Raw genomic sequence first — 56,045 nt, forward strand, 5'->3', positions numbered from 1 at the left:
CCGAGAACTCCCGCCACCGGCCGAAGTCCTCGATGAGGCCCCGATCGTAGGACTGACTCATGCTCGTCCGGGAGTCGGGACCGGCGTGGTATAGAAGTTACGTACGGGAGCCCGCCACACGCGCTCGCTCGCTTCCCCGCCGTCTTCCGATCCCGTCGATCATCGATCCGCCGCTCGTCGCTCGACGATCCGCGCCGTCGAATCGTCGAGTTCGGCCAGGTGGCAGATCGGGTTGCCGGGGTAGACGACCGGGTTCTCCAGCACCCCGAGCAACACCCCGGTGAACGGCGCCCGGATCGGCGTCCCGTCGGCTTTGAACGGATCGGTGACCGTACAGACCCGTTCGCCCTCTCGCACCGCCTCCCCGCGGTCGTAATGCATGTCGACGATGCCGCCGGCGTCGGCCCGGATCCACGTCTTCTCGGTCACCACCGTCCGCCACCCCGGCCACCGAACCCGACCCCGTTCGTCGAGACCGTACTCGGCGAAGACGCTTCGGACGCCCGCGAGGGCCTCGTCGATGAGCGACCGCTCGAACCGGTGGGCCTCGCCCATCTCCACCGTGATCGTGGGAACGCCCGCGCGCGTGGCCTCCCCGCGGAGGGTCCCATCGCTCCCCTCGCCGTCGACGACGACGCTCGCCCCGAACGCGTGTGCCAGCCGAGACACCGCCGGGCGGTCCACGTCGGCGCGCACGTGGAGGGTGTTGGTCCGCCCCCGCGTCGAGGTGTGGAAGTCGATGCCCAGATCACACGGCTCCACGAAGTTCCGGAAGATGGAGTGGGCCATCCGCTTGGCGCTCGTCGAGGTCGGATCGCCCGGGAACGATCGGTTCAGGTCGCGGTCGTAGATCGGTAGATACCGCTGCTGGGTGAGAAAGCCGGGGACGTTCAACACGGGGAGACAGACGACGGTCCCCGCCAGGTCCGTCAGGTCCCAGTCGTAGGCCACCGACCGCACCACCGCGATGCCGTTGAGTTCGTCGCCGTGGGCGGCCGCCGAGAGATACAGCGTCGGCCCCGGCCGCTCCCCGTTGATCACGGTGACCGGGATGCGTACCGGGTCGCCGAGATACGTCTCGCTGACTCGATACCGGAGGTTCTGTCGCTCCCCGGGGGCGACCTTCCCGCCGTCGTACGTGAAGGCCGCGTCCGCAGTCATACTCCTCACTCCGCGGGGCGCCTACTTAAATGGTCGAACCGACGCCGGCGACGGCCGGACGCGACAGCTTTTACCACCGACCGCCCCTGCAACCCATCGATGGTCTCGGTCTCGTTCGACGCCGGGCGATACGTGGAGTACTACCTCGGTAACGCGCCCAGCCTCTCGACGCTCCTGGTCGCCAACGGCGCCGCCTTCCTCGTCGGCGTCAGCTTCTACGTCAACGCCTCGCCGACCTCCCTCGCGGACCTCCCCACCTTCCTCTACCCGCTTTTCGCCGACTCCCCCACCGCGCTCGCACTCGTGACGCTCTCCCTTTCGACGCTCCTGCCGCTCCTCGGCCGCCGTCGCGTCGCCGACGCGCCGACGAACACGCCGCTCGTCTACCTCCACACCTTCGCGTTCGTCTGGCTCGTCAAGTACGGCCTCTGGACCGTCGTCGCCCTCAACCTCCACCCGGAACAGTATCTCGGCTTCGCCGGCGCCGCCCTCTGGGACTACTGGGGCATCGTCCTCACCCACCTGCTGTTCGTCGTCGAGGCGCTCGTGATCCCCTACTACGGCCGGACGACCGACCGGGCGCTGAAGGCCGCCCTCGCCGCCCTCCTCCTGAACGACGTCTTCGACTACGCGCTCGGCTACCACCCGCCGCTCCGGTACGACCCCGGGGTGCCGCTGATCCTCGCGACGCTCCTCCTCTCGGTGGGGGCCGTCGCCGCCGCGCACCGCCTGTTCGACCGACCCGACGACTTCGATCCGCTGGCGCCGGCCGGAACGTGACGGGACCGTCGGCACTGTCCACCCGGTCTCGCAGTGGTCGAGCCTCCCTCCGGCGACCGATGGCGGGGTGGCCCTCCGATCCGTCCGCCGACCGTGCGACGGGGTGGATACCGTTTTGGTACCGGATCCCGAACCGTGCGGTGTGAGCACATCCGACGTTCGAGAACTGACGACCGAAGCCGAGTGGCGTGCCGCGTTTCCCGTGCTCAGTCAACTCCGCGAACACCTGTCCGAAGACCAGTTCATCGACCGGCTGCGCAGGATGCACGAGGAGGGGTACCGCCTGTTCGCGCTCTTCCGACGCGGGGAGGTTGTCTCCGTCGCGGGCGTCGCGCTCCGAACGAACTTCTACAACGGGCGCCACCTGTTCGTGTACGATCTGGTCACGCGAACCGACCGCCGTTCCGAGGGCCACGGCAGCCGTCTCATGGCGTTCCTCGAGGACTGGGCACGCGAGCGAAACTGCGAGAGCATCACGCTCGAATCCGGTCTCTGGCGGAGCGACGCACACCGTTTCTACGAGGACGAACTCGGTATGGAGCGGTTCTGCTATACGTTCAAGAAGGAACTCGTCCGAGACGACACCGCGTGACGGCGCTCGCGGCAGGCCGCTTATGACCGTGGCCCGCTCACCGCCGGTATGGACGAGGCAATCGACGCCCTCCGGACCGATCCCGACTTCCGGCCGCTGATCGAGCGCCACGGCCACCTCTCGATCGATCCGGCCGACGACTTCTTCGCCCGCTTCGTCGTCTCCATCCTCCGCCAGCAGGTGTCGATGGCGTCCGCGGCGGCCACGCGGCGACGCCTCTTCGAGGCAGTCGAGGTGACCCCCGAGGGGATACTCGACGCGGAGACGGATACCCTCCGTGACGCGGGGCTGTCCCGGCAGAAGACGCGGTACGTGACGAACGTCGCGGCGGCCTTCCGTGATCGTGGCTACACGCTCGACTCGTTCGCGGGGATGGACGACCGGGCGGTGATCGACGAACTCACAGCCATCACCGGGGTCGGGACGTGGACCGCGAAGATGCAGCTCATGTTCTCCCTCGGTCGTCCCGACGTGTTCCCGGTCGGAGATCTGGGAGTTCGCAAGGGGATGCGGACGCTGTACGGCGACATCGGCCGCGAAGCGATGGCCGAACGGGCCGAGCGCTGGGCGCCGTACCGCAGTTACGCCAGTCTCTACCTGTGGCAGGTCGAGGAGGACGTCGCCGACGCCGTCGAGGAAGTGCGGGTGGTGGACTAGCCGTATACCCGGTCCAGCGGGTCCTCGAGTTCGCCCATCACGGCCTCTAGCGTGTCCGTCGCGGTGACGAGACCGCGCACTTCGCCGTCCGCTAGCACCAGCGCGAGTTCCTGATCCTCGGCCTGGAACTGGTCGAAGGCGTCGCTGAGGCTGGTGTCGGCCGTGACCGTCATCGGCGGGGCCGCGATCTCCTCGAACGTCCGGTCCCCCGCTTCGAGGGCGTCCATGTGGGTGACGATCGACGGCGTGTAGACGATCCCCCGGAAGTCGGACTGGTCCTCGCCGAACAGCGGGAATCTGGTGTGTGGCGTCTCGCTGATCGCCGCCAGGTTCTCAGCGACGGAGTCGGTCGTCGACAGCGAGACGACGTCCGCGGCGTCGGTCATCACCTCCTCGACCGCCGTCTCGCCGGCTTCGAGCGCGTTGAGCACCTCCTCCTGGCGCTCCTCGGGGAGGTCGCCCTCGGCGAGCAGGGACCCGAGGCGGTTGCGCAGGTCCGCCCGCGACTCGATCACCTCCTCTTCGGTCTCCAGCCACGCCCCCGTCATCTCGATGCCGAACAGCTTGAGCGTCGCCTTCGCCACGCCGTCGCCGATCCGCATCACCGGCGAGATGAGCCACGCGAACCAGTAGAGTGGGCGGGCGCCGTACCGACAGACGAACTTCGAGCGCTCGACGCCGAGATACGTCGGCGTCTGCTCCCCGTGGGTCAGATGGAGGAGGTTGATGATCGCGTACGCGATCAGCGCGCCGAGTCCCACGCCGGCCAGAGCACTCCCCGCGAAGACCGGCTCGAACAGCGCGGCGAGCGCCGGTTCGGCGACGATACCCACCGCGATGCTGGAGGCGGTGATGCCGACCTGACAGCTCGTGAGATAGATCTCGAGGTCCTGTGTCATCTCCCACGCGCGACGCAGCGCCGGCGTGTCGAACTCGGATTCGGGGTACTGGCGGACCCGCGTGAGCGCGAACTCGATAGCGACGAAAAAGCCGTTCGCCAGGATGAGGAGGACGCCGGCGACGAGCCGAACGGTCAGTTCCAGCGGGGTCATCGCCCGACCGGTTCCGGAACGAGGCTGAAAAATCTACTCCTCCAGCACCTCGCTCCCGTCGCGCTCCTCGCCGTCGGCGCGGCGTCGCACGTCGACGCGGTACCGCTCCAGCACGTCCCGGCCGAGCAACACGGGGTAGTCCATGTGGCTCCGATCCTCGACGCTCGCCGTGACGGTGTGTTGGGTACCCCCGATACCGACGACCAGGTCGACGACCGGCCGGGCCTTCCCCGACTTGACGCTCCCCGATCGGATCCGCGTCATGCTCTTGATCGGTCCCGCGCCGATGTCGGCGGCCAACTCCGTGTCGATGCTGGTCCGCGTCGCCCCGGTGTCGGATTTGGCCATCACCTGCGTCGACCCGCTCGTCCCGCTGACGATCACCTCCTCGATGTAGCCGATGAGCGGGAGATCCTCCTGTTCCGGCGGGAGGGTCCGTGGCTTGCACGCCGGCGTCGAGTCGTCGAGCGTCGCCGCGAGGTGTCGGACGCGCTCCTCGTCGACCGTCCCCCCGGCGCGCTCGATGGCCAGTTTCGCGATGTGGGGCGCCGGACTGACCCCCGTCGCCTCGTACAGACCCTTGAACCCCGCCGTGGGATTGATCTCGAGGACGAACCAGCCGTCCTCGCCCTCGATGAGGTCGACGCCGGCGTAGTCGAGTCCCATCACCTCGGTCGTGTACAGCGCCGTCTCCGCGGCCGTCTCCGGGAGGTCGTCGCTGGCGTCGGCCACGGCCCCGCCCAGGGCGACGTTGGTCCGCCAGTCACCCTCCGGCGCGTAACGGTACATCGCGCCGACGATCTCGTCGTCGACGACGTACACCCGCAGGTCGCGGTGTTCGCTCTCGTCGCGCTCCACGAGTTCCTGGAGGAACGCCTGGCGGTTGCCCACCCGCGGATTGACCGGCTCCGTCAGGTCGACCTTCCAGGTCCCGCCGCCGTGGGTGCCGATGGCGGTCTTGTAGACGGCCACGTCGCCGAACCGTTCCCGCCCCTCGTTGAGTCCCTCGTTCGACAGCGCCAGGAAGGCGTCGGGCACCTGTACGTTCCAGTCGGCGAGCGTCGCCGCCGTCGCGAACTTGTGGATCGCGGTCAACACCGCGTCCGGCTCGTTCAGCATCGGCCGGATCCGCTCGAACGTCGTCGCCAGCCCCAGCAACTCCGCGGGATCGCCCGTCGTCGAGAGGAGAAGCCGGTTCGTGACCACGTCGACGTCCGGTTCGACCGTGACCGTGCTGTCCTCGATGGTCACGGTCGTGTTCTCCTGTCGGAGCCACACCGGATCGTGGCCGAGGTCCTCGACCGCGTTCAGAATCGCCTTCGTCTCCTTGCTGTTGTGGAGCGACAGCACGCCGACGCTGACGCCCTCATCCGAACCGTTCGACATGACAGCTCGTTCCCGGGCGGCGCTGAAAGACGTGCCGGTCGGTCAGTCGTCGCCGCTTCGGAGGTAGAGTCGCTTGGTCCGATCGGCCACCCGTTCGACCTGCGTCCGGCGCTCCTCGCCGAGCGACGACTGCCCGTCGGCGACGACGCTCAACTGGTCGACCAGCGACGACAGGTCGTCGCGGACCTCCCCGTAGGCGTCGTCGTCGACGGGATGGCGGTCGACGAAGTCGTGGAGTTCCTCCGCGCGGCCGAGACACGCGTCGGCGCCCTCGGTCCGGGCGGCCACGAGGTGTTCGGTGAGCGAGACGGCGAGGTAGGCGTCGCCGCTCTCGGACGCGCCCGCCCCGCCACCGCCCGCGCCCGCGTCGCCGTCCGCGTCCGCGTCGCCACCGTCGGGCAGTTCCGATAGCCCTCGACGAGCCTGTTCGCGTTCGGCGCTGTAGGTCGCCTCCGCCGTCACCGTCTCGAAGGTGTCGGCGATCCGGTCCCGGAGGTCGGCCGACACCCCCGACCGGCCGATCCGCCGCAGGCGGTCGAGGGCGGCCTCGCGCTCCCCCGAGTAGTCCGCCTCGGTGGCCAGCCAGCAGTAGGTGCCGACGACCGTCCCCGCGGCCGCCGAGTCGCGTTCGTAGAGGTCGTCGAGGCGCTCGCGCGCCAGTTCGCGCTCCTCCTTGTGGGTGGCGTCCCGCGCCACGTCGGCGAGCGTCTGTCGGATCTCCCGACGCTCGGCCTCGCCGGCCTCGTCGTACCGGTCGGCCAGTCGCTCTAGGGCGTCCCGGCGGTCTTCGCCGTACGTCGATTCGAGTGCCTGTGTCCGGAGTTCGCTGACGATGTCGTTCATGCGGACCTCCCTCCGTCGCGTCCGTTGGTTCGCCATCTCCGAGGCCGCGTAAGTGTCTTGTGGACGTCCCTCACTGTTCCTCCCCGCAGGCCGGACAGAACCCCGCGGTCGCCGGAATCTCGGTGCCACAGTAGATGCAGAACGCCGCGTCGTCGTCGGTCGCCGGATCGGGGTCCGACCCACCGCCGACGTCGCCGACCGCCGACTCGACGTGTTCGTCCCCGACGGTCGCGTCGTCGAGGACGCTGTCCTCGACTTCGGTCTCCCCCCCGCCGCCGACCGTGGAGTCGCTGACGACGCTGTCGTCGACGACGGTCGTCCCCTCGCCGGCGCCGTCGCCGGCGTCGATCTCCGAGTCGCTGACGACGCTGTCCGAGACGGTCGTGCTCCGGTCGTGGACCTCGGTGCTGTCGTCGACGACGGTTGTGCTCCTGTCGACGCGTTTCGACTGCTCCCCGACGACCACGTCGTCCGCGTCGTCGACGGCGTCCGTCGCGGCCGAGACGGCCTCGTCGACCAGGTCGTCGATGCCCCCGGCCGCGCCGGCGTCCCCGCCCGCGCCCGGCCCGTCCTCGGCGGGTGCCGTGTCCCCGCCCTCGTCCGCGCAGGCCGGACATTCCGGGCCGCTGTACACCTCGTTGTGTCGATCACAGTAGGGCACGGTCAGTCCTCCCCGTCGCCGTCGCTCAGGTCAGACCGGTTGACGACGCTGTCCTCGACGGTCGTGCTCTCGTCGTGGACCTCCGTGCTCCGGTCGACCGCGGTCGTGCTCTCGTCGACGCGTTTCTCCTGTTCCCCGACGACCATGTCGCCCTCGACGGTGATCTCCGTCCCGCCGGCGGCCGACCCGACGCCGGCGTACCGGAACTCCTCTAAGTCCGGCGGCCGTTTGCGCGTCCGCTCGATCATCGACTCGAAGAGCCGGCGCGCCTTCGACCGCGACTCCGTCGGTTCCTCGACGGTCCGCCAGGCGCGGCTGGTGACCTGGCCCTGCCCGTGATCCGAGACGTCGGGGGGCACCAGGACCGACCCCTCCCAGACGGCGTCGACGTCGAACACCCACGGCCCGACCGCGTCGACGTCGTTCCCCTCGTGAATCCGCTCCAGGAGGTCGGGGGTGAGGACGCCCACCCGGTCCGCGATGGTCAGGCTCCCCTCGTCCGAGCGGAGCTCCGGGTTGATCACCGCGACGTTGTGGCCGAGGGTCACGTCGTCCCGAGCGCTCACCGAGAACGCGAACAGGTCCGACGCCTCGATGATCCCCTCCGAGCGCACGTCGCCGACCACGACCAGCGGGGCGTTCGCCCGCAGGGTCGTCTCGGCGCTCACCGTCCCGTAGACGACCGTCGGCGCCTCGACCGTCACGTGATCGCCGACCACGTCGCCGTACACCCGGACCGGCCGTGGCTCCCAGTCGTCCATCCGCGACGCGGGTTCCGTGATGTCGACCTGTCCATCCGAGAGCACCGACCCGATGACCCGCGCACCGACGACCGGCGTCTCCCCGTCCGCACGGTCGGCGCCGGAGTGGGCCGCGCCGCCGTGTTCGAGCCCGACCGCGCTCCGGCCGAACACGTCCCCCCGGATCTGGACGCCGTACTTGCAGTCGACCTCGTCGGCGTAGATGCCCACGTCCTCCTGTGGCTTGTAGACCGAGCCCTTCTCGAAGGTGATCTGCCAGTTGAGCTGTCGGTACGCGTTCTCCCGCGGGACGAGCACCTCCTCGCAGGTCTGGTCGGCTCTGACCGTCGCGAAGTTCGTGTTATCCGTCTCGATCTTCTCCGAGGTGATCGCGCCCTTCGCCTCCTCAGTCATCCGCCGCCACCTCCGTTTGCTCCGCCGCGTCGGTCGCCCTCCCGGACGCCTCCCCGGATCGGTCGTCTCCGTCCAGCTGGTACTCCGCCAGCGCGTCGACGAACCGATCGAGCGTCTCGTCGCGCCGCCGGAGGACGTCCGGGTCGGCGAACTCGCCGTCCTGTTTGGCCAGCCGGTCCCGGACCTCGTCTCGCCGGACGTACTCCGACACCGCGTCGGCCATGTCGCCGTAGCTGTGGGTCGGATGCTCCCGGAGGTAGTTCACGTACGGCTGGGCGCGCGTCGCCGACGCGTCGCCGCTCCCGCGTGCCAGTACCGGCAACACCCGGACCTCCTCCCGGCCGTCGCGCTCGATGCCGACCACCCAGAACGGCACCTCGACGGTCGTCACTCCCGAGACGCCGGGCAGCGGCGTCTGGAGCGAGTCGATGGTCTCCGCCGTCGTCTCGCGGTCGTCGAGGAAGTCGTTGATCGCCGACAGGAAGCCGTTCCGGCTCTCGATCACCGCGTCGAGACGCCGATCGTACTCCCGGGCTGCCCCGTCGCTCAACCGGCCCGCGGCCGCCGCCGTCTCCCCTCGACGCTCCTCGATATCGGCGAGTTCAGACTCCACCTGATCGAACTGCTCGCGGTTGCCGGAGATGGTCCCGACGAACCGGTCCTTCAGCCGCCGGATGCTGTCGCGGTAATCCTCCAGCACGTCGCGTCGGCGCCGCTGGAACTCCGCGCGCTTCTCGTCGACCTGTTCTTTGAGATCGTCGACCAGGTCCTCCATCGCCTCCGCCCGGGCCGCCGCCTTCGTCTGTTCGATCCGCGCGAAACTCTGCTCCAGTTCCCCGATGCGCTTCTCGAGGTTCTGAATCTCCCGGTTTGTCTGTTCGATCGAACTGTTGAGCTTGGAGATCTGACTCTTGATGCCCCTGGCCGCGGCGTCCCCGACGTCGCCCGGATTCGTGATCCGAACCCTGTCGCGCTCGGCCATTAGCGGAGCCTCCGTTGGACCGTCTTCGCGGCCTCGTAATCCGACCTGACCTGGTGGTAGTCGCGCTCGGCCCGCTCCTTGATCTGTTCGTACTGTGTCATGTCGATCATCTTCTGCTCTTTGTTCTGTCTGACCTCCTCGGCGTCGCGTTCGAGGTCGTCGGCGCTCTCCATGATCGGTTCGCGGAACGCGTAGTAGAGGCTCCGCCAGGTTTCGCCGAAGATGGCGCCGCCGTCGGGGACCGGCGTCGTCTGCACCTCGCCGTGGACCTCACAGTGTCCGCCGCCGGCGCCCAGCTCCGGCAGGGTGTTGTACGCCCGCTTGAGCGTCTCCGAGAGTTCGGGGATCTCCCGCTGGATGTCGTTGCGGATCTTCTCGGTGAACTTGCCGTCGTACCCCTCGTCGAGGTCGCGGTCGCTCAGCGCCGCACCCAGGCTCCCCGTCTCCGAACTGAGGATCTCGGACACCAGATCGAGGCGACCGTCGATGTCCTCGATGCGTTCCGCGAGACACTCCGCACAGACGTGGCGGTGGACGGCCGTCTCCGCCGACTCGGCGTAGGCGCCGTAGTGGTCGTTCACCGCCTCCTCGTTCGTCTGGAGTCGCTCGGCGAACTCGGTCGCCGTCTCGTTGACGAACGTCCGCTGTTCGCGGGCCTGCGAGAGCAGGTCGCCGCTCACTGCCTCCTGTTCGACGCCGCGGATCTCGTCGACCGCCGCCTCGCTCTCGGCCGCCGACCGCCGGGTCGGCACGCTCGGCAGGTCGCTCCCCTCCCGGAACGCCCCGCGCTCGGCGAAGGTCCGGATGCTCTCGCTTTTCGCGTCGTTCGCGTGGACGTTCACGTCGACCACGTCGTGGGAGACGGACGACGCGACGTCGGTCATCGCGTCGATCCGATCGAGCAACGGCCGTTCGAGCCGTCCGTGTTCCGCCACGTCCGGCGCGAACTGCTCGGCGAACTCCGGCGAGACGACCGACTCACCGCCGAGCGTCTCCTCGAAGGTGTCGATCATCTCCCCGTACCGCTCGGCCTCGCTCGTCAGTGCGTCGCCGTCGATGTTCGCGAGCTCCAGTCGCGTTTCGGGGGCCTGATCGAGGCCGTCGAAGATCATGAACCGCTCCTGGTACGGGACCAGATAGAACGGGACCGTCACCTGCGAGACGAACGACACCTCCCCGTCGGGTTCGTTCTCCCGGAGGTTCCGGCGGTTCTCCTCGATCCGTTCCTCGGCCGCCTGGTACTGTGTGTACGCGTACGCGCCGCCCGCAGCGGCGACCAGCAGTCCGATCCCGATCAGCGGAAGCGACGCCCCGTTCCCGCCGGCGACGCCGACCACGAGGAGGAGGACCCCGACGCCGACTCCTCCGATTCCGATCATTTTCATCCGATCTTTCTCGGATTCGGCCTCCTCGATGGCGTCCTCGTACTGTTTCCGCCGTTCGAAAAACTCCCCTGCCGCGTCGGCGAACGCCCGAGCCAACACTTCGGTCCTGGCGACCCGATCGTCGACCGGACCGTCGTCCCCGAGCATCCCCGGTGCCTGACAACTCATACGATCCGAGATATTCCACCCGATACATAAATCTGGGGCCGGCCCGGGGGGGGGGGGTCGGCCCTCGACCCCGTCCACCCCGTTCGGACGATCGACTCCGTCACACCGCGGGAAAACCGTTATGAGGGTCCTAGAGCACGTTCGTACCGTATGGCGCCGAGGAGACGGGAGTTCCTGCGGGCGGCCGCGGGCGCCGCGGCCGGATACTCGGCCGTCGACGGGGCGACCGGACTCGCGGCGGCCCAGTCCGATTCGGAGGAGTCGTGGCCCCAACACCACCGCGACGCCGCGAACACCGGACACGCGCCGGCCGTCTCCGGGCCGGTCGCCGACGTCGACCGAACGTGGGCCTCGGCGGGCCCGAGCGGCCAGGTGTTTGCCGACGACAACCGCCCGACGTCGTCGCCCGCGGTGGTCGACGGAACCGTCTACGTCGGGAGCAACGACCGCTACGTCCGTGCACTCCCCGTCGCCGACGGGTCCGAACGGTGGCGGTACCGGACGGGCGGGAAGGTCTTCTCCTCGCCGGCGGTCGTCGACGGCACCGTCTACGTCGGGAGCACCGACGGGAGCATCTACGCTCTCCCGACCGACTCGGGACGGCCGGCGTGGACGTTCGAGACTGACGGGGAGGTGCGTTCCTCGCCGGCGGTCGTCGACGGCACCGTCTACGTCGGCAGCACCGACGGGGCCGTCTACGCGCTGTCGGCCGACGACGGCTCCGAGCGGTGGCGGTTCCAGGCGGGCGATACAGTGCGTTCCTCACCGGCGGTCGTCGACGGCACCGTCTACGTCGGTAGCGGTGGGGACACCTCCGTCTCCAACCCCGACCGTCCCGAAGCGGGAGTCTACGCGCTGTCGGCCGACGACGGGACTGAACGGTGGCGGGTCGAGACGGACGGCCCGGTCGACGCCGCACCGGCGGTGGCCGACGGCACCGTCTACGTCGGCTATCCGGGGGACTACGACGACGTCCTGCTGGCCCTCGACGCGGCGTCGGGCGACGAGCGGTGGCGGTTCACGGCCGACGCCGACGACGCTTGGGGGTTCGCATCGCCGGCGGTAGCCGACGGGACCGTTTTCGCGGCCGGGACGGCGTTGTACGCATTGGACGCGGCGTCGGGCCAGGAGCGATGGTCGGCCGACCCCGGCGACCGGCGCTCCTCGCCAGCCGTGGCCGACGGCGCGGTCTACCTCGCGGATGGCGACACGCTGTACGGGTTCGACGCCGAGACGGGCGACCGGCTGTGGGCGTACGACGGCCACTCGAACGACATCACGTCCTCCCCGGCGGTGGCCGACGGGACCGTCTACGTGACGGCGGCCGACGACTTCCTGATTGCGGTCGCCGGCGAGCCCACGACCCCGACGCCCACCGCGACGCCGACCCGCACCGCGACGTCCACGGCGGCCCCGGCGGGTGGCGACTCGTCGGACGGGGGCGACCCCGAAAACGACGCGGCGGGCGGCGACGGCGGGGTCGTCCTGCCGGCCGCGGGCCTGCTCGCCGCCGGACTGGGCGGTGGCTGGTGGTGGCTGCGCCGCTCCGGCGACGGGTCCGGCGGATCGGACGGGACGACGTCCACGTTCGACGGTCCCGGCCCCGCGTCGCCGCGCCGCGGTCGCTCCGCGTCCCCGTCCCGACACTCCGATACCGCGGACGACTCCGGGTCCACACCGTCGCCGCGATCCGAACGGAGCGACGTGGCCGACGCCGACTCCGGACCGTCACCCGACGCGGGATCGACCCCGGTGACGCCCGACGAGGCGACCGATGGGTTCGCGGACGTCTCGCTCGGCACCGCGGCCGACGCGCCGGCCCCCGGCGACGACCCCGTCGAACGGCCGGCGGACGGGCCGTCGACCGGGAACCGACCGCCGGGGGGACCGCCCACGGAGATCCCGCGCGCACCCGACGTCTCGGTCGCGTACGACGCGCTCACGGAGGCGGGCATCATCGGAAGCGGCGGGAACGCCGACGTCGTCCGGGCGACGGCACCGACCCCGGACGGCACCGTCACGCTGGCCGTCAAGAAGCCACGCCTCTCGGGGACGCTCCACACCGACACCGTCGAGCGGATGCTGGCCGAGGCCGAAACGTGGGACAAACTCGACGACCACGACCACGTGGTCGGCGTCGTCGACTACGGGGCCGAACCCCTCCCGTGGATCGCCATGGAGTACATGGACGGCGGCCACCTCGGCGACCGGGCGGGGACGATGGACGTCCAGCAGTCGCTGTGGACGGCCCTCGCGGTGACGAAGGGCGTGCGCCACGCCCACCGACGCGGCGTCGCTCACCTCGATCTGAAACCCGAGAACGTCCTCTTTCGGTCCGTCGACGGGGCCTGGGACGTCCCGAAGGTGGCCGACTGGGGGCTGTCGAAACACCTGCTCGATCACTCGGCGAGCGTCGAGGGGGTGTCGCCCCACTACGCCGCGCCGGAGCAGTTCGACGAGTCCTACGGGTCGGTCGACGACCTCACCGACGTCTACCAGCTGGGGGCGGTGTTCTACGAGCTGTTCACCGGCCGGCCGCCGTTCGAGGGCGAGCGCACGAGGGTCGTGCGCGCGGTACTGGACGACCGACCGAGGCCGCCCAGCGAGGTGGCCGACGTCCCCGCCGCGCTCGACGACGTGGTACTGACGGCGCTGGCGAAGGAAAAGGCCGACCGCTACGACGACATCGTCTACCTGCGCGACGCGCTCGCGGACCTGTACGACGGGGAGTGACCGCCCGCGTGCCGTGGCCGGTGGCCGAACCGGGGCCCGTCGTCGGTGACGCTTCACCCGACGACCGTCGTGACCCTGTGTCACGGAACGTCCGCCGTGGCGTCGGTGTGACGCCGGCCCGAAGGCATATACCCCGCTCGTCCGGACGGGCGGACATGCAAGTGCAGGTGCTGGAGTTCCAGTACGAATCCACGAGCATCGAGGAGATGGAGTCCCAGATCAACGCCTACCTCGACCACCACGACGTGACGGACGTGCAGTTCTCCCGCTGGGAGGATACGATGGTCGCCTTCTTCATCACCGAGGACTGACGCCGGTCAGAACTCCTGTCCACACCCCATACAGAAGTCGTTGGTGTACGGTTCCTCGGAGCCACAGCTCGGACAGACGATGATCTTCTCGGGGTCGTCGGCTCCGCCGTCGGATTCGGCGGTGGTGCCGTCGCCACCCCCGCCGGGACCGCCCTGGACGATGGTCGTGTCCCCGCCCGACGAGTCGCCGCCCTCGCCGCTGACGATGACGTTGTCCGAGGTGTCCTCGGCGGCCGCCTCCGCCGCGCCGCCCATGCTGTCCATCGCCTTGTCGGTGGTTCGCTCCATGCGATCCATCGATCCCTCCATCATGTCCTGCATCTCCTCGCGGAACTGCTTCTGGTCCTCGACCCGTTCGCGCTCCTTCTCGGCGCTGTTTGCCTCCTGACGGGCCTTCGCCAGTTCGTCGCTCTTCTGGGCGCCCAGCGAGTCGAGCTGGTCGGCGTTCAGGTTCTCCGCCTTGTCCATCTTCGCCAGGTCGATCATCTCCTCGTCCGTATCCTCCATGCTGGCGAGGGTCTGGGCGTCCACGTCGTCGCGAGCCTCGAGGCGCTCCTTCTCGACGTCCACCTCGTGGCTCTCTTTCTGCATCTCCATCTCCTGTTTGCGCTCCTGCTTGTCGAGTTTCTGCTCGTCTTTCTTCCGCTTGAGGTCGACCAGATCCTCGATTTCGGAGACGTCCTGTTCGTGTTCCTGCTCCCGCTCTTTCATCTCCTGCTCGTGGCGGATGTCCTCGCGCTCGACCTCGGATTCGGTCCGGTAGGTCCGCACGTCCTCCTCGTGTTCGACGTCCTCCCGTTCGGCCTTGTGGCCGTGCCGGCGCCGTTTGTCGTCGATCTCCTGCTGTTGCTCGACCTCCTGTTTGTCGAGCGTGTGGTCGGCACTCATCTCGGCGGACTCCTTCCGGACGCGCTGTTTCTCCCCGTGGACCTTGTCCTCGGTCTGCCGTTCGCGCCCCCGCCGGTCCAGCTCGCTCTCGCGGTCCTTGATCTCCTCTTTCTCCTCGCGGATGTCGACGTCCTTGCGGCCCTGACGGATCTCGCCCCGGTCGTCGTCGTAGTCGAAGGAGACCAGTTCGACGAGTTCGAGCCCGTTGCTCTCGAGGACCGAGCGACACTGCTCCTCGATTTCGCGAGCGACGCGACGCTTGACCTCCTTGCTCCCGTAGAGTTCCTGGTGGTCGTACTCCGAGATGGTCGCCTCCAGGGCGTTCCGGATCGCCCGCCCGAGCAACTGGTTGAACGTGCCGGTCGTCAGCACGTCCCGGTCGGCCATCATCGAACGGAAGAACGTCTGTGGGTCGTGCATCCCCACGTCGAGTTCGACCGTGACGTCGACGAGGTAGTCGCTGGCCGTCCGGATGTCGTCGAACGAGCGGGCGACGGTGGTCCGCCCCTCCTGGACCAGTACGACTGTGAGATTGTGGCTGGATCTGAGCTCTCGGATCCGCTTGCCGAGGCTGTCGAGCTTGTGTTTGCCGGCCTCGAGCGTCTCGACGAGCTTCCCGTTCTCGAGCAGGAGCGCCCGATTACCGGCCTCGATTTCGACGTCCTTTCGCCGGCTGAGCGTGGCGAGCAGTCCGTCGCCGTCGAGGGCGGCGCCGTCGACGCGCTTGGCGAACTCGTCGTCGCCCAGTCGCCAACTGCCGCCTCCCGCGGCGTTCCCCGATCCCCGCTGGCCGGTGGAGCTGGTGAGGTCCTGGCCGCAGTTGGCACAGAACTGGGCGTCGATCGGTAGCGACTCCCCACAGCCGGGACAGTTCGTCGACAGCGACTCCCCGCAGTTCGGACAGAAGTCGCCGTCCGATGGCACACGTCCGTCGCAGTTCGGGCATGTCGAAGGCATTGGTTGTCTCCCGTGGCTCACGGCCGCGCCCACCCCCACCGGGGACGCCCCGAGAACCTCGTTATCGGAAAACATGATACGAGGATGGGAATAAAGGTTGCCCCGTCCGCCCGTGCCCGTCCCGTCCGGTCGCCTCTCACCGACAGCCACCCGACGAAAGCCCGGTCGGGGTCCGGGCGCCGACGGTGTCGACGATACCTCCCTGTATTCGAACATGTCGCTCGGGCCAAGATTAAAGTCGGTCGATTCGCAGGCTGGCAGTATGGTAGTCGCGCAAACACTGTCGGTCGTACTGTACGGGGCGGCGGTCGCGGGGGACCATCCGGACATCGACGCGCCGGACAACCTCTCGAAGTTCAGTGGCTTCCTGCGGATCGGGGCGATCATCCTCCTGCTCGTCGGGTTGGCGCTGGCGGTCGGGAACCTCAGCGGGTCGGCGCTGGGCGCCTCCGCGTTCGCCATCCTCGTCGTCATGTTGCTCGGGCTGTACGACTACACGATCATGGCGAAGAAGAAACGACAGGCGGCCAAGGAAACCGTCGCCAAGGCCGGCAAGGAGTACCTCGAAACGAAAAAGGAAGTCGAGAAGGGGCCCGACCAGGTGACGAACGTGCAGGGCGACATGGTCGACCGGAAGAACCAGCAGACTCACGTCGATCAAAGCACCACCAACGTCGACACCATCGACCAGAGCACGACCCGCGTCGACCAGAGCAAGACCGTCAAGGATCAGCGCACGCAGGTCGAGGACAGCGTCGTCAACCGGTCGGACATCACCGCCTCCGCCGAACCCGAGGCCGGCGCCGACGGCGGTCGGGCCGGCGGCGAGCGAGCCGCGGCCGACCGGCCGCCACAGGGCCAGGGCGGCCGATCACAGCCGCAGGGCGATCGTGCCCAGCGGGAACGCCGTCAGGGGACCGCCGACCGACGGGCCGGGGAGCCGGCCCGGACCGACCGGCAATCGCACTCCCAGGGGGGCGGATCGGCGGCCGGCGACGGGGGTGGCGGGTCGCCCGACGCGACCCGTTTCTGTACACACTGCGGCGAGGAGGTCGACCCCGAGTGGAACACGTGTATCAGTTGCGGCGCCGACCTCTGAGGCGGCCGTAACCCTCCGTGGAGTCGCGCTCCGCCGAAACCCACTGCAGTCGACACCGTTCTCCACCCGACGGGTCACTACGCCAGCATATACTGGTACCGACGGGTTTGGTGTCGAGTGCCGAATTGCACGTATGGACGACACGGCGGATCTCTACTACGAGCCGGACGCGGACGAAGAGCTGAGCACGGCCGTCGTCACGGCGGTTGCGAAGGCCCACGACGAGGATATCCTCAAGTGGCTCATCAACGAGGACATCGACACTGACGCGCTCGACCGACTCTTCCAAGAACACAATCTCAATCACCCTCCGGTTCGAGGCCGATTCGACGACAACCACGATCAGTGCCGACAGGAGCGGGACCCCGATCATCAGGATCGAATCACATCGCTAGCGCGAACACACGGGGCGGCTGTTGCGGGCTGCCCCGGTGGATTTCGACGGAGTTGGGCGTCCGGTCGCCCCGGGTTACGGGATCGACGACGAACAGTACGGACAGTGGTCCGCCCGGTCCGGAATCTCCTCGCCACAGTACGGGCAGAACTTCGTCCCGTCCTCGCTGCCGGACTCCGGCGACGCCGCCGAGGATGGTCGTTCCGCGTCCATCGACTGGGCCGTCCCCGCCTCCGCTCCTGTCTCTGCCGCCGGCTCGGGGGATCCGGACGCCGAGCCCGCGTTCCGTCGTGCCCCCGCCGCGTCGTCGGCCGTCGAGGCGGGTCGGTCCCGCGGCGCCGTCTCCCCCTCGCGGTTCGGCCGGCGGTCGGGGTCCCGACCGCCGCCCGCTCCCGTCGACTCGGCCGGGGTCGACGACGCGTCCTCGGTCACCGTCTTGGATTCGAGGAGGTCGTCCCGCGCGAGGTAGCCGAGGACGAGTCCGATCCCCGAAACCGCGACACCGCCCATCGCCTCCCCGCCGCCGCCGAGCGATCCGAGCACCGACAGGGCGAGCAGCCCCATTCCCACGTACCACGCGTACGCGCTCCCCCGCCTGATCCAGAGGCCGATCCCCACGTTCAGCAGGGCGGTAACGCCGAAGAGCGCCAGTACGACCCCGATCACCGACCCCATCCCCCCCATCCGGGGTTGTTGGCTCAGCGTCCACCCTAGGTAGCCGGCGACGACGACCGAGAGGATGCCCAGTGCGAGAAAGTAGTTCGACCACCACGTGTCCCACCGTCTCTCTGTCATGTGACTGTGCCGTGATCGACTACCCACAAAAAAGGTGCCGCCTGTCGACCCGCGGCATTCGCCCGCCGGCTAGCCGTCCCAGTGGTCGAGGCTCGGTTCGGTCTCCTCGAGTGCCGTCTCGACGTGCTCCTGACGGATATGCTGGATCTCGTCGGCGTCGACCGCCTCCTGGAGCGCCCTGCGGGCGGCGTCGTCGGCGACGACCTCCAGGTCGCGCCCCGAGTACCCCTCGCTCAGCCGCCGGATCCGATCCCAGTCGATCTCGTCCGGGAGCGCCGGCCGGTCCCGGAGGTGGACCCGGAGGATGGCCTCGCGGGCCTCGGCGTCCGGCGGCGGGACCTCGATCCGCTCCTGGAACCGGCTCGTCGCCGCGCCGTCCACCTCGTCGGGGATGTTGGTCGCCGTCACCGTGATGACGTCCTCGCCCCGACACTCGGTCAACTCCGTGAGGAACTGGTTGACCATCTGGCGCTCGCTCTGGGTCTTCTGTGACCCGCCGCTGCGGGACGGCATCAGCGCGTCCACCTCGTCGACGAAGACCAGGCAGGGCTGGTTGTCGCGGGCGACGTCGTAGAGTTCGGCGACGTTGTCCGCCGCCTCGCCCACCAGCGAACTCGTGATGTCGTTGGGTTCGACGTCGACGAAGTTGTAGCCGAGTTTACCCGCCAGCGCCCGCGTGATGTGCGTCTTCCCGGTTCCCGGGGGGCCGTACAGCATGACGCCGTTGACCACGCCGAGATCGTACTCCGCGTACAGCTCCGACCGCTCCAGCGGGTCGATCACCTTGTCCCGGAGCGTCCGCTTCAGGTCGTGCATCCCCCCCACGTCCTCGAAGTCGAGATCCGGCGGGGACTCCAGGTACTCGCTGGCCTCCGCGACCGCCGCCGCGTCCGCGTCCGCGTCCGCCGTCGGTTCCCCGGCGTCGGCGGCCGCGTCCCGGTCGCCGGATGGGACACCGTCCCGACCGTCCGCGACGTCCGCCTCGACGGTCCCCGACTCCCGGAGTTTCTCCGCGACGGTCGAGAGGTTCTGCGCGAGGTTCCGGCGTTTCTTGGCCAGCGACTCGTTGGATTCGGTCTCGGCCAGATCCGCCATCGCGTCGGCACACCGCTCGTAGTACGCCGCCGCCTCCTCGGCGTCTCCCTGTGATCTGAGTTCGTCCGCCTTCGTGCGGTACTTCTCGTACCGGTCCTGGAGGATGTCCCGCTGGATGCTCTCGTCCATGGTCGGCGGGCGATCAGAGCCCGTGTTCGCTCATGTCGTCCTCGATGTCGATCTCCTCCGCCTGGACGTCGACCGACGCCTCGGCGCTGGCCGAGACGCTGGTGTCGTCCTCGATGTCGATCTCCTCCTCGTCGAGTTGGTCCTCCTCGAGGTCCTCGATGGTGCCCATGACGTCGTCGTCGGAGTCCATCGACATGTCGCTGGAGGTGAAGTTGAAATCCAGGCTCCCCTGGATGCGGTCCATCATGTCGACCTCCATGTCGAACTCGACCATCTTCTCCTCCATCTTGGCTTCGAACTCGTCGACTTGGAGATCCTGGTCCATCACGTCGTCGATGGCGAGATCCGGGCTCGTGTTGCTCCCCTGTTCCGCCAGTAGCTCCCGGGCCCCCTCGATGGAGAGGAGCGTCCCGTACTTCATCGAGGTCTTCTGGTACTTCTTCTGTTTGAGCTGGTACTGCTTCTTCTGGTTTTTCGCCTTCTTCGCCAGCACCTGCTTTCGCATTTCGTCCTCGCCGGCGGCCTCCTTCACCAGCTTCTTGTACTTGGTCCGATGCTCCTCGATCTCCCCCTCGATGCGGTTGCGCTGGCGCTCCAGCTTGATCTTGTCACGCCGAAGGTCCTTGTCGGAGTAGACCTCGGTGCTCAACAGCGTCTGATCGGTGGTGCCGAACTTCTCTTTGACCCAGCTTCGAACTTCCATGATTCGTGTTTCGTTGTGGTACCGTCATGATACTTTCTCCGCACGATGCCCCCTAGCCGGCGCGACGGTCGCTCATAGCTCCGGCTTGACCGTCAAGACCGTTCCGACGACGCCCAGTACCGCGCCGAACGCCGCCGCGAGGACGAGAATTTTCATCTCGCCGACACTAACTCGGAGTAGCTGCTCCCCTATCGTCGCCTCGACGTAGATGACGGCCGCCCCCGCGAAGAGGCCCCCGAACGCGCCCAGTTGGATGCGACGCTCCATGAACATGAAGACGCCCAACACGAGCGCGACGCCGATGACGACGTTGAGTGCGAGTACGCCGGCGGACAGCCAGTGCACAGGTGCCATGTATCGTGTTCCCTCGACGTTCACGATGAATGTCCATATCTATTGACTTAAACTTTTCTCCCATCAGGAGCAACATCGTTTCTCCATAGTGGAGACTATCTATCGAAACCCACTCGGAGAAACACTTTAATGGTTCGGGTCCGACACGTTCGAACGAGCGTGACCGACAGTGAGTGACCCCGTCGAGAGCCCGCGCGTCGGAAGGGCGTGTGGTGATCCCCCCATCGTCGCGTCCCGTCGATGACCGACGAGCCGTCGTACCTCTACGTCGTCGACTACGCGGACGACGCCGAGCGAAAGCGCGTCGAGTATCTCTTCAACAACTGGTCCGAAGGCGAGTTGCGTCGGCCGGAAGGGGTGGTTCGACTCGCCGCCGACGTCGACCACGACAGCCTCTACGAGCGGCTCATCTCGAAGGTCCCCGAGGAGCGGATTCGAGCCTACCGGCTGGAGGAGAGCGGCGCGGAGGTGTCGCCGACGACGCGGACCGTCGAACGCACCGTGCCCGCGGAGCCGGACGCCGTCGAGTCGTTCGTCGAGTACATGCTCTCGAAGAAGAAGGCGGTCCTCCAGTCGGCGGCGCACAACGAGTACGAGATGTACACGAAGAAGGGGCGGGCGACGGCGGCCTACGAACTCGACGAGGCGGACGACGGGACGACGGTGCGGCTCCGGATCAGGGGCTACTCGGACGCGCCGTCGTTCCTGGCGGAGTTCTTCGAGACCGAACTGACGGACTACGCGGCGAGCCAGCGGAGTTGACCCACGCATGAGCAACTGCAAGGAGCGATACAGGGAGCTGACCCACACGAAGGATCGCGTGCTGAACGAGGACTTGGCCGCGCTCGAACGGCTGTCGGAGCGCGCCCGCATCGAGCGGTACAACGAACTCAAGGCCGACGAGGAGGATTTCGTCTTCGAGTTCACCGCGGAGTGTCCGGACTTCTTCACCGGCGCCGAGGAGGACCGCATTCGCAGCGAGTTCCGCCTCGCCAGGCTCTTCGTGGCGGCGAGTTTCTACGACGACGGCGGCGTTCCGCCCGCCATGGCGGGCGATTTCGTCGACGCCGAACTCCAGGCGGTCGTCGATTTCGAGCGGTACAAACAGTTCGACGCGCTCTCCGAGGAACAGATCGCCACCCGCGTCCGCCGGATGGAGGGCGAGGTGTACGAACTCGTGACCGAGTACACCGCCACGCAACTCAGCGACCTGGACGACCTGCTGGAGGATCCGGACGTCCAGCGCGACGTGATGGAGCGACTGATCGAGCGCTACGAGGAGCGCCGGGAGAAGATCCGACAGGGCTTCTTCGTCTACGTCGAGACCCAGGGACTCGTCCACACGGTCGAGACCATCGAGGAAGCGATCACCGCGGTGGGCGAGGCCGAGCGCGAACGCGAGCGCGTGAGTGAGGAACTGGAGTCCGGCCTCGCCGACCTCTCCGAACGGATCGACGGCGACCTGCGCGGGGAGTTCCGCGAACTCGAGGCCGCCCTCCTCGACCCCTCGGCCGACGCGAGCGCCGAGACCCGGATCGAGCGATACACCGATCGCAGCGGCGAGGCGATGGCCGAACTCGCCGCGCAGGTCGAGCAGGTGAAGGAACTCAAGGCCGACCTGGAGGCACAGGCGTCGAGCCTCGAATCCGTCCGGGAGGAGACGAAGGAGGCCGCCCGCGAGGCCGTCCGGGAGGAGGCCTCGGCCATCCTCGACGACGAACTGTCGGACCTCGACGCCCAGCACGAGCGCATCGAGGCGGAGGTCCGCCGCCTCGAACGCGAACGCGAGCAGTTGGCCGCCGAGAGCGAGCGCCTCGACGAGCGGCGGGCCGACCTGGAGGCCGCCGTCGGCGACGACGACCCCGAGGGCGGCGACGACGTGGTGACGACCCCGATGGCCCGGCTGTTCGAGATGGACTACCTCGGCCGGTTCGACATCTCGATGCACGAGGCGTCGGTCGTCCACACGCCCGACGGGTCGCGGGACGTCCCCGACGGCTACTGGGAGGACCGCAGCGAGCGGCGCACGGACCGGGCCCGCCTGCTCGACCTCCTCCCCGACGACGAGGACCCGGAACGGTATCCGCACAACCGCTGTGCGCGGTACGAGGTCACCGACGAGCGGTACCTCGGCCTCTCGCGCGATCCGACGCTCGTGATCGAGGCGCAGGTGATCAGCAACCTCGACGCCCACGTCCGCGCCGGCTTCGACGCCGCGCCGGCCGACGTCGACCGACTGCTCGACGTGGTCAACCCCGTCGTCTACGAGGCCGAACGCGAGGGCTACCACTACCTCCTCGCGGTGGCGTCGCCGACGGGATGGTCCGAGCGCGCCCGCCGACAGGTCGCCGGCGGCGACGGCGACGGCGGCAGCCGGTTCAGCCGGCGCTTGAGCCTCTGTCTGGTCGACCTCCAGGACGGGACCCTCTACTACGACGAGACCGACCCGGTGGTCGCGGACAACGCCGCGCTGTTCGAACCGCCGGTGACCGCCGAGCGCGTGGCCGCGTGTGTCGACCACGTCCGCGAGACGTACGTCGACGACGTGACCGCCGACTCCGTCACCCTGGCGGACGTCCGCGAGGCGGGGTACGACCCCCACGTCGTGAAGCAGGCGTTCAACGACCTGGCGGACGAGGGCGTCGGCGAGCAGTTCTACCTCGACGAGTTCGGGCTGACGCTCGACCTGCACTGACCCGATTCAACAGGTAGTTAACCGGCGGCGGCCTCGCTCCGGACATGGACGCCGCGCTGGTCATCCTCGACGGATGGGGCCTCGACGGCCCGGGCCGCAACGCCGTCTCAGCCGCCGACACGCCGACGTTCGACCGCTTTCTCGCCACGGGGGCCTCGGGTACCCTCGACGTCTCCGGCCGACGGGTCGGCCTGCCCGACGGCCAGATGGGCAACAGCGAGGTCGGTCACCTCAATATCGGCGCCGGTCGGGTGGTCACGCAACCGCTGGCGCGCATTCACGACGCCATCGACGACGGCTCCTTTTTCGAGAACGACGCCCTCCGCGGGGCGGTCGACCACGTCCGGACCACGGGCGGACGGCTCCACCTGCTGGGCCTGGTCAGCGACGGCGGGGTCCACTCCCACCAGCGACACCTCCACGCCCTGATCGAGTTCGCCGCCAGACACGACGTCGAGGCGGTCACTCACGCCTTCACCGACGGCCGCGACACGCCGCCGACGGCCGGCGTCGACGCCCTCGGGGCGCTCGAAGCTGCCGTCGACGACCACGGCACCGGCGACGTGGCGACGGTGATCGGCCGGTACTACGCGATGGACCGGGACGAGAACTGGACGCGGACTCGGCGCGCGTACGACGCCATCGTCGAACGGGAGGCCGAGCACGCCGCGCCGACGGCCGTCGACGCCGTCGCGGCTGCCTACGACCGCGACGAGACCGACGAGTTCGTCGAGCCGACGCTGGTGGAGGGAGGGCCGCCGCTCCGGGACGGCGACGCCGTCGTCTTCGCCAACTTCCGGGCCGACCGCGCCCGCCAGCTCGTCCGGATGCTCGCGGCCGTCGACCCGGCGTGGCCCGACCCCGTCGACCCCCCGGAGACCCACCTCGTCACGATGACCGAGTACGACGAGCGCTTCGAGTTCCCCGTCGCCTTCCCGCCGTTCGAACCGGCGGGAACGCTCGGCGAGGCGCTCGCCGGCGCCGGCCGGACCCAACTGCGGATCGCCGAGTCCGAGAAGTACGCCCACGTCACCTACTTCCTCAACGGGGGCCGCGAGGTGGCCTTCGAGGGCGAGACACGCCGGATCGTCGAGAGCCCGGACGTGTCGACCTACGACGAGCGCCCCGAGATGAGCGCCGCCGCGGTCACCGACGCCGCCGTCGACCACATCGAGCGCGACGACCCCGACGTGCTCGTGTTGAACTACGCCAACCCCGACATGGTCGGTCACACGGGCGACTTCGAGGCGGCCGTCGCGGCCGTCGAGGCCGTCGACGCCCAGCTGGCTCGCCTCGTCGAGGCCGTCCACGCCGCCGGCGGGGACGTCCTCGTCACCGCCGACCACGGCAACGCCGACGACATGGGGACCCCCGAGGATCCCCACACCGCCCACACGGCCAACCCGGTTCCGGTCGTCTACCTCGCGCCCGGCGACGACCCCTCGGGCGGTCGACGCATCCGGACCGGCGGCTCCCTGTGTGACGTGGCGCCGACGCTGCTCGAACTCGCCGGCGTCGAGCGTCCGGCGGCGATGACCGGCGAGTCACTGCTCGACTGAGCCGGCGATCAGGCGGTACGCCGGCCCAGCGAAGGCGAGCGCCGCGAGGAGCGCCGCGCCGACGACCACGCGGGGATCCATCGCCGCCGACAGCGACGCCGTCTCCAGCGTCGCGAACGAGTCGCCCGCCACGACGCCGGCCGCCACCCACGGTACCTCGCCGACGGCGGTGCCGAGCGCGAACGTCCCCGGGGCGACCCCCGCCACGCCCGCGCCGGCCGAGACGACGTCGGAGGGGAGCGGCAGGAGCCGACTCCCGACGACGCTCCGCAGGTCGCCCGTCTCCGCGACCAGTCGCTCGCCCGCGGCCGTGAGCCGCCCCTCCCGGACGCCGCGCCCGGCGAGCCAGTAGGGAGGGAGGCTCGTCAGGACTACGAGCGCGAGCGCGAGGGGAAGCCCAGCGAGTCCCAGGCCGTAGCCGGCGACGACGGCGAGCAACGTCGTCGGCCACGCGAACAGCGGCCGGACGGCGGCGACGACGACGAGCGCGGCCGTCAGGCGCAGCGGATCGGCCGCCACCCACGCCAGGCGGCCGAGCGCCCACGCCGGCGAACTCGCCCACGCGAGGACGGCGACGAGCGAGCACAGCCCCGCGCCGGCGACGAGCCGCATCCGGCGGTCCATACGCTCCGGTCGTCGTCCCGCCCCAAACGCGTTGTCCTTCGTCGGGACGTTCTTGACGAGGGCCGTCGAACGGGCGGTCGTGACCGAGTCGGACCGCACCCCCCGGAAGGAGCGCGTCGAACTCGCGCTCGATCTGCTCGCGAACCTCGAACACGAGCAGTTGCCGCTCCCGGCGGCCGTCGACCGGATCGAGACGGTGACGACCGATCCGGCGCTCGTGCGGCGGATCCTCGACGAGGCCGAACTGCGAGGCATCCTCGAACGCGAGGACGGCCGGATCCGCGTCCGCCGCGGCGGCTACGTCAGCTTCGAACGCGACGTCGTCTCGCGCGAGGGCGACTTCGACTGTCGGCGCTGTGGCGCGTCGCTCTCGACCGGCCACTTCGTCCGGCTTGACGCCGGCGAACTCGGCCCCTTCGGCTCCTCCTGCGTGCGAAAAGTGCTCGGCCGGGAGTAGCTACCGGCCCTGTCTGAGTTCCTCGATCAACTGCTGGATCGTCCGCTCCTGCCGTTCGAGGCGCTCGTTCTGGGCCTCCACCGCCTCGCGGAGTTCGGCGAGTTCCCGCGCGACCGCGGGGTCGTCCACGACGCCGGCGGACTGGAAGCCGGAGTCGTCGAACCCGCTCTCTTTACCCTCGCCGACGGGTGCGGTGTCCGCCGCGCCGGTCGTCGCCGCCGACTCGTCCTCGCTCTCCTCGCCCTCGTCCACATTCGCACCGTCGCTCGATCCCAGCGGCGCCGGCCCCTCGCCGAACGATACCGTCTCCTCGGCCTCGTCGTCCTCGTCGTCGGTCGCCGTGGCCGCCCGGAGGTCGTCGAGGCCGTCGACGCCGTGGTGCGTACACACGGCCTCGACGAGCCCCTCGCGAAGCGCCCGCGCCTGATCGTTCGGCGCCTTGAACCGCTCCTGTCGCCCGCCGACGGTGATGACGACCGACGTGGCGACGCTCCCCTCCTCGAAATCGAGGTCGGTCACGTCGTCGAAGTGGTACTCGTCGTACTCCTCGTCCCAGACGGCCTCGCCGATGTGACGCACCAATCGCGCGCTCGTGACGACGATGGTGAGTTCGCTGAAGCGGTAGGTCTGTTTCACCGTCTCGCCGGTGTCGGTTACGCCCCGGGCGTTCAACACGCCCGCGAGCACCGGGTGGATCACCTGGTCGAGTTGCTTCGTCGGGACCGAGAACGTCCGCTCGCCGTCGAGGCCGTAATCGAGGGTGATCTCGGCCTTCCGTCGCCCCTCCGAGACGCCGACGTGTTCGGCGTCGTGCGGGAACTCCTCGACCGCCTCGTCCGAGAGGAGGCCCTCGGCCCGGTAGACGAGCGTCCGCGTCGGCGTCACGAGAAGCAGGTCCTCGCCGCCGAGTCCGACCCGAGCCGCCACGGACTCGCCGTCGAGGCTAGACTGGACGATCTCCGGCAAACTCATGGACGGAGTGTTCCCCCCGCGGATGATAATTCTGCCGGCTGTCCGTCGCTGGCGGCGGTCGTCGCCCCTCCCGCCCCGAACCAGCCGCCGCCACTCCGTCCCCGAGAGGTGGACCGATATGGGAAGCTTCAAGGGGACGATTTGCCTACGAGTGAGTGCGCCCGGGTGGCTTAGCTGGACATAGCGCCGCACTCATAGGGTATTCGAGCTTCGGTGCGGATACGCCTTGGAAGCCTCCCGATCCCGTGAGGCCCGCCGAGCCTCGTACCTGGGATATGCGGAGATCGTGGGTTCGGAGCCCACCCCGGGCACTCCTTCCCGTTCTCACTCGGACAGCGACGTCCACGATATCGGAAGAAGTATGTAACGTTTTTCGCCCACGAATACAATAAATAGTTAGAATTGGAGCGTCAAACTCTAAAACATCGAGATACAATCGTCGTTTGGAATACGAAAATGCAAATAGAGATCACCCTTCGTGACGTCTTTCACGTGCTCTCGCCCGTCGGCTGCATGGTCGAAGCGCTGTCGACCGCGCTGTTGCTCGTCGCGATGGCCGGCTGTGCCGTCGCCGCCCTCCCCTGATCGCCTACTTCGTCCAGATCGATCTCACGTCGCCGCCCGGGAGCGACGACTCCCACCACAACGTGACGTCGCGTGCACGCGTCCCCTCGGGGACGGCGTACACGAGGTCGCCCCGTTCGACGGTTCGGGCCGCCAGCTCCCCGCCGTCGTAGGGGTCGTCGCTGACCTCCTGGTGCTGTGGTCGGCGCTCGCCCTCGATCTCGAGGACGAACTCCGAGGGATCGGGCGTGGACTGTGGCTCCTGGAGGCGGTTCCGCACGTCGATGCGCATGACCGCCCAGATATCCCCCTCGTCGGGACTCGGCGTGCTCGGCGTCGGGGTCGGTTCGGGCGTCGCGGTCCCGTTGGTGGGGGTCGGTTCGGGCGTCGCGGTCCCGTTGGTGGGGGTCGGTTCGGGCGTCGCGGTCCCGTTGGTGGGGGTCGCCGTGGCGTTCGTCGTTTCGTCGCTGGTCGGATACTCCGCCTCGAACGATCCGCCGAGGACGTTGATGTACAGCCCCGTCGGGACGGCGTAGTAGTTGCCGAAATCCAGCCGTCGTGGCATCGTCTCGATCGACCACGTCTCGTCGACGGCCGGGAGCCGGAACTCGTAGGTGTCGAGATAGTTGAGCGCGAACCGGGGGCTGTGCCACTCGCCCGTCTCGCCGGCAGCGAGGGACATCTCGATCTCGCTTGCCTGTGTCCACTCCTCGCCGGCCCGTCTCGTCTCCAGGGTCGCGGTGAACGTCCCCTCCGCCGAGCCGACGTTACGAACGCCGAACCCGAAGGTGGTCGGGACGTTGATCGAGACCTGGTCGGCTGCCTCGACCCCGAGGAACTCGAACTCCGCGGAGCCGCTTCCCGTCCCGGTTTCGGTCCCGGTCTCGGTCCCGGTCGGCGTCGTGTCGTTCGGACCGTCGCCGTTCGAACAGCCCGCGAGGGCGGCGATTCCGGCCGAAGCGAGGAACGCGCGGCGTCGCATACGTCGTCCTCCGCTCCCCCGACATAAATGGTGTCCGGTCCGCCGTCGCGCTCCCGTTCGTGGTTCGGGTCCGTCGAACACGAACGGTGATCACGACCGCGCCGACCGCCGTCCCGTCCCCGATTTCGCCCTTCTCTGAGAACGTCTGACACATACGACAATACCACAAAACATATACCAGACTTGGATAAAGAAGTGCCCGTACCCCTACCAGTGGTCGCGCTGTCCACCCGGATGGCAAGATCACGAACCGGCACGAAAGAGGACCGACCTCCGGACTGTCACTGCGGTGCAGATCAACAACGCAAAAAAATGACAGACTATAACAAGAAAGCTCGCGCGGTCGTCCTTGCTGCGCTCATGGTATTCAGCGTCTTCGCTGGTACCGTGGCGCTGTCGGGGACGGCTGCTGCAGGTGTGACCTCATCTGGTCTTAGCAACGCGTCCGCAACGGACGTTGTTGTCGGAGCGAGCAGCACGACACAGACCATTGAGGTCGATGTGACGGCTACCAATGACAGTACAGATACGGTGGACTTCACCCTCGATACAGGCGAGTACTCGGTGAATTCCCTCGAAAGCGCAAATTTCACTGGGTCTACGGACCTGTCCGCCAACAATAGTACCAACAACGGGGGCACTATTGAAGTTGGCATCACCGAAAGTGGTGCAAGCAGCGGTGACGCCACGGATACGCTCCAAGTGGTTGTCGACGTTGATACGACAGGTGTGGCCACTACTTCTGGTGGCGCCCGGTCTATCGACATCGATGATACGGTCGGTGGTTCCTCTCAGGTGAGTGCTTCCTTCGACTACGTCTCCGGCGGCGGTGACGACAACCGTGCCGGTAACGCGGACGGCACTGGCAACTTCAACACCGCGGACGGTGAAGGCTACATCTTCCCCGGTGCGACGGTCTTCCAGGGCGAGTCCGACGTCTTCCTGGGTGACAGCTTCTCCGGCACGCCGACCAAGGTCGCCGGGAACGACGAGGGTGTTCCGCTCGAAACGCCGAACATCCCCCAGAGCCAGTCCACCGGTCGCTACAGTGACAACGGCAACAACAACGTCACTGTCCAGACGCCGCGTGTCACCACGCTGGACGTCCTGAACAGCAACCTCAACGACATCGCCGGCGGCTCGGTCGCGGAAGGTACCAGTCCGAGCTCCGGTAGCGACGGTAGCGGTGCTGGTAACCTGACGGTCATCGGCGCCTGGAACTACCAGAACGCCGAGGACCTCGAACTGACCGTCGAGGACGACTCCGGTCTCGACGTGACCGGTGACGTCGTCGACGACAACGTCAACCCGTCCAACAGTCCCGTCCGGTCGGCCGGCGACCGCGGGACCGAGTACACGACCGATGATGGTAGCGATCGCGGTGGCGACATCTCCGACAACGAAGTCGCCTACCCGATCGACCTCGCGAACACGGGTACCGGCACCTACACGATCTCCCTCGCTGGCACGGACGACCTCGGCTTCGGTGAGGCGTCCCAGTCCACGACCATCACCGTCACCGGTGACGACGACGCGAACCTCGTGCTCGACTCGGACGAAGTCACTCGCGGCGAGGACGTCCGCTTCGAGATCCAGGGTTCGGACGCCGGTGACACCCACACGGTCATCATCGAGTCCGACGACTTCCGTGACGACACCCTGACTGCGGAGAACGCCGCGCGCATCTTCCGCCAGGTTGGCGACACGGGCGAAGTCGGCTTCGTGAACAACTCCGGTGACACTGCGGTCAACCGCTCGGTTGCGGACTCGACCGGAGTCTCCGGCACCATCGACTACGCGTACGCGAACATCACCATCGACGACGACACCGGTGTCGGCGTCGGTCAGGTCGAAACGCAGTACCTCGACGACTCGGACGTCGACCTCACGCTGTACAACGCCTCGACTCAGGTTCCCTTCGAGATCGGCAGCAACACCGATCAGGAGGGTGAGGACGACGAGCAGACCCTCACCGTCAACGAAGGCGACCTCACCATCGAGTCGCCCGGCGGCACCTACGTCGTCGGCAGCGAAGTCGACATCAACGGCACGGCCTCGGAAGGCATCGACGAAGTCGCCTTCTACGCCCGCCGGAACAACAACTACGAACACGTCCCGATCGACGGGGAGGACACGCTCACCGTCGACGCTGACGGCACCTTCGAAGAGGAAGACATCGTCCTCTCGGAGGACAGCGATATCCTGAGCCAGCCGGGCACCTACCGCTTCGGCGCGCTCGACGTCGACGGACTCAACCAGGACGTGACCGACGACCTGACGACCTCGGAGTTCAACACGAATACGAGCACGCAGATGTCCCTGCGTGTGACCGACACGGAACTGACGGCCAACGTCAAGACCGTGGGCGGGCAGGTCTCGACGACCGACTCGACGGTCAACATCTCGGGCACCGCGTTCGGTGCCAGTAACGTCGACGTGATCTTCGTCGGCGACCGTGGCAACACCTACACCACGGACATCTCCGTGGACGACGACAACACGTTCTCGGAGGACGAGGTCACGATCAACAACGTCCAGGGCTCCCAGAGTGTCAGCGTCCACGTCCTGTTCCCGGGTCGTGACGGCAACTACGGCAACACGGACACGGACGTTGTCGACGACATCGTGCCGAGCGACGGCACGCTGACGGGCGCTCAGGTCCGTGCCCGGATCGTGGACAACACGACTGAAGCAGTCGCGAGCGACGACCGGATGGTCACCTCGACGTTCCGGTACGCCGACGCGCAGTCGACGATCCAGAACGTCTACCCCGAAGGCATGGAAGCCTCGGGCGTCAACCCGGTCGGAGTCGACGACACGATGGTCGTCGAAGGCCAGACGAACCTCCGTCCGGACGACAACTCGATCACGGCCGAACTGCTGACGACCGAGGGCGACTCGGTCGCGCTGTCGACGACCGACGAATGGTCCTACGACGGCACGTGGTCGACCACCATCGAGCTCGAGGACGTCCAGACGGGGACGTACGACCTCGAAGCCGACGACGGTGAGAACACGGACATCGTCACCGTAGAGATCGTCCAGAACGTCCAGACGGCGACGCCGGAACCGACGGAGACGCCGGAACCGACGCCGACTGAGACGGCAACGCCCGAACCGACGGCCACGGCAACGCCCGAGCCGACGGACACGGCGACCGCCGAACCGACCGACACGCCGACGCCCACCGAGGGCGGCGGCCCCGGCTTCGGCGCCATCGTCGCGGTCATCGCGCTGCTCGCGGCCGCACTGCTGGCCACTCGGCGCGACTAACTGATCACGACTGACCGCCGAAAGCGGTCACCCGACGCGGTCTCTTTTATCGACGCTATACACACAGCGACGGCGCCGTCGATGCCGTCCGGGACGGACGTAATCGAACGCCGGAAGGGGCTGGACGTCGAACACGTCAAAAACGCAACCGCGGCCCTGAACGACGACGATGTCGCGTTCGAACTGGGATGCCAGTCGTGAGTGGGGGGAGGTGGGCCGCGGCCACGGTGAAGTCGTCAGCCATCATTCATAAATGTGTGGGTGACAGTCACACGACAGAGCGAGTCGAGGGTCGGACTCGCGGGGTGCTCCGCAACCACTAAACGCGCTTCCGCCCTTCCTCCGGTGATGGTAGATTGGACGGAGAAGTACCGGCCGTCGACGCTGTCGGCCGTCCGGGGGAACGACAAGGCCCGTGACGCGCTGGCCGAGTGGGCGGAGGCGTGGGACGACCACCGGGAGGCGGTCGTCGTCCACGGGAGTCCGGGCGTGGGCAAGACGTCCGCCGCGCACGCGCTGGCGTCGGACATGGGCTGGGAGACGGTCGAACTCAATGCCTCGGACCAGCGGACCGCCGACGTGATCGAACGGTTCGCGGGACGGGCGTCCAAGAACACGACCCTCGTCGGTGCGACGGGCGGCGACGGCGGCGGCCGTCAGCTCGTGATCCTCGACGAGGCGGATAACATCCACGGCAACTACGACCGCGGGGGCGCCAGTGCCCTCACCCGCGTCGTGAAGGACGCCGACCAGCCCATCGTCCTGATCGCCAACGACTACTACGACATGAGTCGGGGGCTCCGCAACGCCTGCCGGGAGATCGAGTTCCGCGACGTGTCCGCCCGGTCCATCGTCCCCGTCCTCCGCGATATCTGCCGACGGGAGGGAATCGAGTTCGAGGCCGACGCCCTCGACCGGATCGCGGAGGTCAACGACGGCGACCTCCGATCGGCGGTCAACGACCTCCAGGCCGCCGCCGAGGACGGCCGGCGGTTGACCGTCGACGACGTGGCGACGGGTGACCGCGACCGGGGGTTGGACGTCTTCCCCTTCCTCGATGCGGTGTTGAAAGAGGAGTCCGCCGAGGAGGCGATCCAGTCCGCGTACCGCGTCGACGAGACGCCAGACGATCTGACGAAGTGGGTCGCCGAGAACGCCCCGAAGGTGTACGAGGGGGCGGAACTCGCCCGGGCGTACGACGCTCTCGCGGACGCCGACCGCTGGTTGGGACGGGTACGCGCCAGCCAGGAGTACGGCTACTGGCGGTACGCGACCGACGCCCTCGCCGGTGGGGTGGCGGCCGCCCGCGACGGGTCGAAAGGCGGGTGGACGCGCTTCTCGCGCCCGCAGTTCTGGCCCTCCTCGGACTCGACGGCCGACGAGGTGGTCCGTACGGTCGCCGAACGCGGCGGCTTCAGCATGGCGACCGCCCGCCGCGAGGTGTTGCCCTTCCTCGCGGCGATGACCCACCACTGCAAACCCCGCGACCTGACGGTGGCGATGGCGGCGTACTACGACTTCGACGCCGAGGCGGTGTCGTTCGTGACCGGGAGCGGCGAGACGACGAACAAGGTCGCCGGCATCGTCGAGGACGCGAACGAACGTCGGGCGTCCGAGATGGAGGAACACTCCGGAGCCTTCGGCGGCACCCGAGACGAGGGGATCGACGACGGCGACGACGCGGCCGCGACGGCGGCGCCGGAGTCGACGGCCGACCCCGAGGGCGACGATGGGAACGGTGAACCCGACGGAGAAGCGGACGACGACGAGGGGCAGGCGGGCCTCTCGGATTTCATGTGACGACACTTTTTGTCACACCGTGGCGTGGGGTCGCGTATGCGAGCTGCCGTCCTCCGCGAGCACGGGGAACCGCTGGAGATCACCGACGTCGACCGACCCGAACCGGCGCCCCACGGCGCCGTCGTCGCCGTCGAAGCCTGTGGCGTCTGCCGGAGCGACTGGCACGCGTGGCAGGGCCACGGCGAGTGGGTCGGCGACCGCGTGACCGACGGCCAGATCCTCGGCCACGAGCCCGCCGGTCGCGTCGTCGCCGTCGGTGATCACGTCGAGCGCGTGAGCGAGGGTGACCGCGTCGCCGTCCCGTTCAACCTCGGCGACGGCGCTTGCCCCCAGTGTCTCGGCGGCCACGGCAACGTCTGCGAGGACGGCCTCGCGCTCGGCTTCCAACAGGAGGCCCAGGGCGCCTTCGCCGAGGAGGTCCACGTACCCCACGCCGACTACAACGCGATGGCTCTCCCCGACGGCGTCTCGGCCCGCGATATGGCCGCCCTGGGCTGTCGGTTCATGACCGCCTTCCACGCGCTGACCGCACGCGGGGAGGTCGGCGGCGGCGACTGGGTCGCCGTCCACGGCTGTGGCGGGGTCGGCCTCTCGACGGTCCACATCGCCGACGCCCTTGGCGCGCGGGTCGTCGCCGTCGACATCCGGGACGCGGCCCTCGACCTGGCGACCGACCTCGGCGCCGACGCGGTCGTGAACGCCGACGGGCGCGACGGCCGCGCGGTCACCGGCGAGGTGCGCTCGGCGACCGACGGCGGCGCCCACGTCTCCGTCGACGCCCTCGGGGTGGCCGAGACGTGCCGAAACTCGGTGTTCTCCCTGCGCCGGCGCGGGACCCACGTCCAGGTTGGCCTGACGACCGACGAGGAGCGCGGCGAGGTGTCGCTCCCCGTCGAGCGCATGGCGATGATGGAGGCGGATTTCAAGGGCGCTCGCGGGATGCCGCCGACGCGGTACGACGAACTCCTCCGCCTGCTCGAATCGGATGCCATCGAGCCCGGGCGGCTGGTTCGACGCGAGGTGTCACTCGACGAGGTCCCCGAGCGGCTGGCGGCGATGACCGACTACGAGACGACGGGCGTGGAGGTAGTCACGGAGTTCGCGTGACGGCGCCGGTCAGTCGCCCCGGGTGGAGGCGACCGCTCCGGTCGGGCCGTCGGGTCGGGCCCGCCGGGCCAGTAGCGCCGCGGCCAGCACGGTGCCCGCCGCGAGGGCGAAACAGGCGGCGTTGATCAGGCGGACGGTCGAGGTGTAGAAGACCAGGTCGCGACCGAGGAGCATACCCACGAAGAGGGAGAGGAGGGCCAGTCCGGTCGCGTATCGAAGGTGTGGAACGGTCGTCGCGGCGAGCCAGCGGATCGCGGCGAGCAGCGCCGCGACGGCGACGAGGCCGGCCCCGTAGAACAGCGCCTGTGCGGCCGGGGAGTAGGGAACGGGGGTGAAGACCCGGCTGGCGAAGACGCTCGCGACGACGGCCGCGAGGGCGACGCCCAGCGCCTTCCGGACGCGGGGGAGCGACGGACCGCGCTCGGTCCGCGCCGAGAGGGTCGTCCAGACGAGCAACGAGAAGATGGTGAGCGCGACGACGAGGTGGGCGCCCTGCGTCGGCGCCGAGTAACCCCCCGGCAGGAGGCCGTTGAGGGTGACGGTCACGGCCCCGATGCTGATCTGGAGGGGCAGGAGACAGACGGCGAGCGTCGCCGCGAGGCGCGTCCGCCGGCCCGGCCGGCGCCAGGCCCAGAGCGCGGTTCCGATGATGAACCACCCGGTCACCATCGCGACGAGGCGGTGGAACCACTCGATGAAGCTCGGAATCGTCTGCGGGAGCAGCCCGTTGTCACACAGCGGCCACTGGGCCGAACAGGCGAGTCCCGACCCGGTCGCGGCGGTGTAGATCCCGAGCATGACGAGCGAGAGGGTCATCCCGGTCGTGAACGCCGCGAACCGGGGGAAGCTGATCGCCTCCCGGATCCCTCGTATGGAGCGGCTCATGCGCGCGTCTCGGAACCACGCGCACTTAGACCTGTCCGACCTGCCCAGGGGTTGGGAACGCCGTCGCGGCCCGCCCGTCCCGCCGCCGCGAACCGGTCCGTCTCCCCTCGGATACTTTTTTACCCGCACCCTCTGTGGTCGCGGTTATGGGACTCGACGACGACGCCAGGGAGTATCATCGACAGGATCCTCCCGGGAAGATCGAGATTTCGACGACGAAGCCGACGAACACACAGCGGGATCTGAGCCTCGCGTACTCCCCCGGCGTGGCGGCGCCGTGCTCCGACATCGACGAGGACCCCGACCTCGCCTACGAGTACACGTCGAAGGGCAACCTCGTCGGCGTCATCTCGAACGGATCGGCCGTTCTCGGTCTGGGCAACATCGGCGCGCAGGCGTCGAAGCCGGTCATGGAGGGGAAAGGCGTCCTCTTCAAGCGCTTCGCGGACATCGACGTCTTCGACATCGAACTCGACTTCGACGACCCCGAGGACATCATCCGGTCGACGCGGGCGATGGAGCCGACCTTCGGCGGCATCAACCTCGAGGACATCAAAGCGCCCGACTGCTTCGAGATCGAGGAACGCCTCCGCGAGGAGATGTCGATCCCGGTCTTCCACGACGACCAGCACGGCACCGCCATCATCATCGGCGCGGGGCTGGTCAACGCCGCGGACATCGTCGACAAGGAGCTCGAATCCCTCGACGTGGCCATCTCCGGCGCGGGCGCCAGCGCCATCGCCACCGCCGAGTTCCTCGTCTCGCTCGGCGTCCCCCGCGAGAACGTGACGATGTGTGACTCCTCGGGCATCATCACGACCGAGCGCGCCGAGGCCGGCGAGGTCAACGACTACAAGGCGCGGTTCGCGAGCGACCGCCCGGCCGGCGACCTGGCCGACGCCATGGAGGGCGCCGACGTCTTCGTCGGCCTGTCGGTCGCCGGCATCGTCTCCCCGGAGATGGTGCAGTCGATGGCCGCCGATCCGGTCATCTTCGCGATGGCCAATCCGGAGCCGGAGATCGGATACCACGAGGCCAAGGAGGCCCGCGACGACACCGTCATCGTCGGCACCGGCCGCTCCGACTTCCCGAATCAGGTGAACAACGTCCTCGGCTTCCCCTTCATTTTCCGGGGCGCCCTCGACGTTCGTGCCCGCGAGATCAACGAGGAGATGAAGATCGCGGCCGCCCGCGCCCTCGCCGACCTCGCCCGCAAGGACGTCCCCGACTCGGTCCTGAAGGCCTACGGCGATCAGCCGCTCCAGTTCGGCCCCGAATATATCCTCCCCAAGCCGGTCGACCCGCGCGTGATGTTCGAGGTGGCACCGGCCGTGGCACAGGCGGCCATCGAGAGCGGCGCGGCCCGGAAGTCCATCGACCTCAGCACCTACCGCGAGGAGCTCGAAGCCCGCCTGGGCAAGTCCCGCGAGATGATGCGGGTCGTCCTCAACAAGGCCAAGACCGACCCCAAGCGGGTCGTCCTCGCCGAGGGGACCGACGAGAAGATGATCCGCGCCGCCTACCAGATCACCGAACAGGGCATCGCCCACCCGATCCTCCTCGGCGACCGCGAGGCCATCTGGACGGCGATGGACGACCTCGGACTGGACTTCGATCCCGAGATCGTCGACCCCGCCGTGGACGAACTCGACGCCTACGCGGACCGGCTGTACGAACTCCGCAAGCGCAAGGGGATCACCCGCCGCGAGGCGAACGAACTCGTCCGCGACGGCAACTACCTGGGGAGCGTGATGGTCGAGATGGGCGACGCCGACGCGATGCTGACCGGCCTGATGCACCACTACCCGTCGGCGCTACGGCCGCCGCTCCAGGTGATCGGGACGGCCGAGGACGCCGAGTACGCGGCCGGCGTCTACATGCTCACCTTCCGCAATCAGGTGGTCTTCGTCGCCGACGCCACGGTCAACCAGGATCCCGGGGCGGCCGAGTTGGCGGAGATCGGCCGCCACACCGGCGAGTTGGCCCGCCGGTTCAACGTCGAACCGCGCGCGGCGATGCTCTCGTATTCGAACTTCGGGAGCGTGGACAACGAGGGGACGCGCAAACCGCGGCGCGCCGCCCGGATGTTGCGCGAGGATCCCGCCGTCGACTTCCCGGTCGACGGCGAGATGCAGGCCGACACGGCGGTCGTCGAGGACATCCTCGAGGGCACCTACGACTTCGTGGAACTCGACGACCCAGCGAACGTGTTGATCTTCCCCAACCTGGAGGCGGGGAACATCGGCTACAAGCTCCTCCAGCGGCTCGGCGGCGCCGACGCCATCGGGCCGATGCTGGTCGGGATGGACGAACCGGTCCACGTCCTCCAGCGGGGCGACGAGGTCAAGGATATCGTCAACCTCGCGGGCGTCGCCGTCGTCGACGCACAGGAACGCGACGCGTAGTCACGCGTTCGCCGACGCGGAGGCGTGTCCGCGCTCATATATCGCAACTGTTCACCGGTGGTTCGCCGGACTGCTCTGGCGAACCGCCGGTACTGACTCACAACAAACGGTATCAGTCGCCCGCCCGCCGTTCGGCCCGCGACGGCGGCGGAATTTCGCTCCCGGCGTCGGCACGGCCGTCCTCCGGCGCACGCTCGCCGGACGCGGGAATCACACACCGGTCCGTTCGGCGGTTGACGTGTGCGTACTGATCGGGGGCGTTGGCGAGCGGATGTGCGGGGTTGACCCGGCTGTCGATGCGGGCCGCCCGTAGCTCCTCGAAGTGGGCGATCCGTGCGCGGACCCCTCGCCAGTGGTACTTGCCGTGTGTCGGCACCTCGACCGGATGGGCGGGTTCCCAGTCGGGGTGGCCGGCCGCGAGGGTCGCGTCGTTGACGTTCGCCGCTAGGTCGTCGTGGTCGACGAGGACGCCGACGCGGGACCCCGGCGGGGCACGGGCCGCGAGGACGTCGAGACCGAGGTGGAGCGCCCGATACTCGGCGACGTTGTTGTCGGGCGGCGTGTCCGGCAGCGCGATCCGTGCGACCCGCCGACCGTCGCGCGTCTCGATGACCGCCCCGAGTCCGCCACCGTCCGCGCGGTAGGAGCCGTCGGTGGCGACGTAGAAATGTCGGTGGTGTGTGCGCGGCGGATGCGCGATGTGGGGCGTGGGCGAGTCGTCGAACAGGTCCCGGAGCGTCGAACGGCCGTGAACGGCCATACGATGCGTTTGGAGTCGGGTTACTTAAACGTACGGCGGAATCCGGCCCGTGTTCCGCCGATCGAACACCCTGCCCGCTTCTCGGTGCCGCGTCACGCTCCCGCCACGCGCGGTCCGCCCGTCGTGTCCGACACTCATACGGATTATTGTACCTGTTCACCGGTGGTTCGTCGGGGTTGTCCCGGCGAACCACCGGTACTGACTTACAATAAACAGTGTCAGTCGTCCGAGATGGCCTCCGACCGCTCCCGTCCCGAGGTGTCGAGCGACCCCTCCACGGTCCGATGGGGGTACGGGATGGAAATCCCCGCCGCCTCGAATCGGTCCGTGACGTCCTTGACGAACCGCCCGCGGATCCCGAGGAAGTCGGAGTCGCCCGGATCCCGGATCCAGATCCGGCTCTGCAGGTCGAACGACGCTTCGTTTATCTCCATCAGCTTGACCGACGGCGCCGGCGTGTCGCTCCCCCGCCAGTTGCGTAACACCTACACGGCCGACGGGCGTCTCTGCAGCCATGACCCTGACTGCCCGGTCCCTGATGGAGACCGACGTGGAGACGGTCGCCCCCGACGACGAGGTGAGCGAGGTGCTCGGTCGACTCGCGGACGTCGAGTTCAACGGCTTTCCGGTCGTCGACAGCGAGGAGCGTGTCGTCGGCATCGTCACCCAACACGACCTCGTCCACCTCTTCGGGACCGAGGATCGGACGCTCTGGATCCCGATCGGTCTCCCGCCGTTCACCGAGACGCTCACCTACGCGGTCGACGTGTCGTGGGACGACCTCGACCTCGGCATCGACCTCGCGCGGAACGCCGGCCGGCCGATCAGCGAGGTGATGACGAGCGACGTGGTGACGGTCGTGCCCGACACCGACCTCGAGACGATCCTCGACCTGTTGGCCGACGACGAGCGGGACATCAACCGGCTCCCGGTCGTCGAGCGCGAGGAGCCACGCTCCTCGGAGAGTCGGCGGGAGGCCGACGACGGCGGCCGACTCGTCGGCATCGTCGCCCGACAGGACGTGTTGCGGGCGCTTCGCGACGAGCGCGTCGAATCGAAACGTTGAGTGCGGGCTCGCGCCGAGGGTAGGCCGTGTCCCGGTACCGAGATTTCGGCCTCTTTCTCGCGCTCGCGGCCGTCTGGGGCTCCGCGTTCATGGCGATCAAGGCGGGGCTCGCCTACTTCCCGCCCGTCCTCTTCGCGGCGCTCCGGTACGACGTCGCCGGCGTACTCATGCTCGGCTACGCCGTCTGGGCCGTCGACGACCCCTTTCCCCGCGGACGCGGCGAGTGGGCGCTGATCGCCGTCGGATCGACGCTCCTGATTGCGGGCTATCACGTCCTGCTCTTTCTCGGCGAGTCCGATCCCGCGGTGACCAGTGCCGCCGCCGCGGTCATCGTCAGCCTCAGCCCCGTGCTGACGACCGGGTTCGCTCGCGCCCTCCTCCCCGCCGAACGCCTGACCGTCGTCGGGAGCGTCGGCCTGCTCTGTGGGCTGCTCGGCGTAGCCGTCCTCGCTCGCCCGGACCCCGACGCGCTGGTGACCGGCGGCGTCGTCGCGAAGCTGCTCGTGTTCGGCGCCGCGACGGCCTTCGCCCTCGGGTCGGTGCTGACTCGGCGCATCGACGCCGAGTTGCCCATCGAGACGATGGAGGCGTGGTCGATGATCGGCGGTGCCCTCCTGATGCATCTCGTCGCCGTCGGCCTCGGGGAGTCGGTCGCGGACGTCAGCCTCTCGACGACGGCGGTCCTCTCGCTTGCCTATCTCGCGCTCGCGGCGAGCGCGCTCGGCTTTCTCATCTACTTCCACCTGCTGGATCGACTGGGGGCCGTCGAGATCAACCTCGTCTCCTACGTCGCGCCGGTGTTCGCCGCGCTCGCCGGCTGGCTCTTCCTCGACGAGGGGCTCTCTCCGGCGACGGCCGCCGGGTTCCTGTTGATCTTCCTGGGATTCCTCCTAGTCAAGCGCCGGGCGATCCGTGCGGAGCTCCCGCGGCTCGGCGCGTCGATCCGGGGGCTGGGCGACGACTAGATGTCCACGTCGCGGGTGGTGAAGGACCCCTCGTCCGCCTCGGCCTCGTACCCCTCGACCGCCGAGAGCACGATGTCGAGGACGGTGTCGGCCTCCCACCGCGCGGTGTTGATCGATAGGTCGTAGAAGGACTGATCCTCGACGTCGATGCCGTAGTAGCTCTCGTACCGCCCGGCCTCGCTCACCTCGCGAACGCGAAGCAGGGGGCCGATCGAATCCTCGTCGTCCAGCTCTTCGAGGCGGACGTCGTTGGACGCGCGCTCGTCGGGCCGCTCTATCTCGTAGCTCACCTCGTAGTCGCTGAGGCGTTCGATCCGCACTTCCTCGGGCGCGTCGAGCCAGATCCGCAGGTCGGCCCGGTTGCCCGCGAGCCACCCCGCGAGCCGCGATTCGAGGATGAACGCCTTGTTCGCCGCACCCCACTGTTCGGCGATCCGGCGCAACCGCTGGTCGAGCGCCCGGTCGATCCGGTCGTCCTCCTCGGCCTTGGCGATGAGCTGCTGGACCGACAGCCCACGATCAGCCGCGAGGTCACGGAAGATGTCGCCGCCGATGACGTACCCACAGTCGAGGGCCTCCGCCAACCCCTCGGTGAGCGTCGTCGCACCACACCCCGGCGGGCCGGAGACGGTGATGAACAGGTTGCTGTCGACTTGCCGCTCTGTGGTGGCGCTCGCGTTCGACATGAACGTTCGTCAGCACCTACGCGTCACCGTCGTTAAGAGAACACCGGTTCCGACCGATCCGAACGCCCCGATCGCTCGGCGACTTGTATCCGATATCTAAAAACAGAATAAAAAAGTGAGATAGCTCTATAAAAGGTTAGATTCCGATTCGAGACGTCGTGAACGGTGTCGTGTTGCGCGCGGTCGGGAGTGAAAATCCCCGAAACGACGCCAACGCTCTGTGGGGTATATGGGGTCCGGGGCGCATCGAGGAAACGAGGTGTCCCCGATGTCGAACTCGTCCCCCACCGCCCCCATCGACCGCTTGCCCCGCCCACACGAACTCGTCGAAGCCTGGCCCCTGCAGCGGAGCCTCGAAGTCGTCGCCGCGCCGCTCAGGTTCCTGGCCTTCTGGATCGCCGTCGCCCTCCCCTTCCTCTATCTCCCCTTGCTCGTCGGCGGCCTTCAGGGCCAGCAGGCGACGGTGTTCGCCGGCCTACTGTCCGTGAACGTCGCCGCCCTCGTCCTCGGCCACGAACACGGTCGGTGATCCGCTCCCGACACGAAGCGTAATCAATTATGTACCTGGGAACGGAGAGGTGTCGTATGCTCGGCCTCTCGCAGCGAGGACTGATCGGGATCGTTCTGATGGTCGTCGGCACCGCGGCCTTCTTCCCGGCGGTGTTCCCCGGGACCACGTTCACCGTCGACCTGTTGGCGCTCGCCGCCGCGGCGCTTTTGACCATCGGCACGTACCTCGTCGGCACCGACGTCGATGGTCGCCCCGCCTGATCGGGAGCACCTCGTCGGGAAACGGTCACGGCAGCCCGTCGAACGACCCGGTCACCCGTTCGTCCGCTCTCGCCGCCCCCAGATCCGTTTCTCCGGGATCCGGACCCGCAGGTCGGACTCCAGTCGAATCCGACAGGAGAGCCGCGGATACCCCCACCGTGACGCCAACTCGTCGTGCCAGTCCGTCGGCGGCGCCGTTCCCTCCTCGATCCGGACGCCACAGGTGGCACACAGCCCCCGGCCGCCGCAGTTCGCGCGCTCGGTGAGGCGCGTGTACGGCGAGTGACCCGCGTCGAGGAGAGCCGTCCGGAGGGTCGTTCCCGCCGGCGCGACCAGGAGGTCCCCGTCCCCGTCCCCGTCCACCACCCGGACGTACACCACCGAACAGCTCATTCCGACCCCTCGAGATCGACCATCGGTCGCGGGTAGTCGACGCCGAGTTCCAGGCCGTGTTCGGCCCGTTCGGCCGGCGTGAGCCGCCACGGTTCGTGGGCGGCCGCCGGCGGGAGCGCGTCGAGCTCGGGGAGCCAGCGGGTGACGTACGCCGCCTCGGGGTCGTACCGCTTTGCCTGTCCCAGGACGTCGAACGAGCGGTTCCGCGAGTCGTTGCCGACGCCGGCGACGTACGCCCAGTTGCCGTAGTTCGACGCGGGGTCGTAGTCGACGAGTCGCGTCTCGAAGTACGCCGCGCCCTTCCGCCAGTCGATCCGGAGGTCGTTCGCGAGGAAGGAGGCGGCGTTCTGGCGCCCCCGGTTCGACATGTAGCCCGTCCGGTTCAGTTCCCGCATGGCCGCGTCGACGAAGGGAATTCCCGTCTCCCCGCGTTTCCACCGGTCGAGCGCCGCCTCGTCGTCCATCCAGTCGACGTCGCGCTCCCGGATGCCGCCCGGCGTGAAGAACGTCGCCCCGTGCTTGGCGAACTGGAACTGGAAGAAATCCCGCCAGCGCAGTTCGAAGCGGAGCCAGTACGTCGAGTCGTTCGCGACGCGGCGGTCCTCGTAGCGGTCGATCTCCGCGCTCACCCGGCGCGGCGAGAGACACCCCTCGTTCAGCCACGGCGAGAACTTCGAGGAGAAGTCCCGGCCCAGCAGGCCGTTCCGGGTCTCCTTGTACTCCCGGAGCGAGTCGGTCTCCCAGAGGTACTCCTCGACGCGCTCCAGGGCGGCGGTCTCCCCGCCCTCGAAGTCGAGGACCGCCCGGTCGTCGTGGGACGGGTTCTCGACTCCGAGATCCCCGGGCGTCGGCAGTGTTCCGGGGTCGACCGCCGGTCGAGTCGGGAGATCGGGCACCGGACGCGGGTCCCGAACCGTCGCCGCCGACTCCACGCGCTTCCGGAACGGGGTGTAGGTGTCGTCCACCTCGTCCACGGCCATCGGGAGGTCGTCGGGGTGATAGAGCGTGTGCCCCCAGCGGCGGACGAGCGGGACGTCCTCGAGCCCGTCCGCGACCCGCCGCTCGACCGTGCGCTCCTCGGGGGTCGGCCGCGTGTGGACGTGGACCGCGTCGGCGTCGACTCGGGCTGCCAGGGCCGGAACGACCGACGACGGCTCCCCGGTCCGCACGACGAGGTCGCTCCCCCGGTCACGGAGGCGTTCGCGCAGGTCGGCGAGGGCCTCACACCGGAAGGCGACGCGGTGCCCGCCAGTCTTCTCGAACGTGAAGGAGTCCGCGCCGCCGAAGGTCGCGGTCCCGTACCGGCGTGGATCGACGACGTACACCGGGAGCAGGCGGTCGGCCGACGCCGCAGCGGCCAGCGCCGGGTTGTCGTGGAGACGCAGGTCGCGCCGGAGCCACAGGAGGGCAGTCTTCGAGGCCATCGTTTCCCGTAACGGTCACAGTCCCATCAAAGCGCGGCCGGGCTACCGTTCCTCGGCGAACCGCGCGGCGAGCGTGAACGCTCCGAGGAGGATCACGAGCAGCTGGAACCCCGAGCGGACGACCGGGAAGATCCGCTCGACGTTCTCCGGTTCCGCCCCCGGCGACGGGTCGACGCCCGTCCAGTAGTGGGTGTTCTCGGTCGTCCGCTCGGGCTCGGCCGAGAGGTCGACGAACGTCTGGACCACCCCCCGCTGGTTCGACAGCAGGAGTTCGCCGTCGACGGTGAAAAAGCGGTCGTGGAGCGGGTAGAAGGCGTTGACGCCGTTGGTCATCAGGTCGGGCAGGATGCCGCCACAGAGCAAGGCTGCGAGGGCGACCCACGCGACGCGGACGCCCCGGGTTCCCAGGCGGTCGCGGACGCGGGATCGGGCACGCAGCCGGGTGTCGTAGGCGAGAACCGCGCCGCCGACGGCGGGCAGGACGAACGTGTGCAACAGCGCCCGGTGGCCCCCCTGCACGACTAGCCCGGCGAACGTGTCCAGGTCGGGCACCGCCGTGGCCACGAGGACGGCGGCGACGGCACGGCGGTCGAACTCGTCGCCGAGCAGCGCGGCGGCGATCAGGCCGCCGACGGCGAGGTGGACGACCGTCGAGGGCATGGGTAGGCCTTGGCCGTCACGGGCTTGATACTGTCGCCGCGTTTCACGGCCACCTGCCGCCGGACGGATCGCTCGCCTACTCGGGACGCGAGACGGTCACGGATCCGAGCGACGCGAACCGGGCCTCGACGGTGTCGCCGGGGTCGAGCGACACCAGCGACGTGAGCGATCCCGTCGAGACGAGGTCGCCGGCCGCCAGCCGCTTCCCGCGGTCGGCGAGCGCCTCGACCAGCCACGCCACCACTCGCGCGGGGCCGTCGAGGACGTCGGCGCCGACGCCGGTCGCGACCCGCTCCCCGTTCCGGCGGACGGCCACGGCTTCGAGTTCGAGATCCAGGTCGGTCGGGGCGGCGGTCCGGCCGCCGTGGACCACCCGAGCCGCGAGGGCGTTGTCGGCGACCGCGCTCCCGGCCTCGACCGTCCAGTCGCGGATCCGCGAGTCGACGACTTCGACGACCGGCACGACCGCCGTCGTCGCGGCGAGGACGTCGACGGCGTCGACGGGCGGTTCCAGCGGCTCCCCGAGCCGTAGCGCGAGCTCCGGCTCCACCTTCGGCTCGATCAGCCCGTCATCCAGTCGCCCCTCGGTGCGAACCGTCCCGTCGAGGACGCGCCCGTACGCCGGTTCGTCGACGCCGAGTTCGTCCCGGATCGCCGCCGAGGTGAACCCCACCTTGTAGCCGACCGGTGGCCCCGCCGCGTCCTCGCGGCGGTCGAGCACCGCGCGCTGGACGGCGTAGCCGTCGGCGACCGTCAGCGGCTGCTCCGGCGGATCGATCGGCTCCCCCGTCCGGTTGGCCTCGTAGAGCCGGTCGGCGAGATCCGCGACGGCCGACGCGTCGATGGTTCGTGGCATCGACCGTCCCTGTGGACCGGATCGACAAAGCTTCGGGGGATCGTCCAACGTCCGGCCTTTCGGTACCCTTTTGCGCTCACCGCCCGGATTTCGGATATGATCTGGTCCCTCGGAGGGTGGGGTGACCGATGAGCGACGAGCCCCGTGACGACCTCGCCAGGCGGATCGCCGGCGAGATCACGCTCAGCTCCAACCCCGGTGCCACGCTCCGGAAGTGGCGCACGGACTTCGACGTCTCACAGACGGAGCTCGCCGAGCGACTGGGCGTCTCCTCGTCTGTCATCTCCGACTACGAGAGCGGCCGCCGGGAGAGCCCGGGCATCGGCGTCGTCAGTCGGATCGTCCGCGCGTTGCTCGACATCGACGAGTCACGCGGCGGCGGGCGCATCCGACAGTACGCCAGAGTCATCTCCGCGGGCTTCGAGAGCGACATCGTCCACGACCTCCGCGAGTATCCGACCTCGATCCCCTTGGAGCGGTTCTACGAGGTGATGGAGGCGACGGAGGTCATCGGCGGCGAGCACGACCACGTCAGCGGGCACACCGTAATCAACAGCATCGAGGCGATCACGCGCCTCCCGAGCGAGGAGTTCTACCGGCTGTACGGCCAGAGCACGAACCGCGCGCTCGTGTTCACCGACGTGACCCGGGGAGAGTCGCCGCTCGTGGCCCTGCGTGTGGTGAACCCGACCCCCAACGCCGTCGTGCTCCACGGTCTGGAACCGGCGGATCTCTGGGAGCACGCGACTGAACTCGCCAAGATCGACGGGTTCGCCCTCGCGGTATCGAACCGCGATCTGGATACGGCGCTCGCGGAACTCCGCGACCTCCCTTAGTCGACGTACTCGTAGGTTCGCTCGTTCATCCGGCCCCAGCCGGTGAAGACGAACTCCCCGCCCGGGACGGTGAACTCCTCCAACTCCCGTTCTTTCTCGTGGTTGTGGGCGTCGTGGACGCGCCCGTACTCCTCGAAGCTCAGGTCGTAGCGCCGGGAGAGTTGCTCGTCGATGTCGAGTGCCTCGACCTCCTCGCGCCACCCCTCGGCGACCGTCTCGGAGTGGATCTCCGCCTGCGCGCCGGAGCCGTAGGAGCCGAGGAGGAGCTTCTCGCCCGAGAGCGCCCGCCCCGTCTCGGCGGCGGTCTTGAGCGCGCTCGCACGGGCGACGTGGACCGACCCGGTGTACCAGTTACCCACCTGTCGCGAGAGCGTGAGCGTCGGGTCGATGGCCCGCGCGTACCAAGTGTCGTAGGTATCGGTTTCCTTCAGCGCGTCCATGTACTCGCGGATGGCTCCCTCGTAGGCGTCCCAGTCCTCGAAGTCGGTTTCGCGGGGCTGGCGTCCGATCTCGTCGGCGAGGCCGTCCTCGACTTCGGTGTCGCGGGTCATGTGCCGGAAGCCGAGCAGCGCGGCCTTCCGCACCATCCCCGGGAACGGCGTGTGGAAGGGGATGTACGCGTAGTCGTCGGGGTGGGTGCGCCCGGCGACGGACTCGAAGTCCTCTAGGGCCTCGCGCATCCGCGCCAGATACACCTGCACGGAGCGCTTGCCGTCGACGCTCGGGAACTGCTGGTTGGGCTTCAGGAAGTCCGTCTCGTCGGCGCTCCCGTAGCCCTGGTGGGTCGAGAGTTCGACCACGTTCGGGTCCTCGTCGACGAGCATCGCCACCGCGCCCGCCCCCTGCGTGGCCTCGCCGGGATCGCCCCGGGCGTAGAGCGCGGTGTCGGTGGCGATGACCAGCGCCGCGCGGCCCCGGTTGCGCCCCGCCTTGATCCAGTTGTACGCGTCGTCGATGCTCTGGGTGCCAGCCACGCAGGCGAACTTCCGTTCGCCCTTGTTCGCGTGGTGGAAGTCGCCGTCGTAGACGTCCTCCAGGCAGCCGGCGATGTACGTCGAGACGGGTTTGGAGTTGTCGAACGCGCTCTCGGTCGCCACGTCGATGCGGCCGATGTCGTCCGGTTCCAGCCCCTTCCGGTCCATCAAACGCTTGGCCGCGTTCGCGCCCATCGTGACGATGTCCTCGTAGGTGTCCGGGAACGAGGAGGCCCGCAGCCCCAGCCCCTTCGTGTACTTCTCCGGGTTGTCGTCCTTGGCCGGCGCGAACGTCTCGGCCAGGTCCAAGGCGAGTTTCCCCGTCCAGATTTCGATTGCGTCGATGCCGACGGCTGTCATACCCTCGGGTTGCGGGAGCCGCTATATGGGTTTGTCGATGCAGGATACGTCGGACGTCGAAATACGGGTTCGGCGAAAGCGAGGTCGACCGGAGGAAGGCCTCGTGGCGAAACGGGGTGCGCGTAGCGCGGGCCCCGAAGTAGAAGCGAGGCCGCGGAGTGGAGTGGCGGCGATGACGACGGTCGGTCAGCCCCGAATCAAGCGAGGTGTGACGATCGGTGAGACGAACGGCGAGAACCACGGAACGGAGAACGACGCGACCGAAGCCTTCGTCGCCGCAAGACCGAGAGGTCGTTCGACGGCACGAGAGCGGATGTCGACGCGGGCGGTCGACCCCGCATCGATCCGACGAGGACGGATCGATGCTTCGAACGGGGCTTTCAGTCGTTGCCGTTGCCGTTACCGTTACCGTTGCCGTTGCCGTTACCGTTGCCGTTGCCGGCTTCTTCTTCCTCTTCTTCCTCTTCTTCCTCTTCTTCCTCTTCTTCCTCTTCTTCCTCTTCTTCCTCTTCTTCCTCTTCTTCCTCTTCTTCCTCTTCTTCCTCTTCTTCCTCTTCTTCCTCTTCTTCCTCTTCTTCCTCCGACTCGTCCGAACTCGTCGGGATATCGCCCTGTTCGATCTCGCCCTCGCTGTCGACGGCATCGATCTGTCCACCCATGTCGGATTCGACCGGTTCCTGCCCCGTCACCGTCGTCTCCGTCCGGAACAGCATCGTGTTCGAGGGGTCGTCGACCAGTCGGACTGTCACCAGACTATCCGGCGCGTAGTCCCGCGAGACGGTCCACCCCTCGCCGGGGTCGAAGGCGTCGTCGCCGCCCGAGAGCGTCCCGTCGCTCCAGGCCAGTCCCGTCTCGCTCCCGTTCACCTGCACCAGTAGGCGCAGGTCGTCACTCGGGAGCGAGTCGCCGCCCTGGTGGGACAGGACGATTCCGTCCGTGTCGATCTGACCGGTGACGGTCGCCTCCGGCGTCTCCGAGGCCTGCGTGACCGTGCCCATCGCGTACGCGCCGGCGACGCCGACGGAGACCACGACGAGGCCGACGACGAGGATGGCGCCGACGAGTTCGGTTTGGGCGCGGTCGGGCATCTGTCGCCTCGGCGTTGCTCGTGAGGTGGTATGAGTCTGTCGTCGGCAGTATTAGTCGTGATATTGAGATTCGGACTCAGAGCGCGAAGTAGAAGGATTTGGTACTCCCGTCGATGAATTCGAAGGTCACGGTGATATCGGCCGCGGCCGCGCTGTCGACCTTCGTGGCGTCGCTGAGGTCGACGTCACTGCCGCCAGATTCGAACTGCTCGAGTGTGACCTCGGCGGTCGCACCCGGGGCGATTACTGCGTCCGGATCGAGCGTCTCCGAGGTGCCGTCCGTGTCGAAACCGTTGTTTCCGGGTGCTTTCGCCTCCCCATCGGTCCCTCCGCCCGTGATTTCGAGTTCGTTCGAATTGCTGCCGACCTGCAGTTCGTCGGACGTGCTTCCGTCGGTGACGCTGAACGCCACGATTTCGGCGTTGGACTCTCCCTGATTGCGGATGTCGAACCGAAGGCGACCGTTCGCGTTGCCCGGTTCGCCACCGGGTGCACCGTCGTAGACGACCCGATCGGCTTCGGTCGACTCGCCACCCCCCAGCGACACTACCGTCACGTTGATCCGCACCGACTCCGGCTCGTCGCCATCAAAAGTCGACGGGTCCAGAGGCCGCTCGAAGCTGAAGTTGATACTGTCGTCCCGAGCAGAGGAGAGCGAGTCGGGGGCGACGTACTCGTAGATGACCTGTCCCTGTCCGTCCGAGGTTCCGTTGTTCGGGCGGATGGCGGCGTCCGAGCGGTTGACGCTCGCGCCGACCGTCACGCCGGAAACGGGGTTGTTGTAGCCGTCCCGCACTTCGAGGACGATCCGACGGGTGCCGCCCGTGGTGACGCTGTCGGCGCCGTCGACGACCGTCAGATACCGCTCGCTGGTGTCGGTGACGCCGGTGCCGACGCCGACTTTCGCCATCCGCAGGCGGTAGGTGCGGTTCGACACGAGGTCGACGGTCAGGGTGCCGCCGCTCACGGTTACGCCGCTCGCGTCGCCCGCGATCCGACCGCCGTTCGACTCGTACTGGTCTTCGAGCAGGCGCTCCCACTCCTCTTCCGAGAGGTCCGTATCGACTTCGATGTCGATGTCGCTGCCGTTGACGGCGACGGTCCGATCGCTCGCGCTGACGGGCGTGGGACTGACCGACACCGCTTGGGTTCCGCTCCGGCCCAGCGACCCGTTCAGCGCGACGACGTAGATCAGGTTCCCCTCGAGGAGGCGCTGGCCGGTCGCCGCCCGGCTCCCGCCGTCGAACTCGTTGTAGAGGACGGTGTCGTCGTAGACGGTCCGTGGCGCGTTCTGGTAGACGCTGTAGTCGGGGTCGTACGTCAGCCGCTGGCTCGCGTACGAGCGGTTCGTCCCGTTCCAGTAGTCCGCCGTCTCGTCGTTGATAGCCGTGGCGTTGACGAGCGTCACGTCGCCGCCGGAGTCGGTCGCGAGGCGGCCGCTGGAGGGTGGTGGGTTCACCGCGACGATCCGGGTCGGATAGCGCGTGCCGAGCGGTACCGTCGTCGGGCTGGTGCGCTCCGCGGCCGCAGTCCGTAGAATCCCATTGCGTACGTCCTGCAGGCTCTGCTGAACCTGCTGGTTGTGGTCGAACTCAACGCGCTCGTTCTGGTCGGGGACGACCGTCGACTGGTAGAGCGCCAAGCCGATGACGAGAAAGCCAAGGAGGAGGATGGCGCCGACTTGGAGGGCGGCGGCTCGCCGGTCGTCCCGGAATCGCATAGCGAGCCTTTGCCACCGGCGTTCAAAAGGGTGCCGGCCCGAATATCAGTCTTCGTTCTCGTCCTCTTCGACGACTTCGGGGTCGCTCATCGCGCTCTGGAGGCTGTCCAGCCCGTTGACCCACTCGGAGACCAGGCCGTACTCCAGGTCCTCCACGAGCGCGATGTCGAGTTCGTCGCCGTCGATGATGCGCGTTCCGGCCTGGACGAGGTAGCCGAGCGCGGCGTCTAAGTCCTCGTTGGCCTCGGCGTCGGCCGCCGCGTGGACGTACTCCTCGATGGTACCGTCCTCGGCCGGGCCGGCGGCGATGTACTCCTCGGCGGCGTAGAACACACAGACGAGGCTCGTCTGGACGCCGTCGACCAGCATCCGCTTTTCCTCGTCCTCCAGGTCGACGTCGTCGAGGACGATGTCGCGGACGCCGGCGAGTTCGTCGATCGCGGCCTCCTCGTCGAGGCGGCCGTCCTCGTGGGCGCTGATGATCTTCGCGACGGCGATGGCGGCGTCGTCCTGCAGGTTGAGCAGGAGTCGCGCCGAATCCTCGTTCTCCGGGTCGAGGTCCTCCTCGGCGACCCTCCCGATCCAGTTCTGCCAGCGGTCTTCGGTGTAGAACGTGTCCTCCACGTCGGTCATACCCTGACCGAACGTTCGTGGACTCAAAGGCCTTTCCTATGTGCCCGTTGGTACCCGTCGAACGCCGATCTCAGCCCGTCAGCGTCGCCTCGGTGTCGATTCCGTAGACGCGGGCGGGCGTTTCGACGTGGGCTAGCCTGATCGCGTCGTCGTACCCCTCCGAGCGTAGCATCCGGACCCGCCGGGGGACCGTCTTCGGCCCCATCACCGCGCCCGGCCGGTCGGGGTCGTCGACGAAATCCGTCTCCATCAGGAACGGGTCGCCCCGCTCGGCGGCCTCGCGGAGCCACTCCTTGCGACACATCACGCTCGGCGTCGGCCCCGCGAGCGTCGCCCCCGCGTAGTGTTTCACGACGCGGTGGGCCGACAGCCCCCGATCCTCGGCCCAGGTCGCGATTTCGGTCAAGTCCTCGCTGGCCTCCGTGTGCAACTGGACTGCACAGTCCAACTCCGCCCCCAGTTCGAGGGCGTACCGGAGGACCGCGTTCGAGGCGTCCCACACCTCCTCGGGGACGTCGTAGTGGGGGCGTCCCGACTTGAGCGCGAGCGCGCGCCCGTCGCGGACGTACTCGGCGGCGACGTCCAGTCCCGCCCGCATCAGGTCCCGTGCAGCGGCCGCCGAGCGGCCACGCTCGTCGACGAGCCGCGAGATCAGGCCGGGGTGAACGCCCAGGACCGGCCACGCGCGGCCGGGCAACAGGTCGTCGGCGTCGGCCACCACCTCGAGCGTCCGCTCGAAGACGGCACGGAAGTCCTCGCCCGCATCGGCCTCGACGCCGAGGTGCCACGACGGCTTGTTCACCACGAGCAGGTGCGTCCCGCCGAGTCGGCGGAAGTCACGGACCGCGTCGAGCCCCCGCCCGGCGTCGGGATCGAGGTGGAGGTGATCGTCGAGTACCGGGGTGTCGAGTTCCGGGTCGGTCACGGGTGTCCCTGGGGGCTCGGCCGGCAAAACTCGGTCGGATCGTCCCGTCGACCGCGCCCGATACGGGCGGCCGGAGAGTATTCGCCGTCGGTCCGACCGGGGCGTTCCCCGGGACTACGATCACCGTTTGACCCATCAGGACCATTACGTACCACCCGTCCGAGATACCGCGATAACACGATGGATCGACGCCTCACGATCGTTCTCTCGGCGACGATAGTCCTCCTGGCCGGCTGTGCCGCACCCGCGACCCCGTCCGACGGGACGGGATCCCCGACCCCCGACGGGGAGTATCCCGAGGGTGCCGGGCCGAACCACGTCGACTTCGCGGCGCTCGACGCCGACAACCGGAGCGTCGCGGACAGCCCCCGGGATCACTGGGAGTCGTACGCCATCGTCTATACGGCGCCGCCCGAGCGTCGGCTCGTAGAGGGGAACTACTACATCGACTCCTCGACGGGTGCGATCATCGGCGAACGCTGGAACGACGCCCGGGTCTACATAAACGGGTCGACGTACGCGTTCGTCCAGCCGGCCGATAGCGTCCCCGAACGCGAACGCGAGCAACTCGACGCGGACGATTCCTTCGTCTACGACGCGGCCACGGACGCGTACTACCGGTACGACCGGAACTACGGAAGCGTCGCTCCCACCAACATCGGGCGCCATCCCGGCCTCCTCGACGCGTACACGTGGGAAGCCGTCGACACGACGACACACCACGGCGTCCCCGTCGTCACCTACCGGGCGACCGGTAGCCGCCCGGACACCCGTGCACCGCCGGTCGTCGACGGGACGCTCCAACTCGGGGTCGACGATGGCGTCGTGTACGCGTTCGACGTCACCGTCGACGCGGACGGTGACGACTATCGCTACACGTACGAAGTCAAGCCGGCCCCGTTTCCGGAGCACGAGTGGGTAGACCAGGCCCGGGAACTGAGCGCGGAGAACGCCACCGCCACGGAGTGACTGCGTTCGCGCCCCGTGGCGTTTCTGTCGGCTGACTGCCGGCTCAGTCGAGGGTGACGCTCTCGCCGGCGGCGTTCCGGAGCGCGTCGGAGCGGCCGTGTTCGCCGGGCGCGATGGCGAGGGTGCGGAGTCCCTGGGCGTTGGCCGTCTCGACGGCCGGCTTGAAGTCCGTATCCCGGGAGGCGACGGCGATCACGTCCGCCCGATCCTCGACGGCAAAACGGGTGAGGTCGACCGCGAGTTTCACGTCGACGTCGCCGCTGGTGACGATCACCTCGAACCCGCGGGCCTCGGCGGCCTGAATGAGTTCGGGCGTCGCGTGCTCGTCGACGTAGAGCCGGGTTGTCGCCGGTCGGCCCGCGGCGGTCGCCGCCTCGCGCACGTCGTCCAGGTCCACGTCGAACTCCTCGCGGAGGACGTTCGGCCCGTCGACGAACAGCGCCACGCGTGGCTCGTCGTCCCCGCCGTCCGACAGCCACCCGAGGGGGTCCATGGGCCTCCTACCCCGCTCGCGGACATATACGTCCCGGTTCCCGGACGGCCGGGGTACGGACCGAGCCACGACGCCGTCTCCGGAGTTCCGACCGTCGGCGGCGACGCCGTTTTGTGTCGTGCCGTCCCACTCCCGGTGTGTCAGGCGGTGCCCTGTCCCTGGAGGGGACGCCCTACGACCCCACCGAGTTCTCCCGGCTGTGGGTCGTCGCCACGACGACCTACGGCGTCGGCGACGTGGTGACCACGATCGCGCTCGTGCAGTTCAGCGCCTCGGTGAGCGAGGCCAACGCCGTCCTCCGGACGGCCATCGACGCCTTCGGCCTCTGGGGGCTGGTCGGGCTCAAACTCCTCGCCTTCCTCGTCTGTCTGGGGATCAGCCTCGCGGGCGCCCGGGACGCCGACCCCCTGCTCTACTACGGGCCGCCGACGACCCTCGCACTCGTCGGCGCGTTCACGACCGCGTACAACGTTCGGCTCCTGTTCGGCTAGAGCGTGTTGCGGACGAACTCGGAGACGACGACGTCCTCCGCGGAGCGCAGGCGGTACTGCACCGTCGACCGCGGCAGGCCGAGATCCTCGGCCAACTCGGCGACCGTCGCCTCGCGCGGACGGGTGTAGTAGCCCGCCTCGACGGCGTGGGTCAGCGCCTCCCACTGCTCGTGGGAGAGCTGGAAGGCCGTGCGGACGTCGGCGTCCCACTTTCCCGACTGCCGGAGATGGGAGAGCTCCAGCGAGAGGCCGTCCCGAAGGTTCGACTCGATGGTGTCGAACAGCTCGCCGACGGCCTGCTCGCCGGGATAGAGGATCTTCCACCGGTACCCGCCGTCCGTCCGACAGGACTCGAAGACCACGCCCTCGCCGACGTGGTCCAACACGAAGTAGGGTAGCGAGTGACACCGGTGGACCTCCTCGCGGTAGGTGTAGATCGTCCGCGAGGTCGGCGTCCCGTCGAGGACGTGATACTCCCGCCGGGAGTCACACCCCGGCTGGTCCAGACACTCGTTACAACGCCCCTCGTCGAGGAACACGTCCGCGAACGCCTCGATCCCCGCCTCCGGGCCGTGGACGTGGTCGATCCGCCACATCGTCGACGGACTCGAATAACAGGCCGACGATCGACAGGAGAGGGCGGGGTACTCGTGGAACACGTCCATCAGCGCGTCGGTGCCGGGCTCGTACGCTACCGAGAACTCGATCTCCCTCATCGGTCCGTGATCGGCAGCTGTTCGCTCGTCACGTACTAAACCGTTCCGAACGACCCCGTGTCGAACGCCGATACGGAATTCGCACTGGACTGGTTATAGACGAATCGACTGCTGCGGTCGGTCGCACGGCGGGAGCGACCTCCGTCACGCCCGGACGCCCCAGAAGAAGGCGATGCCGAGGACGGTGACGACCGAGAGTAGGAGCTGGAGGGGCGCGCCGACGCGCAGGAAGTCGGAGAACCGGTAGCCGCCGGGACCGTAAACGAAGAGGTTCGTCTGGTAGCCCACGGGGGTCATGAACGCCGTCGAGGCCGCGAACGTCACCGCGAGGACGAAGGCGAAGGCGTTCCCGCCGATGGCCTGGGCCGCGTTGGCGGCGACCGGGATCAGCAACACGACGCTCGCGTTGTTGCTGATGACGCTCGTCAGGAGCCCGGTGGCGAGGTAGAACACCCACAGGACGCCGATCGGTGGGAGGACGGTCGCCGTCGCGGCGACGGCCTCCCCGAGTAGCGTCGCGGCCCCCGTCTGTTGGAGGGCGATCCCCAACGGGATCACCCCCGCCAGCAGGAAGATCACGTTCCACTCGACCGACGAGTAGAGCTCCGTGGGTTTGAGAACGCCGGTGAAGACCATGGCCACGACGCCGGCCAGCGCCGAGACGACGATGGGGAGGAGGTTCAGCGCCGGGAGCGCGACGACGCCGGCGATGATCCCGACCGCGAACGGGATCTTCTCGCGCCGGTAGGTGGTCTCGTCGAACTCGTGGGCGACGATGAAGTCCTCGTTGTCGACGAGGCGAGTGAAGCTGTCGGGCGGCGCCTGCACGAGCAGCGTGTCCCCCACGCGGATGCGGATATCCTCGAAGCGGTCCCGGACCACGTCGCCGTGGCTCCGGAAAGCGAGGACGTTCGCGTCGTAGCGCTGACGGAACGTCGAACTCGCCAGCGTCTCGCCGACGAGCGACGACCCCGACGGCACGACCACCTCGACGAGCATCGGCGGCTCGTCGTCCGGACCTAGGTCGTCCTCGGTCTCGGGGCCGCCCGACAGGGAGAGGCTCTCGGCCTCCAGGATCCGTTCGAGCGTCTCGCGGTTCGTCCTGAGACGGAGCGTGTCGTTCGGACGGATCTCCTTGCGCGCGAGGGGGTCGGAGAACCCCTCCCCGCCCCGGAGCAGCTGTAACACGTCGATGTCGAGGTCGTCGTCGCCGAGCGCCTCATCGACGGTCTGCCCGACGAGCGGCGACTCCGGCGGAACCTCGACGTCGGTGAGGTACTCCTGGAGGTCGTACTCCTCGACGAGGTCCTCGTCGGCCGGCACCCGCTCCGGCAGGAGCCGCACCCCGACGGTCCTGAGATAGAGGGCGCCGACGACGAAGACGACGACCCCGAGTTTGGTGAACTCGAACATCCCGAACGCCTCCAACCCGAGGGCCGGGTTTTCGGCGCCCAACTGTGCCGCGATGTCGCTCGCGAGGATGTTCGTCGAGGTCCCGATGAGCGTCAGCGTCCCCCCGAGCATCGAGGCGAAGGAAAGCGGCATGAGCAGCTTCGACGGGGAGGTCTTTCCCTCGTGGGCGAGGTCGGCGATGACGGGAACCAGGATGGCGACGACCGGCGTGTTGTTGACGAACCCCGAGACCGGCCCGGTGACA

General features: G+C 68.4%; 55 protein-coding genes, 1 tRNA gene and 1 pseudogene (2 of these 57 running past the window's edge). 24 read left to right on the forward strand and 33 right to left on the reverse strand.

Annotated features, from left to right (window positions below):
• Positions 1-61, reverse strand: partial view of a succinate dehydrogenase, cytochrome b556 subunit gene (sdhC, locus tag EI982_RS16015; RefSeq protein ID WP_157690639.1) — the 5' end (the start) only. It extends 368 nt beyond the left edge of the window; the window shows 61 of its 429 coding nt (coding positions 1-61); it begins with the start codon at positions 59-61; the stop codon falls past the left edge of the window.
• A gap of 98 nt (positions 62-159) precedes the next feature.
• Entirely contained in the window at positions 160-1,161 is a 1,002-nt protein-coding gene (locus tag EI982_RS16020) for a succinylglutamate desuccinylase/aspartoacylase family protein (RefSeq protein ID WP_157690640.1), read from the reverse strand.
• 99 nt (positions 1,162-1,260) lie between these two features.
• Between EI982_RS16020 and EI982_RS16025 the strand changes: the two genes are divergently transcribed.
• From EI982_RS16025 to EI982_RS16035, 3 genes are all read left to right on the forward strand, one after another.
• Positions 1,261-1,941 (forward strand): DUF1405 domain-containing protein, encoded by a 681-nt coding sequence (locus EI982_RS16025; protein WP_157690641.1) that lies wholly within the window; start codon positions 1,261-1,263, stop codon positions 1,939-1,941.
• A gap of 142 nt (positions 1,942-2,083) precedes the next feature.
• Positions 2,084-2,533, forward strand: a complete 450-nt coding sequence (locus EI982_RS16030) for a GNAT family N-acetyltransferase (protein WP_157690642.1) — start codon at positions 2,084-2,086, stop codon at positions 2,531-2,533.
• A 48-nt stretch (positions 2,534-2,581) separates the two neighbouring features.
• Entirely contained in the window at positions 2,582-3,190 is a 609-nt protein-coding gene (locus EI982_RS16035; protein ID WP_157690643.1) for a DNA-3-methyladenine glycosylase family protein, read from the forward strand.
• On the opposite strand, the gene EI982_RS16040 is transcribed toward EI982_RS16035, so the two are convergent.
• From EI982_RS16040 to EI982_RS16070, 7 genes are all read right to left on the reverse strand, one after another.
• Positions 3,187-4,242, reverse strand: a complete 1,056-nt coding sequence (locus tag EI982_RS16040) for a CNNM domain-containing protein (RefSeq protein ID WP_157690644.1) — start codon at positions 4,240-4,242, stop codon at positions 3,187-3,189. The two genes, EI982_RS16035 and EI982_RS16040, sit on opposite strands and share 4 nt — an antisense overlap.
• A 33-nt stretch (positions 4,243-4,275) precedes the next feature.
• A complete protein-coding gene (locus EI982_RS16045) occupies positions 4,276-5,628 on the reverse strand; it encodes a RimK family alpha-L-glutamate ligase (RefSeq protein ID WP_157690645.1) in 1,353 nt (450 codons plus the stop codon).
• A gap of 42 nt (positions 5,629-5,670) precedes the next feature.
• Entirely contained in the window at positions 5,671-6,471 is an 801-nt protein-coding gene (locus EI982_RS16050) for a hypothetical protein (RefSeq protein WP_157690646.1), read from the reverse strand.
• A 70-nt stretch (positions 6,472-6,541) separates the two neighbouring features.
• Complete coding sequence (locus EI982_RS16055; protein ID WP_157690647.1) at positions 6,542-7,132, reverse strand: zinc ribbon domain-containing protein; 591 nt, start codon at positions 7,130-7,132, stop codon at positions 6,542-6,544.
• A gap of 2 nt (positions 7,133-7,134) precedes the next feature.
• A complete protein-coding gene (locus tag EI982_RS16060) occupies positions 7,135-8,286 on the reverse strand; it encodes a hypothetical protein (RefSeq protein WP_157690648.1) in 1,152 nt (383 codons plus the stop codon).
• Positions 8,279-9,268, reverse strand: a complete 990-nt coding sequence (locus EI982_RS16065; RefSeq protein WP_157690649.1) for a hypothetical protein — start codon at positions 9,266-9,268, stop codon at positions 8,279-8,281. Before EI982_RS16065 ends, EI982_RS16060 begins: the two co-directional genes overlap by 8 nt.
• Positions 9,268-10,821 (reverse strand): hypothetical protein, encoded by a 1,554-nt coding sequence (locus tag EI982_RS16070; RefSeq protein WP_157690650.1) that lies wholly within the window; start codon positions 10,819-10,821, stop codon positions 9,268-9,270. The genes EI982_RS16065 and EI982_RS16070 overlap by 1 nt, the downstream gene beginning before the upstream one ends.
• 150 nt (positions 10,822-10,971) lie before the next feature.
• Here EI982_RS16070 and EI982_RS18525 point away from each other — a divergent pair, with 150 nt between their 5' ends.
• Positions 10,972-13,554 (forward strand): BamB-related PQQ repeat family beta-propellar protein, encoded by a 2,583-nt coding sequence (locus EI982_RS18525; RefSeq protein ID WP_199243670.1) that lies wholly within the window; start codon positions 10,972-10,974, stop codon positions 13,552-13,554.
• Positions 13,555-13,709: 155 nt separating this feature from the next.
• On the forward strand, positions 13,710-13,865 hold the full coding sequence (locus tag EI982_RS16080) for a hypothetical protein (RefSeq protein ID WP_157690651.1): 156 nt from the start codon (positions 13,710-13,712) through the stop codon (positions 13,863-13,865).
• A gap of 6 nt (positions 13,866-13,871) precedes the next feature.
• On the opposite strand, the gene EI982_RS16085 is transcribed toward EI982_RS16080, so the two are convergent.
• Complete coding sequence (locus EI982_RS16085) at positions 13,872-15,677, reverse strand: double zinc ribbon domain-containing protein (RefSeq protein ID WP_199243827.1); 1,806 nt, start codon at positions 15,675-15,677, stop codon at positions 13,872-13,874.
• Between the two features lie 295 nt (positions 15,678-15,972).
• Between EI982_RS16085 and EI982_RS16090 the strand changes: the two genes are divergently transcribed.
• Both EI982_RS16090 and EI982_RS18830 read left to right on the forward strand, forming a co-directional pair.
• Positions 15,973-16,809 carry a zinc ribbon domain-containing protein gene (locus EI982_RS16090; RefSeq protein ID WP_199243671.1) on the forward strand — a complete coding sequence of 279 codons (837 nt, stop codon included), beginning with the start codon at positions 15,973-15,975 and terminating at the stop codon, positions 16,807-16,809.
• A 133-nt stretch (positions 16,810-16,942) separates the two neighbouring features.
• Positions 16,943-17,044, forward strand: a pseudogene (locus tag EI982_RS18830) (HalOD1 output domain-containing protein); the annotation flags it as partial.
• Between the two features lie 234 nt (positions 17,045-17,278).
• Here the strand turns inward: EI982_RS18830 and EI982_RS16100 are convergent.
• The 4 genes from EI982_RS16100 to EI982_RS16115 form a co-directional block, all read right to left on the reverse strand.
• Positions 17,279-17,998, reverse strand: a complete 720-nt coding sequence (locus EI982_RS16100) for a zinc-ribbon domain-containing protein (protein WP_157690655.1) — start codon at positions 17,996-17,998, stop codon at positions 17,279-17,281.
• A gap of 69 nt (positions 17,999-18,067) precedes the next feature.
• Positions 18,068-19,222: an ATP-binding protein gene (locus EI982_RS16105; RefSeq protein WP_157690656.1), complete on the reverse strand. Its 1,155-nt coding sequence runs from the start codon at positions 19,220-19,222 to the stop codon at positions 18,068-18,070.
• 13 nt (positions 19,223-19,235) lie between these two features.
• Positions 19,236-19,925, reverse strand: a complete 690-nt coding sequence (locus EI982_RS16110) for a hypothetical protein (RefSeq protein ID WP_157690657.1) — start codon at positions 19,923-19,925, stop codon at positions 19,236-19,238.
• 72 nt (positions 19,926-19,997) lie between these two features.
• Entirely contained in the window at positions 19,998-20,279 is a 282-nt protein-coding gene (locus tag EI982_RS16115; RefSeq protein WP_157690658.1) for a hypothetical protein, read from the reverse strand.
• 240 nt (positions 20,280-20,519) lie between these two features.
• On the opposite strand from EI982_RS16115, the gene EI982_RS16120 reads away from it, so the two are divergent.
• The 3 genes from EI982_RS16120 to gpmI are packed head-to-tail and all read left to right on the forward strand — an operon-like array spanning position 20,520 to position 24,533.
• On the forward strand, positions 20,520-21,041 hold the full coding sequence (locus EI982_RS16120; protein WP_157690659.1) for a hypothetical protein: 522 nt from the start codon (positions 20,520-20,522) through the stop codon (positions 21,039-21,041).
• Between the two features lie 7 nt (positions 21,042-21,048).
• A complete protein-coding gene (locus EI982_RS16125; RefSeq protein ID WP_157690660.1) occupies positions 21,049-22,974 on the forward strand; it encodes a coiled-coil domain-containing protein in 1,926 nt (641 codons plus the stop codon).
• Positions 22,975-23,018: 44 nt separating this feature from the next.
• Positions 23,019-24,533: a 2,3-bisphosphoglycerate-independent phosphoglycerate mutase gene (gene gpmI / locus EI982_RS16130; protein WP_157690661.1), complete on the forward strand. Its 1,515-nt coding sequence runs from the start codon at positions 23,019-23,021 to the stop codon at positions 24,531-24,533.
• On the opposite strand, the gene EI982_RS16135 is transcribed toward gpmI, so the two are convergent.
• Positions 24,519-25,157, reverse strand: a complete 639-nt coding sequence (locus EI982_RS16135) for a VTT domain-containing protein (protein ID WP_157690662.1) — start codon at positions 25,155-25,157, stop codon at positions 24,519-24,521. The two genes, gpmI and EI982_RS16135, sit on opposite strands and share 15 nt — an antisense overlap.
• Before the next feature lie 79 nt (positions 25,158-25,236).
• Here EI982_RS16135 and EI982_RS16140 point away from each other — a divergent pair, with 79 nt between their 5' ends.
• The gene (locus EI982_RS16140; protein WP_157690663.1) at positions 25,237-25,614 is read left to right on the forward strand and encodes a DUF5830 family protein; all 378 of its coding nucleotides are present in this window, start codon (positions 25,237-25,239) and stop codon (positions 25,612-25,614) included.
• Here the strand turns inward: EI982_RS16140 and EI982_RS16145 are convergent, their stop codons facing one another.
• Positions 25,615-26,586 carry a DUF7115 domain-containing protein gene (locus tag EI982_RS16145; protein ID WP_157690664.1) on the reverse strand — a complete coding sequence of 324 codons (972 nt, stop codon included), beginning with the start codon at positions 26,584-26,586 and terminating at the stop codon, positions 25,615-25,617. It lies immediately after the preceding gene.
• Positions 26,587-26,745: 159 nt separating this feature from the next.
• Between EI982_RS16145 and EI982_RS16150 the strand changes: the two genes are divergently transcribed.
• Positions 26,746-26,897 (forward strand) — tRNA-Met (locus EI982_RS16150).
• 145 nt (positions 26,898-27,042) lie between these two features.
• Positions 27,043-27,171: a hypothetical protein gene (locus tag EI982_RS18955; protein ID WP_257627618.1), complete on the forward strand. Its 129-nt coding sequence runs from the start codon at positions 27,043-27,045 to the stop codon at positions 27,169-27,171.
• Positions 27,172-27,175: 4 nt separating this feature from the next.
• Here the strand turns inward: EI982_RS18955 and EI982_RS18535 are convergent, their stop codons facing one another.
• Positions 27,176-28,132: a hypothetical protein gene (locus EI982_RS18535; RefSeq protein WP_199243672.1), complete on the reverse strand. Its 957-nt coding sequence runs from the start codon at positions 28,130-28,132 to the stop codon at positions 27,176-27,178.
• 795 nt (positions 28,133-28,927) lie between these two features.
• Here EI982_RS18535 and csg point away from each other — a divergent pair.
• From csg to EI982_RS16170, 3 genes are all read left to right on the forward strand, one after another.
• Positions 28,928-31,405: an HVO_2072 family ArtA-dependent S-layer glycoprotein gene (gene csg, locus EI982_RS16160; protein WP_233255248.1), complete on the forward strand. Its 2,478-nt coding sequence runs from the start codon at positions 28,928-28,930 to the stop codon at positions 31,403-31,405.
• Between the two features lie 348 nt (positions 31,406-31,753).
• Complete coding sequence (locus EI982_RS16165; RefSeq protein WP_157690666.1) at positions 31,754-33,205, forward strand: replication factor C large subunit; 1,452 nt, start codon at positions 31,754-31,756, stop codon at positions 33,203-33,205.
• 36 nt (positions 33,206-33,241) lie between these two features.
• A complete protein-coding gene (locus EI982_RS16170) occupies positions 33,242-34,312 on the forward strand; it encodes a zinc-dependent alcohol dehydrogenase family protein (RefSeq protein WP_157690667.1) in 1,071 nt (356 codons plus the stop codon).
• A 9-nt stretch (positions 34,313-34,321) separates the two neighbouring features.
• Here the strand turns inward: EI982_RS16170 and EI982_RS16175 are convergent, their stop codons facing one another.
• Positions 34,322-35,128 (reverse strand): COX15/CtaA family protein, encoded by an 807-nt coding sequence (locus EI982_RS16175; RefSeq protein ID WP_394352066.1) that lies wholly within the window; start codon positions 35,126-35,128, stop codon positions 34,322-34,324.
• A 215-nt stretch (positions 35,129-35,343) separates the two neighbouring features.
• Between EI982_RS16175 and EI982_RS16180 the strand changes: the two genes are divergently transcribed.
• On the forward strand, positions 35,344-37,602 hold the full coding sequence (locus EI982_RS16180) for an NADP-dependent malic enzyme (RefSeq protein ID WP_157690669.1): 2,259 nt from the start codon (positions 35,344-35,346) through the stop codon (positions 37,600-37,602).
• 112 nt (positions 37,603-37,714) lie between these two features.
• Here EI982_RS16180 and EI982_RS16185 read toward each other — a convergent pair whose 3' ends face one another.
• The gene (locus EI982_RS16185; protein ID WP_157690670.1) at positions 37,715-38,362 is read right to left on the reverse strand and encodes a ribonuclease H family protein; all 648 of its coding nucleotides are present in this window, start codon (positions 38,360-38,362) and stop codon (positions 37,715-37,717) included.
• A 218-nt stretch (positions 38,363-38,580) separates the two neighbouring features.
• The gene (locus tag EI982_RS16190; RefSeq protein WP_157690671.1) at positions 38,581-38,847 is read right to left on the reverse strand and encodes a hypothetical protein; all 267 of its coding nucleotides are present in this window, start codon (positions 38,845-38,847) and stop codon (positions 38,581-38,583) included.
• Positions 38,848-38,876: 29 nt separating this feature from the next.
• Between EI982_RS16190 and EI982_RS16195 the strand changes: the two genes are divergently transcribed.
• Both EI982_RS16195 and EI982_RS16200 read left to right on the forward strand, forming a co-directional pair.
• The gene (locus EI982_RS16195; protein ID WP_157690672.1) at positions 38,877-39,428 is read left to right on the forward strand and encodes a CBS domain-containing protein; all 552 of its coding nucleotides are present in this window, start codon (positions 38,877-38,879) and stop codon (positions 39,426-39,428) included.
• A gap of 26 nt (positions 39,429-39,454) precedes the next feature.
• On the forward strand, positions 39,455-40,393 hold the full coding sequence (locus EI982_RS16200) for a DMT family transporter (RefSeq protein ID WP_157690673.1): 939 nt from the start codon (positions 39,455-39,457) through the stop codon (positions 40,391-40,393).
• Here the strand turns inward: EI982_RS16200 and cmk are convergent.
• The gene (gene cmk / locus EI982_RS16205; protein WP_157690674.1) at positions 40,390-41,079 is read right to left on the reverse strand and encodes a (d)CMP kinase; all 690 of its coding nucleotides are present in this window, start codon (positions 41,077-41,079) and stop codon (positions 40,390-40,392) included. The two genes, EI982_RS16200 and cmk, sit on opposite strands and share 4 nt — an antisense overlap.
• Before the next feature lie 268 nt (positions 41,080-41,347).
• Between cmk and EI982_RS16210 the strand changes: the two genes are divergently transcribed.
• Entirely contained in the window at positions 41,348-41,608 is a 261-nt protein-coding gene (locus EI982_RS16210) for a DUF8028 family protein (protein WP_157690675.1), read from the forward strand.
• A gap of 56 nt (positions 41,609-41,664) precedes the next feature.
• Positions 41,665-41,850: a DUF8178 family membrane protein gene (locus tag EI982_RS16215; protein ID WP_157690676.1), complete on the forward strand. Its 186-nt coding sequence runs from the start codon at positions 41,665-41,667 to the stop codon at positions 41,848-41,850.
• A 51-nt stretch (positions 41,851-41,901) separates the two neighbouring features.
• Here the strand turns inward: EI982_RS16215 and EI982_RS16220 are convergent, their stop codons facing one another.
• From EI982_RS16220 to EI982_RS16235, 4 genes are all read right to left on the reverse strand, one after another.
• Positions 41,902-42,243 carry a 2Fe-2S iron-sulfur cluster-binding protein gene (locus EI982_RS16220; protein ID WP_157690677.1) on the reverse strand — a complete coding sequence of 114 codons (342 nt, stop codon included), beginning with the start codon at positions 42,241-42,243 and terminating at the stop codon, positions 41,902-41,904.
• Positions 42,240-43,667, reverse strand: coding sequence for a DASH family cryptochrome (locus tag EI982_RS16225; RefSeq protein WP_157690678.1), 1,428 nt, complete (start codon positions 43,665-43,667; stop codon positions 42,240-42,242). The genes EI982_RS16220 and EI982_RS16225 overlap by 4 nt, the downstream gene beginning before the upstream one ends.
• A gap of 42 nt (positions 43,668-43,709) precedes the next feature.
• Positions 43,710-44,327, reverse strand: coding sequence for a metal-dependent hydrolase (locus EI982_RS16230; RefSeq protein WP_157690679.1), 618 nt, complete (start codon positions 44,325-44,327; stop codon positions 43,710-43,712).
• Between the two features lie 76 nt (positions 44,328-44,403).
• Positions 44,404-45,183 (reverse strand): 2-keto-4-pentenoate hydratase, encoded by a 780-nt coding sequence (locus EI982_RS16235; protein ID WP_157690680.1) that lies wholly within the window; start codon positions 45,181-45,183, stop codon positions 44,404-44,406.
• Positions 45,184-45,311: 128 nt separating this feature from the next.
• On the opposite strand from EI982_RS16235, the gene EI982_RS16240 reads away from it, so the two are divergent.
• Complete coding sequence (locus EI982_RS16240; protein ID WP_157690681.1) at positions 45,312-46,019, forward strand: helix-turn-helix domain-containing protein; 708 nt, start codon at positions 45,312-45,314, stop codon at positions 46,017-46,019.
• On the opposite strand, the gene hmgB is transcribed toward EI982_RS16240, so the two are convergent.
• The 5 genes from hmgB to EI982_RS16265 all read right to left on the reverse strand — a co-directional run bounded on the left by hmgB (position 46,016) and on the right by EI982_RS16265 (position 51,719).
• Positions 46,016-47,353 carry a hydroxymethylglutaryl-CoA synthase gene (gene hmgB, locus EI982_RS16245; protein WP_157690682.1) on the reverse strand — a complete coding sequence of 446 codons (1,338 nt, stop codon included), beginning with the start codon at positions 47,351-47,353 and terminating at the stop codon, positions 46,016-46,018. The two genes, EI982_RS16240 and hmgB, sit on opposite strands and share 4 nt — an antisense overlap.
• Before the next feature lie 380 nt (positions 47,354-47,733).
• A complete protein-coding gene (locus EI982_RS16250) occupies positions 47,734-48,441 on the reverse strand; it encodes a type IV pilin N-terminal domain-containing protein (RefSeq protein ID WP_157690683.1) in 708 nt (235 codons plus the stop codon).
• Positions 48,442-48,517: 76 nt separating this feature from the next.
• Entirely contained in the window at positions 48,518-50,161 is a 1,644-nt protein-coding gene (locus EI982_RS16255; RefSeq protein WP_157690684.1) for a hypothetical protein, read from the reverse strand.
• A gap of 45 nt (positions 50,162-50,206) precedes the next feature.
• Positions 50,207-50,794 carry a DUF2150 family protein gene (locus tag EI982_RS16260; protein ID WP_157690685.1) on the reverse strand — a complete coding sequence of 196 codons (588 nt, stop codon included), beginning with the start codon at positions 50,792-50,794 and terminating at the stop codon, positions 50,207-50,209.
• 70 nt (positions 50,795-50,864) lie between these two features.
• Positions 50,865-51,719, reverse strand: coding sequence for a TatD family hydrolase (locus tag EI982_RS16265; RefSeq protein WP_157690686.1), 855 nt, complete (start codon positions 51,717-51,719; stop codon positions 50,865-50,867).
• 180 nt (positions 51,720-51,899) lie between these two features.
• Here EI982_RS16265 and EI982_RS16270 point away from each other — a divergent pair, with 180 nt between their 5' ends.
• A complete protein-coding gene (locus EI982_RS16270; RefSeq protein WP_157690687.1) occupies positions 51,900-52,688 on the forward strand; it encodes a hypothetical protein in 789 nt (262 codons plus the stop codon).
• Between the two features lie 43 nt (positions 52,689-52,731).
• Here EI982_RS16270 and EI982_RS16275 read toward each other — a convergent pair whose 3' ends face one another.
• On the reverse strand, positions 52,732-53,181 hold the full coding sequence (locus EI982_RS16275) for an NYN domain-containing protein (RefSeq protein WP_157690688.1): 450 nt from the start codon (positions 53,179-53,181) through the stop codon (positions 52,732-52,734).
• A gap of 137 nt (positions 53,182-53,318) precedes the next feature.
• Here EI982_RS16275 and EI982_RS16280 point away from each other — a divergent pair, with 137 nt between their 5' ends.
• Positions 53,319-53,672: a DUF5658 family protein gene (locus EI982_RS16280; protein ID WP_157690689.1), complete on the forward strand. Its 354-nt coding sequence runs from the start codon at positions 53,319-53,321 to the stop codon at positions 53,670-53,672.
• Here the strand turns inward: EI982_RS16280 and EI982_RS16285 are convergent.
• Both EI982_RS16285 and EI982_RS16290 read right to left on the reverse strand, forming a co-directional pair.
• Entirely contained in the window at positions 53,669-54,388 is a 720-nt protein-coding gene (locus EI982_RS16285; protein ID WP_157690690.1) for a helix-turn-helix domain-containing protein, read from the reverse strand. The two genes, EI982_RS16280 and EI982_RS16285, sit on opposite strands and share 4 nt — an antisense overlap.
• A 144-nt stretch (positions 54,389-54,532) precedes the next feature.
• On the reverse strand, positions 54,533-56,045 hold the 3' portion of the coding sequence (locus tag EI982_RS16290; protein ID WP_233255330.1) for an SLC13 family permease. Its footprint extends 296 nt past the window's final position; the window shows 1,513 of its 1,809 coding nt (coding positions 297-1,809); its start codon lies beyond the right edge, outside the window; the stop codon is at positions 54,533-54,535.

Source organism: Haloplanus salinarum (genome assembly GCF_009762275.1).
GTDB lineage: Archaea > Halobacteriota > Halobacteria > Halobacteriales > Haloferacaceae > Haloplanus > Haloplanus salinarum.

Excerpts from the sequence above, each read along its gene's own strand:
- EI982_RS16125 (WP_157690660.1), top strand. The coding sequence starts at position 21,049 with ATGAGCAACTGCAAGGAGCGATACAGGGAGCTGACCCACACGAAGGAT.
- EI982_RS18525 (WP_199243670.1), top strand. The coding sequence starts at position 10,972 with ATGGCGCCGAGGAGACGGGAGTTCCTGCGGGCGGCCGCGGGCGCCGCG.
- hmgB (WP_157690682.1), bottom strand. The coding sequence starts at position 47,353 with ATGACAGCCGTCGGCATCGACGCAATCGAAATCTGGACGGGGAAACTC.
- cmk (WP_157690674.1), bottom strand. The coding sequence starts at position 41,079 with ATGTCGAACGCGAGCGCCACCACAGAGCGGCAAGTCGACAGCAACCTG.
- EI982_RS16215 (WP_157690676.1), top strand. The coding sequence starts at position 41,665 with ATGCTCGGCCTCTCGCAGCGAGGACTGATCGGGATCGTTCTGATGGTC.
- EI982_RS16050 (WP_157690646.1), bottom strand. The coding sequence starts at position 6,471 with ATGAACGACATCGTCAGCGAACTCCGGACACAGGCACTCGAATCGACG.
- EI982_RS16070 (WP_157690650.1), bottom strand. The coding sequence starts at position 10,821 with ATGAGTTGTCAGGCACCGGGGATGCTCGGGGACGACGGTCCGGTCGAC.
- EI982_RS16220 (WP_157690677.1), bottom strand. The coding sequence starts at position 42,243 with ATGAGCTGTTCGGTGGTGTACGTCCGGGTGGTGGACGGGGACGGGGAC.
- gpmI (WP_157690661.1), top strand. The coding sequence starts at position 23,019 with ATGGACGCCGCGCTGGTCATCCTCGACGGATGGGGCCTCGACGGCCCG.
- EI982_RS18535 (WP_199243672.1), bottom strand. The coding sequence starts at position 28,132 with ATGCGACGCCGCGCGTTCCTCGCTTCGGCCGGAATCGCCGCCCTCGCG.
- EI982_RS16100 (WP_157690655.1), bottom strand. The coding sequence starts at position 17,998 with ATGACAGAGAGACGGTGGGACACGTGGTGGTCGAACTACTTTCTCGCA.
- EI982_RS16285 (WP_157690690.1), bottom strand. The coding sequence starts at position 54,388 with ATGAGGGAGATCGAGTTCTCGGTAGCGTACGAGCCCGGCACCGACGCG.
- EI982_RS16035 (WP_157690643.1), top strand. The coding sequence starts at position 2,582 with ATGGACGAGGCAATCGACGCCCTCCGGACCGATCCCGACTTCCGGCCG.
- EI982_RS16225 (WP_157690678.1), bottom strand. The coding sequence starts at position 43,667 with ATGGCCTCGAAGACTGCCCTCCTGTGGCTCCGGCGCGACCTGCGTCTC.
- EI982_RS16170 (WP_157690667.1), top strand. The coding sequence starts at position 33,242 with ATGCGAGCTGCCGTCCTCCGCGAGCACGGGGAACCGCTGGAGATCACC.
- EI982_RS16210 (WP_157690675.1), top strand. The coding sequence starts at position 41,348 with ATGTCGAACTCGTCCCCCACCGCCCCCATCGACCGCTTGCCCCGCCCA.
- EI982_RS16230 (WP_157690679.1), bottom strand. The coding sequence starts at position 44,327 with ATGCCCTCGACGGTCGTCCACCTCGCCGTCGGCGGCCTGATCGCCGCC.
- EI982_RS16255 (WP_157690684.1), bottom strand. The coding sequence starts at position 50,161 with ATGCGATTCCGGGACGACCGGCGAGCCGCCGCCCTCCAAGTCGGCGCC.
- EI982_RS16260 (WP_157690685.1), bottom strand. The coding sequence starts at position 50,794 with ATGACCGACGTGGAGGACACGTTCTACACCGAAGACCGCTGGCAGAAC.
- EI982_RS16240 (WP_157690681.1), top strand. The coding sequence starts at position 45,312 with ATGAGCGACGAGCCCCGTGACGACCTCGCCAGGCGGATCGCCGGCGAG.
- EI982_RS18955 (WP_257627618.1), top strand. The coding sequence starts at position 27,043 with ATGCAAATAGAGATCACCCTTCGTGACGTCTTTCACGTGCTCTCGCCC.
- EI982_RS16060 (WP_157690648.1), bottom strand. The coding sequence starts at position 8,286 with ATGACTGAGGAGGCGAAGGGCGCGATCACCTCGGAGAAGATCGAGACG.
- EI982_RS16105 (WP_157690656.1), bottom strand. The coding sequence starts at position 19,222 with ATGGACGAGAGCATCCAGCGGGACATCCTCCAGGACCGGTACGAGAAG.
- EI982_RS16040 (WP_157690644.1), bottom strand. The coding sequence starts at position 4,242 with ATGACCCCGCTGGAACTGACCGTTCGGCTCGTCGCCGGCGTCCTCCTC.
- EI982_RS16120 (WP_157690659.1), top strand. The coding sequence starts at position 20,520 with ATGACCGACGAGCCGTCGTACCTCTACGTCGTCGACTACGCGGACGAC.
- EI982_RS16115 (WP_157690658.1), bottom strand. The coding sequence starts at position 20,279 with ATGGCACCTGTGCACTGGCTGTCCGCCGGCGTACTCGCACTCAACGTC.
- EI982_RS16135 (WP_157690662.1), bottom strand. The coding sequence starts at position 25,157 with ATGGACCGCCGGATGCGGCTCGTCGCCGGCGCGGGGCTGTGCTCGCTC.
- EI982_RS16180 (WP_157690669.1), top strand. The coding sequence starts at position 35,344 with ATGGGACTCGACGACGACGCCAGGGAGTATCATCGACAGGATCCTCCC.
- EI982_RS16185 (WP_157690670.1), bottom strand. The coding sequence starts at position 38,362 with ATGGCCGTTCACGGCCGTTCGACGCTCCGGGACCTGTTCGACGACTCG.
- EI982_RS16025 (WP_157690641.1), top strand. The coding sequence starts at position 1,261 with ATGGTCTCGGTCTCGTTCGACGCCGGGCGATACGTGGAGTACTACCTC.
- EI982_RS16235 (WP_157690680.1), bottom strand. The coding sequence starts at position 45,183 with ATGCCACGAACCATCGACGCGTCGGCCGTCGCGGATCTCGCCGACCGG.
- EI982_RS16275 (WP_157690688.1), bottom strand. The coding sequence starts at position 53,181 with ATGGACCCCCTCGGGTGGCTGTCGGACGGCGGGGACGACGAGCCACGC.
- EI982_RS16175 (WP_394352066.1), bottom strand. The coding sequence starts at position 35,128 with ATGACCCTCTCGCTCGTCATGCTCGGGATCTACACCGCCGCGACCGGG.
- EI982_RS16110 (WP_157690657.1), bottom strand. The coding sequence starts at position 19,925 with ATGGAAGTTCGAAGCTGGGTCAAAGAGAAGTTCGGCACCACCGATCAG.
- EI982_RS16165 (WP_157690666.1), top strand. The coding sequence starts at position 31,754 with ATGGTAGATTGGACGGAGAAGTACCGGCCGTCGACGCTGTCGGCCGTC.
- EI982_RS16045 (WP_157690645.1), bottom strand. The coding sequence starts at position 5,628 with ATGTCGAACGGTTCGGATGAGGGCGTCAGCGTCGGCGTGCTGTCGCTC.
- EI982_RS16270 (WP_157690687.1), top strand. The coding sequence starts at position 51,900 with ATGGATCGACGCCTCACGATCGTTCTCTCGGCGACGATAGTCCTCCTG.
- EI982_RS16090 (WP_199243671.1), top strand. The coding sequence starts at position 15,973 with ATGGTAGTCGCGCAAACACTGTCGGTCGTACTGTACGGGGCGGCGGTC.
- EI982_RS16065 (WP_157690649.1), bottom strand. The coding sequence starts at position 9,268 with ATGGCCGAGCGCGACAGGGTTCGGATCACGAATCCGGGCGACGTCGGG.
- EI982_RS16250 (WP_157690683.1), bottom strand. The coding sequence starts at position 48,441 with ATGCCCGACCGCGCCCAAACCGAACTCGTCGGCGCCATCCTCGTCGTC.
- EI982_RS16080 (WP_157690651.1), top strand. The coding sequence starts at position 13,710 with ATGCAAGTGCAGGTGCTGGAGTTCCAGTACGAATCCACGAGCATCGAG.
- EI982_RS16195 (WP_157690672.1), top strand. The coding sequence starts at position 38,877 with ATGACCCTGACTGCCCGGTCCCTGATGGAGACCGACGTGGAGACGGTC.
- EI982_RS16145 (WP_157690664.1), bottom strand. The coding sequence starts at position 26,586 with ATGAGTTTGCCGGAGATCGTCCAGTCTAGCCTCGACGGCGAGTCCGTG.
- EI982_RS16020 (WP_157690640.1), bottom strand. The coding sequence starts at position 1,161 with ATGACTGCGGACGCGGCCTTCACGTACGACGGCGGGAAGGTCGCCCCC.